General features: G+C 38.9%; 67 protein-coding genes and 1 riboswitch (2 of these 68 cut by a window edge). Of the genes, 18 read left to right on the forward strand and 49 right to left on the reverse strand.

What is annotated here, in order from left to right; translation table 11 throughout:
• Nucleotides 1–278, reverse strand: partial view of a phage portal protein gene (locus ASG38_RS16575; RefSeq protein ID WP_056073636.1) — the beginning only. The gene continues 946 nt to the left of window position 1, outside the view; only the first 278 of its 1224 coding nucleotides appear in the window; it begins with the start codon at nucleotides 276–278; its stop codon lies off the left edge, out of view.
• A gap of 122 nt (nucleotides 279–400) precedes the next feature.
• On the opposite strand from ASG38_RS16575, the gene ASG38_RS18390 reads away from it, so the two are divergent.
• A complete protein-coding gene (locus ASG38_RS18390) occupies nucleotides 401–532 on the forward strand; it encodes a hypothetical protein (protein ID WP_255354210.1) in 132 nt (43 codons plus the stop codon).
• Here the strand turns inward: ASG38_RS18390 and ASG38_RS16580 are convergent.
• The 25 genes from ASG38_RS16580 to ASG38_RS16680 all read right to left on the reverse strand — a co-directional run bounded on the left by ASG38_RS16580 (nucleotide 508) and on the right by ASG38_RS16680 (nucleotide 15206).
• Nucleotides 508–1059, reverse strand: coding sequence for a hypothetical protein (locus tag ASG38_RS16580; RefSeq protein WP_056073638.1), 552 nt, complete (start codon nucleotides 1057–1059; stop codon nucleotides 508–510). The two genes, ASG38_RS18390 and ASG38_RS16580, sit on opposite strands and share 25 nt — an antisense overlap.
• A gap of 27 nt (nucleotides 1060–1086) precedes the next feature.
• The gene (locus ASG38_RS17785; protein ID WP_157486202.1) at nucleotides 1087–1263 is read right to left on the reverse strand and encodes a hypothetical protein; all 177 of its coding nucleotides are present in this window, start codon (nucleotides 1261–1263) and stop codon (nucleotides 1087–1089) included.
• Entirely contained in the window at nucleotides 1260–1514 is a 255-nt protein-coding gene (locus tag ASG38_RS16585; RefSeq protein WP_056073640.1) for a hypothetical protein, read from the reverse strand. Before ASG38_RS16585 ends, ASG38_RS17785 begins: the two co-directional genes overlap by 4 nt.
• A gap of 18 nt (nucleotides 1515–1532) precedes the next feature.
• Complete coding sequence (locus ASG38_RS16590; RefSeq protein ID WP_056073642.1) at nucleotides 1533–3266, reverse strand: terminase large subunit; 1734 nt, start codon at nucleotides 3264–3266, stop codon at nucleotides 1533–1535.
• Nucleotides 3267–3289: 23 nt separating this feature from the next.
• Nucleotides 3290–4285, reverse strand: a complete 996-nt coding sequence (locus ASG38_RS16595) for a phosphoadenosine phosphosulfate reductase family protein (RefSeq protein WP_056073644.1) — start codon at nucleotides 4283–4285, stop codon at nucleotides 3290–3292.
• Nucleotides 4286–4295: 10 nt separating this feature from the next.
• Nucleotides 4296–5168, reverse strand: a complete 873-nt coding sequence (locus tag ASG38_RS16600) for a DNA cytosine methyltransferase (RefSeq protein WP_162239716.1) — start codon at nucleotides 5166–5168, stop codon at nucleotides 4296–4298.
• Between the two features lie 125 nt (nucleotides 5169–5293).
• Complete coding sequence (locus ASG38_RS16605) at nucleotides 5294–6415, reverse strand: reverse transcriptase/maturase family protein (RefSeq protein ID WP_200937048.1); 1122 nt, start codon at nucleotides 6413–6415, stop codon at nucleotides 5294–5296.
• A gap of 221 nt (nucleotides 6416–6636) precedes the next feature.
• Nucleotides 6637–7017 (reverse strand): hypothetical protein, encoded by a 381-nt coding sequence (locus ASG38_RS16610; RefSeq protein WP_056073648.1) that lies wholly within the window; start codon nucleotides 7015–7017, stop codon nucleotides 6637–6639.
• Nucleotides 7014–7409, reverse strand: coding sequence for a hypothetical protein (locus ASG38_RS16615; protein WP_056073650.1), 396 nt, complete (start codon nucleotides 7407–7409; stop codon nucleotides 7014–7016). The genes ASG38_RS16610 and ASG38_RS16615 overlap by 4 nt, the downstream gene beginning before the upstream one ends.
• A 10-nt stretch (nucleotides 7410–7419) precedes the next feature.
• Nucleotides 7420–7905 (reverse strand): hypothetical protein, encoded by a 486-nt coding sequence (locus ASG38_RS16620; RefSeq protein ID WP_056073652.1) that lies wholly within the window; start codon nucleotides 7903–7905, stop codon nucleotides 7420–7422.
• Nucleotides 7906–7923: 18 nt separating this feature from the next.
• A complete protein-coding gene (locus tag ASG38_RS16625) occupies nucleotides 7924–8403 on the reverse strand; it encodes a P27 family phage terminase small subunit (RefSeq protein WP_056073654.1) in 480 nt (159 codons plus the stop codon).
• A 76-nt stretch (nucleotides 8404–8479) separates the two neighbouring features.
• Nucleotides 8480–8797, reverse strand: a complete 318-nt coding sequence (locus ASG38_RS17525) for an HNH endonuclease (RefSeq protein WP_082482252.1) — start codon at nucleotides 8795–8797, stop codon at nucleotides 8480–8482.
• Nucleotides 8797–10326 carry a replicative DNA helicase gene (gene dnaB, locus ASG38_RS16630; RefSeq protein ID WP_056073656.1) on the reverse strand — a complete coding sequence of 510 codons (1530 nt, stop codon included), beginning with the start codon at nucleotides 10324–10326 and terminating at the stop codon, nucleotides 8797–8799. Before dnaB ends, ASG38_RS17525 begins: the two co-directional genes overlap by 1 nt.
• A complete protein-coding gene (locus ASG38_RS16635; RefSeq protein ID WP_056073657.1) occupies nucleotides 10326–11000 on the reverse strand; it encodes a helix-turn-helix domain-containing protein in 675 nt (224 codons plus the stop codon). Before ASG38_RS16635 ends, dnaB begins: the two co-directional genes overlap by 1 nt.
• On the reverse strand, nucleotides 11000–11428 hold the full coding sequence (locus ASG38_RS16640) for a hypothetical protein (RefSeq protein WP_056073659.1): 429 nt from the start codon (nucleotides 11426–11428) through the stop codon (nucleotides 11000–11002). Before ASG38_RS16640 ends, ASG38_RS16635 begins: the two co-directional genes overlap by 1 nt.
• Nucleotides 11418–12287 carry an HNH endonuclease signature motif containing protein gene (locus tag ASG38_RS16645; RefSeq protein WP_056073661.1) on the reverse strand — a complete coding sequence of 290 codons (870 nt, stop codon included), beginning with the start codon at nucleotides 12285–12287 and terminating at the stop codon, nucleotides 11418–11420. Before ASG38_RS16645 ends, ASG38_RS16640 begins: the two co-directional genes overlap by 11 nt.
• A complete protein-coding gene (locus tag ASG38_RS16650) occupies nucleotides 12280–12795 on the reverse strand; it encodes a YfbR-like 5'-deoxynucleotidase (protein WP_056073662.1) in 516 nt (171 codons plus the stop codon). Before ASG38_RS16650 ends, ASG38_RS16645 begins: the two co-directional genes overlap by 8 nt.
• An 11-nt stretch (nucleotides 12796–12806) precedes the next feature.
• On the reverse strand, nucleotides 12807–13139 hold the full coding sequence (locus tag ASG38_RS16655; protein ID WP_157486203.1) for a hypothetical protein: 333 nt from the start codon (nucleotides 13137–13139) through the stop codon (nucleotides 12807–12809).
• Nucleotides 13140–13144: 5 nt separating this feature from the next.
• The gene (locus ASG38_RS16660) at nucleotides 13145–13459 is read right to left on the reverse strand and encodes a hypothetical protein (protein WP_157486204.1); all 315 of its coding nucleotides are present in this window, start codon (nucleotides 13457–13459) and stop codon (nucleotides 13145–13147) included.
• Entirely contained in the window at nucleotides 13459–13701 is a 243-nt protein-coding gene (locus ASG38_RS17790) for a LapA family protein (protein ID WP_157486205.1), read from the reverse strand. The genes ASG38_RS16660 and ASG38_RS17790 overlap by 1 nt, the downstream gene beginning before the upstream one ends.
• 12 nt (nucleotides 13702–13713) lie before the next feature.
• Nucleotides 13714–13926 (reverse strand): hypothetical protein, encoded by a 213-nt coding sequence (locus ASG38_RS16665; RefSeq protein WP_056073668.1) that lies wholly within the window; start codon nucleotides 13924–13926, stop codon nucleotides 13714–13716.
• Nucleotides 13919–14236: a hypothetical protein gene (locus tag ASG38_RS16670; protein WP_056073671.1), complete on the reverse strand. Its 318-nt coding sequence runs from the start codon at nucleotides 14234–14236 to the stop codon at nucleotides 13919–13921. Before ASG38_RS16670 ends, ASG38_RS16665 begins: the two co-directional genes overlap by 8 nt.
• Before the next feature lie 18 nt (nucleotides 14237–14254).
• A complete protein-coding gene (locus tag ASG38_RS16675; RefSeq protein ID WP_056073673.1) occupies nucleotides 14255–14740 on the reverse strand; it encodes a DNA N-6-adenine-methyltransferase in 486 nt (161 codons plus the stop codon).
• A gap of 12 nt (nucleotides 14741–14752) precedes the next feature.
• The gene (locus tag ASG38_RS17795) at nucleotides 14753–14914 is read right to left on the reverse strand and encodes a hypothetical protein (protein ID WP_157486206.1); all 162 of its coding nucleotides are present in this window, start codon (nucleotides 14912–14914) and stop codon (nucleotides 14753–14755) included.
• 1 nt (nucleotide 14915) lies between these two features.
• Nucleotides 14916–15206: a hypothetical protein gene (locus tag ASG38_RS16680; RefSeq protein ID WP_157486207.1), complete on the reverse strand. Its 291-nt coding sequence runs from the start codon at nucleotides 15204–15206 to the stop codon at nucleotides 14916–14918.
• 144 nt (nucleotides 15207–15350) lie between these two features.
• Here ASG38_RS16680 and ASG38_RS16685 point away from each other — a divergent pair, with 144 nt between their 5' ends.
• From ASG38_RS16685 to ASG38_RS16710, 6 genes are all read left to right on the forward strand, one after another.
• Nucleotides 15351–16010: a S24 family peptidase gene (locus ASG38_RS16685; protein WP_056073677.1), complete on the forward strand. Its 660-nt coding sequence runs from the start codon at nucleotides 15351–15353 to the stop codon at nucleotides 16008–16010.
• Nucleotides 16011–16078: 68 nt separating this feature from the next.
• Nucleotides 16079–16423 (forward strand): hypothetical protein, encoded by a 345-nt coding sequence (locus ASG38_RS16690; RefSeq protein WP_056073680.1) that lies wholly within the window; start codon nucleotides 16079–16081, stop codon nucleotides 16421–16423.
• Nucleotides 16420–16953, forward strand: coding sequence for a hypothetical protein (locus tag ASG38_RS16695; RefSeq protein WP_056073682.1), 534 nt, complete (start codon nucleotides 16420–16422; stop codon nucleotides 16951–16953). Before ASG38_RS16690 ends, ASG38_RS16695 begins: the two co-directional genes overlap by 4 nt.
• A gap of 245 nt (nucleotides 16954–17198) precedes the next feature.
• A complete protein-coding gene (locus tag ASG38_RS16700; RefSeq protein ID WP_056073781.1) occupies nucleotides 17199–17603 on the forward strand; it encodes a DUF5367 domain-containing protein in 405 nt (134 codons plus the stop codon).
• Nucleotides 17604–17825: 222 nt separating this feature from the next.
• Nucleotides 17826–19004 (forward strand): acetyl-CoA C-acyltransferase, encoded by a 1179-nt coding sequence (locus ASG38_RS16705; RefSeq protein WP_056073684.1) that lies wholly within the window; start codon nucleotides 17826–17828, stop codon nucleotides 19002–19004.
• Between the two features lie 100 nt (nucleotides 19005–19104).
• Nucleotides 19105–19866: a C40 family peptidase gene (locus ASG38_RS16710; protein ID WP_056073686.1), complete on the forward strand. Its 762-nt coding sequence runs from the start codon at nucleotides 19105–19107 to the stop codon at nucleotides 19864–19866.
• A gap of 54 nt (nucleotides 19867–19920) precedes the next feature.
• Here ASG38_RS16710 and ASG38_RS16715 read toward each other — a convergent pair whose 3' ends face one another.
• Complete coding sequence (locus tag ASG38_RS16715) at nucleotides 19921–21258, reverse strand: lipopolysaccharide assembly protein LapB (RefSeq protein ID WP_056073688.1); 1338 nt, start codon at nucleotides 21256–21258, stop codon at nucleotides 19921–19923.
• Nucleotides 21259–21289: 31 nt separating this feature from the next.
• On the reverse strand, nucleotides 21290–23824 hold the full coding sequence (gene gyrA / locus ASG38_RS16720; RefSeq protein WP_056073690.1) for a DNA gyrase subunit A: 2535 nt from the start codon (nucleotides 23822–23824) through the stop codon (nucleotides 21290–21292).
• A 259-nt stretch (nucleotides 23825–24083) separates the two neighbouring features.
• Between gyrA and ASG38_RS16725 the strand changes: the two genes are divergently transcribed.
• The 3 genes from ASG38_RS16725 (at nucleotide 24084) to ASG38_RS16735 (ending at nucleotide 28769) form a co-directional block, all read left to right on the forward strand.
• Nucleotides 24084–26630, forward strand: a complete 2547-nt coding sequence (locus ASG38_RS16725; RefSeq protein WP_056073692.1) for an ATP-dependent Clp protease ATP-binding subunit — start codon at nucleotides 24084–24086, stop codon at nucleotides 26628–26630.
• A 253-nt stretch (nucleotides 26631–26883) separates the two neighbouring features.
• Nucleotides 26884–28254 carry a 30S ribosomal protein S6--L-glutamate ligase gene (gene rimK / locus ASG38_RS16730; protein ID WP_056073694.1) on the forward strand — a complete coding sequence of 457 codons (1371 nt, stop codon included), beginning with the start codon at nucleotides 26884–26886 and terminating at the stop codon, nucleotides 28252–28254.
• The gene (locus tag ASG38_RS16735) at nucleotides 28254–28769 is read left to right on the forward strand and encodes a DUF421 domain-containing protein (RefSeq protein WP_056073696.1); all 516 of its coding nucleotides are present in this window, start codon (nucleotides 28254–28256) and stop codon (nucleotides 28767–28769) included. Before rimK ends, ASG38_RS16735 begins: the two co-directional genes overlap by 1 nt.
• A gap of 30 nt (nucleotides 28770–28799) precedes the next feature.
• On the opposite strand, the gene hutH is transcribed toward ASG38_RS16735, so the two are convergent.
• A complete protein-coding gene (hutH, locus tag ASG38_RS16740) occupies nucleotides 28800–30308 on the reverse strand; it encodes a histidine ammonia-lyase (protein WP_056073697.1) in 1509 nt (502 codons plus the stop codon).
• A 96-nt stretch (nucleotides 30309–30404) separates the two neighbouring features.
• A complete protein-coding gene (locus ASG38_RS16745; RefSeq protein WP_056073699.1) occupies nucleotides 30405–31940 on the reverse strand; it encodes a DEAD/DEAH box helicase in 1536 nt (511 codons plus the stop codon).
• Between the two features lie 172 nt (nucleotides 31941–32112).
• Here ASG38_RS16745 and ASG38_RS16750 point away from each other — a divergent pair, with 172 nt between their 5' ends.
• Nucleotides 32113–32820 carry an endonuclease V gene (locus ASG38_RS16750; protein WP_200937049.1) on the forward strand — a complete coding sequence of 236 codons (708 nt, stop codon included), beginning with the start codon at nucleotides 32113–32115 and terminating at the stop codon, nucleotides 32818–32820.
• A gap of 4 nt (nucleotides 32821–32824) precedes the next feature.
• Here the strand turns inward: ASG38_RS16750 and ASG38_RS16755 are convergent, their stop codons facing one another.
• On the reverse strand, nucleotides 32825–33337 hold the full coding sequence (locus tag ASG38_RS16755) for a DUF6155 family protein (protein WP_056073701.1): 513 nt from the start codon (nucleotides 33335–33337) through the stop codon (nucleotides 32825–32827).
• Between the two features lie 136 nt (nucleotides 33338–33473).
• Between ASG38_RS16755 and nhaA the strand changes: the two genes are divergently transcribed.
• Genes nhaA through ASG38_RS16770 form a run of 3 tightly spaced genes read left to right on the forward strand, consistent with a single transcriptional unit; the run spans nucleotide 33474 to nucleotide 36383 of the window.
• Complete coding sequence (gene nhaA / locus ASG38_RS16760; protein WP_056073703.1) at nucleotides 33474–34823, forward strand: Na+/H+ antiporter NhaA; 1350 nt, start codon at nucleotides 33474–33476, stop codon at nucleotides 34821–34823.
• Between the two features lie 15 nt (nucleotides 34824–34838).
• Entirely contained in the window at nucleotides 34839–35129 is a 291-nt protein-coding gene (locus ASG38_RS16765; protein WP_056073705.1) for a DUF3817 domain-containing protein, read from the forward strand.
• Between the two features lie 3 nt (nucleotides 35130–35132).
• Nucleotides 35133–36383, forward strand: coding sequence for a mechanosensitive ion channel family protein (locus ASG38_RS16770; protein ID WP_056073707.1), 1251 nt, complete (start codon nucleotides 35133–35135; stop codon nucleotides 36381–36383).
• Nucleotides 36384–36386: 3 nt separating this feature from the next.
• Here the strand turns inward: ASG38_RS16770 and ASG38_RS16775 are convergent, their stop codons facing one another.
• Entirely contained in the window at nucleotides 36387–36776 is a 390-nt protein-coding gene (locus tag ASG38_RS16775) for an acyl-CoA thioesterase (protein WP_056073709.1), read from the reverse strand.
• Nucleotides 36777–37166: 390 nt separating this feature from the next.
• On the opposite strand from ASG38_RS16775, the gene ASG38_RS16780 reads away from it, so the two are divergent.
• On the forward strand, nucleotides 37167–38432 hold the full coding sequence (locus tag ASG38_RS16780) for an OmpA family protein (protein WP_056073710.1): 1266 nt from the start codon (nucleotides 37167–37169) through the stop codon (nucleotides 38430–38432).
• Between the two features lie 69 nt (nucleotides 38433–38501).
• Entirely contained in the window at nucleotides 38502–38903 is a 402-nt protein-coding gene (locus tag ASG38_RS16785; protein WP_056073712.1) for a hypothetical protein, read from the forward strand.
• A gap of 33 nt (nucleotides 38904–38936) precedes the next feature.
• Here the strand turns inward: ASG38_RS16785 and ASG38_RS16790 are convergent, their stop codons facing one another.
• The 16 genes from ASG38_RS16790 to ASG38_RS16870 form a co-directional block, all read right to left on the reverse strand.
• Nucleotides 38937–39734 carry an META domain-containing protein gene (locus ASG38_RS16790; RefSeq protein WP_082482254.1) on the reverse strand — a complete coding sequence of 266 codons (798 nt, stop codon included), beginning with the start codon at nucleotides 39732–39734 and terminating at the stop codon, nucleotides 38937–38939.
• A gap of 5 nt (nucleotides 39735–39739) precedes the next feature.
• Nucleotides 39740–40162 carry an META domain-containing protein gene (locus tag ASG38_RS16800; RefSeq protein ID WP_056073718.1) on the reverse strand — a complete coding sequence of 141 codons (423 nt, stop codon included), beginning with the start codon at nucleotides 40160–40162 and terminating at the stop codon, nucleotides 39740–39742.
• Between the two features lie 544 nt (nucleotides 40163–40706).
• The gene (locus ASG38_RS16805; RefSeq protein WP_056073720.1) at nucleotides 40707–42734 is read right to left on the reverse strand and encodes a hypothetical protein; all 2028 of its coding nucleotides are present in this window, start codon (nucleotides 42732–42734) and stop codon (nucleotides 40707–40709) included.
• Nucleotides 42735–42785: 51 nt separating this feature from the next.
• Nucleotides 42786–42965, reverse strand: a complete 180-nt coding sequence (locus ASG38_RS16810) for a hypothetical protein (RefSeq protein WP_056073722.1) — start codon at nucleotides 42963–42965, stop codon at nucleotides 42786–42788.
• A gap of 103 nt (nucleotides 42966–43068) precedes the next feature.
• A complete protein-coding gene (gene fabG, locus ASG38_RS16815; RefSeq protein WP_056073724.1) occupies nucleotides 43069–43815 on the reverse strand; it encodes a 3-oxoacyl-[acyl-carrier-protein] reductase in 747 nt (248 codons plus the stop codon).
• A 74-nt stretch (nucleotides 43816–43889) separates the two neighbouring features.
• On the reverse strand, nucleotides 43890–45215 hold the full coding sequence (locus tag ASG38_RS16820; RefSeq protein WP_082482255.1) for a Na+/H+ antiporter NhaC family protein: 1326 nt from the start codon (nucleotides 45213–45215) through the stop codon (nucleotides 43890–43892).
• Nucleotides 45216–45271: 56 nt separating this feature from the next.
• Nucleotides 45272–45368: riboswitch (SAM-I-IV-variant riboswitch) on the reverse strand.
• A gap of 151 nt (nucleotides 45369–45519) precedes the next feature.
• A complete protein-coding gene (locus tag ASG38_RS16825) occupies nucleotides 45520–46395 on the reverse strand; it encodes a pirin family protein (RefSeq protein WP_056073728.1) in 876 nt (291 codons plus the stop codon).
• A 50-nt stretch (nucleotides 46396–46445) separates the two neighbouring features.
• Nucleotides 46446–46931 carry a DNA-deoxyinosine glycosylase gene (locus tag ASG38_RS16830; RefSeq protein ID WP_056073730.1) on the reverse strand — a complete coding sequence of 162 codons (486 nt, stop codon included), beginning with the start codon at nucleotides 46929–46931 and terminating at the stop codon, nucleotides 46446–46448.
• Nucleotides 46932–47011: 80 nt separating this feature from the next.
• Nucleotides 47012–47884, reverse strand: coding sequence for a succinate--CoA ligase subunit alpha (sucD, locus tag ASG38_RS16835; RefSeq protein WP_056073732.1), 873 nt, complete (start codon nucleotides 47882–47884; stop codon nucleotides 47012–47014).
• A 95-nt stretch (nucleotides 47885–47979) separates the two neighbouring features.
• Complete coding sequence (locus tag ASG38_RS16840) at nucleotides 47980–48342, reverse strand: nuclear transport factor 2 family protein (protein WP_056073734.1); 363 nt, start codon at nucleotides 48340–48342, stop codon at nucleotides 47980–47982.
• Between the two features lie 2 nt (nucleotides 48343–48344).
• Nucleotides 48345–49274, reverse strand: coding sequence for a UDP-3-O-(3-hydroxymyristoyl)glucosamine N-acyltransferase (locus ASG38_RS16845; RefSeq protein WP_056073735.1), 930 nt, complete (start codon nucleotides 49272–49274; stop codon nucleotides 48345–48347).
• A gap of 82 nt (nucleotides 49275–49356) precedes the next feature.
• Nucleotides 49357–49923: an elongation factor P gene (efp, locus tag ASG38_RS16850; protein WP_056073737.1), complete on the reverse strand. Its 567-nt coding sequence runs from the start codon at nucleotides 49921–49923 to the stop codon at nucleotides 49357–49359.
• Between the two features lie 36 nt (nucleotides 49924–49959).
• A complete protein-coding gene (lpxA, locus tag ASG38_RS16855) occupies nucleotides 49960–50745 on the reverse strand; it encodes an acyl-ACP--UDP-N-acetylglucosamine O-acyltransferase (RefSeq protein WP_056073739.1) in 786 nt (261 codons plus the stop codon).
• Between the two features lie 13 nt (nucleotides 50746–50758).
• Entirely contained in the window at nucleotides 50759–52147 is a 1389-nt protein-coding gene (locus ASG38_RS16860; protein ID WP_056073741.1) for a bifunctional UDP-3-O-[3-hydroxymyristoyl] N-acetylglucosamine deacetylase/3-hydroxyacyl-ACP dehydratase, read from the reverse strand.
• On the reverse strand, nucleotides 52140–53183 hold the full coding sequence (gene lpxD, locus ASG38_RS16865; protein WP_056073743.1) for a UDP-3-O-(3-hydroxymyristoyl)glucosamine N-acyltransferase: 1044 nt from the start codon (nucleotides 53181–53183) through the stop codon (nucleotides 52140–52142). The genes ASG38_RS16860 and lpxD overlap by 8 nt, the downstream gene beginning before the upstream one ends.
• A gap of 30 nt (nucleotides 53184–53213) precedes the next feature.
• Nucleotides 53214–54452 carry an HD domain-containing protein gene (locus ASG38_RS16870; protein ID WP_056073746.1) on the reverse strand — a complete coding sequence of 413 codons (1239 nt, stop codon included), beginning with the start codon at nucleotides 54450–54452 and terminating at the stop codon, nucleotides 53214–53216.
• Between the two features lie 171 nt (nucleotides 54453–54623).
• Between ASG38_RS16870 and ASG38_RS16875 the strand changes: the two genes are divergently transcribed.
• On the forward strand, nucleotides 54624–54947 hold the full coding sequence (locus ASG38_RS16875; protein WP_056073747.1) for a hypothetical protein: 324 nt from the start codon (nucleotides 54624–54626) through the stop codon (nucleotides 54945–54947).
• Nucleotides 54948–55110: 163 nt separating this feature from the next.
• Nucleotides 55111–55257, forward strand: coding sequence for a hypothetical protein (locus ASG38_RS17800; RefSeq protein ID WP_157486209.1), 147 nt, complete (start codon nucleotides 55111–55113; stop codon nucleotides 55255–55257).
• A gap of 86 nt (nucleotides 55258–55343) precedes the next feature.
• Here ASG38_RS17800 and ASG38_RS16880 read toward each other — a convergent pair whose 3' ends face one another.
• Nucleotides 55344–55469 carry the 3' portion of a hypothetical protein gene (locus ASG38_RS16880; protein ID WP_056073749.1) on the reverse strand. It continues 126 nt past the right edge of the window, so the window shows 126 of its 252 coding nt (coding positions 127–252); its start codon lies off the right edge, out of view — the gene reads right to left on this strand; it ends in the stop codon at nucleotides 55344–55346.

The raw sequence follows: 55469 nt of genomic DNA on the forward strand, positions 1-55469 counted from the left end.
GAAGAAAGGAGCCTGTCAACCGGATGGGTGTAAAGCCTTTCCCTTCCCTCAACGGTCTTTTTATATGCACCGTAGGGAATGATCGCGTTTGAGTTGGATATCTGGTCAACGGCATTATAGACAGCCGAAAGCCTCAAGGCATTCTTGTAGTTGACATTCTTTCCCTTGATTCCGGTTCCGAAAAACCCGAAGAAGTCGTTCATGACGGATTTTCCCGAATTGGAAGAAGCCCTCTTTTCGGAAAACATGTCACTGAATGCCCTGTCTAAAATATTCATACCGCGTAGATTATGCGGTAAAAGTAGAGGCGTATATTTACAAAAAAAGGTACAATTTGTACCTTTTTTAAAATCTTTATGTAATTTTCATATATTTATACCTGAAACAAAAAAATATAGGTATGTATCAGGACGATAAGGATAACAATAACCAGTCCCAGGGCTCGGGAGGTTCGCAGCAGAATAATCCTGACAGGGATACCGGACGCTACGAGGAAAGGTCAGAAAATCAATCCGGAAGTGTTAGGAAATAAAAGCCTATCGCGTAAAGGATTATAATTAACAGGCTGGAAAGCATGATTTTCACTGCAAGCTTCAAAAGACGGGACTTTCTCCTGTTGTTTTCCCTATTTATGTTTATCCCCCTGTTCATGCTGGATATCTTGTTCATCAGGTGCCTTTGCATGTCCGTATCGGCGGATATGAAAATATCCTTCTGGGCCATGATATCCGGAACAAAACCTTTGGAATAGGATAAGGAAGGATATATGATCCGGTAAAGCAACAACAGGGATATTCCCATTGCCAGGACCAGTATTGCCGATACCTGGAAAAAGAGCGGTTCTGTCCTGATTTTAGTAACGTCAGATGTCCAGTAGCCTATAAGTGTTACCGAAACCGCCACCAGAAGGTTAAACAGGTGGCCTGCCTTTTCATTAATTATCCTTTCCGTTTCTACCTGCGTATCAATTGCCAGGATCGCATCGTCGTGTATTTCCCTTAATGAATCGGTACCGAGCCGGTTCAGCACTTCCCAGTTTTCTTCTGTCAGTTTCTCCATAATTTCTGTTTTTCAAATTTAAATTTTTTATTGTTTTCTAAATAGCGCTTTAAGCAAATAAATTCCGATGGCAATCTCTACGACTAGCAGAAACCACACCAGTATTATCCTTGCCAAATTATCGCTTACTACCTTCAGGTCTAGCAGAAAAGTAGTCATAAACGCAACAGCAAAAGTCAATATAATTATAATCAGTCCTTTCATAGGTTCTTTTTTTGTTTATGGTAATTGAGTGCCCTGCGGAAACTGTTCCAGTCATTGTACTTGTAATCCCCAAACAACCCGAAATACTGGTCATTAACCGAATTGAATGCCTCCACATTTGTCCTGGATTCCTTAAGCATGTTCCAGTAGGCCTGTATGAATCCCGAAACGCTAGCGAGCTGCCTCATCAGCTCCATTTCCTGTTGCTGTTCCTGCACTTTCCTGGACAGCATGATTTCCTGTTGTGTCATTATTGTTGGCGGTATTGGTTAGCATTCAAAATTTACGTCCGGATTGTCATATACGCTCCTGTTTCCGGTTTCAGGAGGGGTAAGCGAGCCGGCAAGGGCATTTATCGAGGCGACAATCCCGTCTATCCTCCTGCCCAGCCTCTGGCTGTTGCCCTTGTGCACCTTAATGTTATCGTTGGCATCCGAGTAGGTGATGCACCCGGCAAGCATCCAGGAAAGTACCGGATTCCCGTCATGTTTTATCTTTCCCTCGTAAACAAGCTTTTCGAACTGTTTCGTAGGGAAGGATATGCTGCCTATCGCCTGGCTGAAATAGGAAATATCGATTCCCTGGTCCAGCAGCTTTACGGCAAGCTGCGATGCGTTCCACTGGTCGGCCTCAATCCTGTTTACCCTGTGGCCGTGGTAGGTCTCCCGGATCTTGTCCTCGATATGGTCATAATCAATCACGTTTCCGGGTGTGGCTACCATATGGCCCTGGTCTGCCCAGAACCTGTAGGGAACCCTGTCCTCCTTGCTCCTGAAATCTATCGTGTCCTTCGGGCAGAAGAAATACGGCTTCAGGTACCTGTCCCCCTGATCGTCTGGTTCGGAAAGCAGCACGTAAGCCGAAATATCCGTAGTTGATGAAAGGTCGAGCCCACCGAAACATCCGAATTTCTCAAACACGCCCATCGGAATTTCCTTAACCTTATTGCGCATCCATACCTCGTTGGGTATCCAGACCTTCGGGGCATCCACCCACATGTTCAGGTTCTTGGTCTTGAAGTTCGGTATCTTGGAAGGCTGGTTTACGGCCTTGGTATATTCCTTGATAATTCCTTCTATATCCAAGCCCTGCCCGAGTAAAGGATTTGCCTTTCCCCAAACGTCCTGGTTTTCCCAGCCGTTTTCAGTTTCCAGGTCCTCGGCATCAAGGTCGTGTATCATGATCCAGAGGTGGTTGTCGATATTCCTCCCTTCAAGTACCTCTATTACCGAATCCTCGTAGCGCTTGCATGCGCTCTGCACGTTAACCCCGGCAGTCGTTATATGGTAGAGTATCGGCTGTAGCCTCTGTACCGAGGAACTCTCGAGGTTTTCCTTTACGGTATCGTCCTTATGGGCATGGTACTCGTCGATTATGGAAAGGTGCGCGTTGATCCCGTCCTGTGTCTTGGAATCGCCTCCCAGGGGCATCATTTTCGAATTCGTACGCCTGAATCCGATCTTTTTCTGCTGGACGTAGAAGCCCATCTTCTGCAGAGCCGGGTTGGCAAGCGGCGACTCGATAAACATCTTGGCCTGCTCCCAGCAGAGCCTTGCCTGCTCTTCTTTTGTCGCACCGACATATGCCTCCGCTTCCATCTCAAGGTCGAAACTCATGCAGTATAGTGAAAGCCCGGCCATTTCGGCCGTCTTTCCGTTCTTTTTGGCCCTCTTGTCATAGACGGTATTGATTCTCCTTACGCCCCTCCTGTCCTCAATCCATCCGAAAACGTTATACAGGGTGAACTGCTGGAAAGGCGCCAATTCGAAAGGCTTTCCGGCCATCTTCCCCTTGGTATGGTTCAGAAACCTCGGGAAGAAATCAATGATATGCATTCCCTTGGCATGGTCCAGGCTGAAACCTTCCGATTCGGCATCCTCAATCCAGGAATAGAACCTGTCCACTGCCTGGCGTATCCTTTTCCCGACGGTAATACGGCCGTTTCGCACGTCATCTGCGTAACGGAAAGGGACTGATTCGAGCATTTCGGGTGTAGGTATCATTTAATTAAATATTTATAGGCTTTTTATTCGCAAATTGAATAGACCGATTTACAGGCATTCAGTTCAATATCTTCCTCAAACATATCAAGAGACGCATTCTTATCCATCAGGTATTCGATTACATCATCAATAGTTGCAATTTTCTTTTGTGACTTCGGGTCGAATCCTCTCCTGTACTTCTTAGGGACATAATCGGGTTTGAAAAAAGTCCGTCCGGTATAGTATTCACAATCCCTAATTTTCTGAACGGCGTCAGGATGGTTTTTTATGATAAGCCATATTTCGTTTTTTGTCGCCATAACGCAAGGGAAACAACCAACCCTTGAAAACCCAAGAAAATACAAAGGGTTAATCTTAAAACCCCTGTTTAGTGAATAGTAAATCACTTCGTCGGCAGTCGCTCGGAAAAACGGTCGTATAACATCATGCAAATACTTTTCATTAAAAGCAAACACGTCTTTTTTTCTGTAGGTGTGGAACTTAGGGTCTTCTTTACCTTTAGCGAGCCTTGATTTTGCTTTTTCCAGTTTTTCTTTTTGGGAATGTGACAATATTCCTTTTTCGTTCAATACTTTTTCCAGCTTTTCCTGTATCATGGAATTTGTCTGGTACGGCTCAAAATAGTATTTGAAATAGGTACATTGTTCTTCCATATGTGAGCGGCTTTCCGATTCGTCGGCCCGTATACCCTGGATTATTAGACAGTGCTCGTTTAATGACAGGATATAATCAATCATTGGCTCCACTTTCAGTATGACGGTACATTTTCTCCTTCTGCTTGATGATGCGCCCCTCTTTATTGTAAGGTCAACAAACCCGTCATATTTTTTTGAAACAAGATTTACAAGTTCAACCCCAAGACTATCGCATAAATATTTGATATGGTTGTAGGTAATCTCATGCTCCCACTTGGTATCGCAGAATACTGCCGTTACTTTCTTTGCGCCGTATTTCTCACATGCCCAAATCAATGTTGCCTGGCTGTCCTTTCCTCCTGATAAAGGGACTAGTACTTTCATTACTTTCTGATTAATTGGATATTCTATCTAATAGTGTTTTAAATGCTATCGCGGCAGTCTGCGAAACTACTCCGTTGCCATACTGGCGAAGAAGCTCTGTCTTAAAGTTGTACCCATTAACTGTGCAACCCACGCCGGGTTCAACTGTTCTCGGTTCTTCCCATTCGAACTGTTTTTTCCCTCTTCCAGCAGGCCATTTATAGCCATTTTTACAAGACTGTCCTGATTCTGGTTTTTGCTCGCTTTCAATATATCCGATGCGTTTGGAGTCGGAAAATTTTTTACCTGTTCTTCCAGTCTTGATTTTTCCATTTTTGGATTTGTAATCGAGCCTTTTGCCGTTGAAGATCTTGGAGTCCCCCATACAAGCGAGGATAAACAGTCTTTTTCTTTTGTGTGGAGCGCCTGCTTCTTCCGCACTGAATATTCCCGCCTCAACATTGTAGCCCATTTTCTGTAGGCTGTCCAGAACATAGGGGAAAGTTCCTGATAGGTGTCCCTCGACATTCTCAAAGAAGCACCAAACAGGTCTAACTGCACCGATGATGCGTTCAATATGCGGGAAAAGGAATCGTTCGTCATTCCAAAGCTGCCTTTTCCCTGCATAGGATTCTCCCTGGCAGGGATATCCTCCAATGATGCCGTGTACCTTTCCGCGAAATGGGTTTCCGTCGAAGGTCTTAACATCCGTCCAAACAGGTGCCGGATCCACCAGATCCGCTTCCATCGCAGATACCAGGTTGAAGCACTGGAAGGCTTCGATCTCCACATAAGCGACCGGTCTAATTGGGATAATTTTAGAAACTCCCCTTTCGAGACCCCCGTATCCGTAGCAAATTGATATGATACGTTGTTCATCTGTATATTTTTCGGTACTATCCACATTAGCTGAATTCGAAATGTTCGTCCTTTTCAATTATCGTCGTCGTAAAAGGGAATTTGTCCGCCGGTATCATCCGTAATGTCTGGGCAAGAACCCTGGATCCGGTAAATACAACATGCATTTCGTTACCGAGCTGTATCTGCAGGTGGAGGCATTCGCCCTTTCCCGAGAACTTCGACTCCTGTATCCTGTATTTCAGTACCCTGATCTCCCTGTTCAGTATCTTCGATATCTTTATTTTTGCCCCGGCAAAGCTTTCTATTACCGGTTTTATTCCCAAGTCTTTGAAATTGATCTCCATCCAATAGTTTTTTAAGAAGGTTTTTACCGTTGCAGTGGCTTATCCAGCCGTAATATGACGCTATGGACTGCGGGTTTGGGTTCCTTGCTAGCATCCTTGCGAAATTCTTCTTTATCGACTTCCTGAGCCTGGTATGCGTATGGTACGACACATATCCCAGAAAATCTATACCCCTTGATGCCACGGGAAATACCTGGTAGTTTCCCTTGACCTCAAGTTTAAGTTCTTCCGACAGGTAGGACCTAATTTCGGACAGCAGCCTGTGCAGTTCCTCCTTGGAATCGCATAGCACCACGATATCGTCCGCATACCTGAAATAGTGCCTTACCTTTTTCTCCTCCTTGATCCAGTGGTCGAAGAAGGTCAGGTAATAATTGGCTAGGTACTGGCTCAGGTAGTTGCCAATCGGCAGTCCAGGTGCGCTGTCGATTATCCCGTCCAGCAGTTCCAGCAGCCTCCTGTCCTTTAGCTTCCTTCTTAGCAGCTGTTTGAGGCATCCATGGTCTACAGAAGGGTAGAATTTTCGGATATCCAGCTTCAGGCAGTACCTGGTTCCGGCCGTATCCCGGAGGGACTTCTTAAGCATGGACAGTGCCGAATGTATTCCCCTGCCCTTTATGCAGCTGTAGGTATCCCTTGTAAAGACTCCTGTGAATATCGGCTCAAGGACGTTCATTATGGCATGGTGCACTATGCGGTCCGGATAGTACGGAAGCCTGTAGACTTCCCTTTCCTTTGGCTCATACACCTTGAAAACGTCATATTCCGAAGTCCTGAAGGTACCCGCAAGCAGCATTTTTCGAAGCTCTTGGATATTCGATTCCCTGTTCTGGTCATGGATCCTTATCCCGTACCCGTTCTTTTTGCCTTTCCTGGCCTTTTGGTCCGCAAGCTCGAGGTTTTCGATGCTTGATACCCTTTCAAATAGGTTTCCTGTTCTTTTCATAGCCTTTGCATTTTGCGGCCGTTTTCTTTACGTTTGACGAATACTGGCAGCCGTTTTGCTCCTGTTATTTTTTGCCATGCTGGCAGGGCCTGCGGTGCGGAATTGTATTTCTGCATAGATGGGCGCTGACGTTCGAGTTCGTGTTCCAGTTATCGTAGTCGTTGTACGCAAACCTGGCACCTGAAGGGAACCGCGACAGCAGCACCGCACGGCCTGTTGTATTATCCTTCGATTTTTCTTTCGTAAACCTTCATTTTTTTGTAGTCCTCATGGAAAAGTTCCGCGATATGGTCGCACGCATCCTCAGATTCTGAAACAAGGCGGGCGCCGACGCACGAGCGCGCGTTCCAGAGATCGAAGCCGTGGAACGCAAACCCGGCACCCGAAGGGTCAGACATGTCATGTAATGCATTATATTTATACTGTCCATAATTTGTATAGTCCGGATTAAATTCCGGATTGACTGCATCATGGGCCACGCAAAGGTTTATGAATGCCCTTGCGGCTTCGATGTGCTGTTCCGGCACGCCTTCGATCCTGACTTTGGACGGGTCGAAGTTTTGGGAAGCGAACGCTTCCTCGGTTGTTGCAAACTTTCTCATGCTTCCTCGTTTAAAAATCCCAATTCCCTTTTGTAAACCATGAACGACTTGAAAAGATCAATGTTTTCATTGAAAAATTTCTTTACGGTTTCTCTCTGCTTGAAAGAAAGGCGGGCGCTGACGTACGAGAGCGCGTACCAGCAATCGTAGACGTTGAACGCAAACCCGGCACCCGAAGGGTCTCCCATTTCGGCAAATGCGCTGAATTTTGGCTGGCTGTAGTCGGTATAGTCCAGGATTCCGTCCCCGTCGGCATGGTCAGCGCCGACAAATAGTTTTGCGACTGCAATGACTGCAGCCTGGTGCCTTTCTGGTATACCGCTTACGGAAACCTTTCCGGCATCAAGTCCTTCCCTTTTGAAGGCTTCTTCGATTGATACGATTTTTGACATAGTTTAAAATTTAGAGTGTTCGTGATTCTTTGTATTCCGGAAGGAATTTCTCTACCGCATCCTTGAGGTTTTCAAGCGATTCCGGACCGATGAAAACAAGGCGGGCGCCGACGACCGAGGCCGAGTACCAGCGAACGTAGTCGTAGTACGCAAACCCGGCACCCGAAGGGTCCGGCATATTGAAAATCGGGTACCGCTTAGGAGTTCCGTCTCTCCAGTCTGCAATCTTTCCTTCGTTATAGGCCGCTACGATAAGCTCCTCTTTTCTATTACCTATCTCGTGCGGACGAAGGCCTTCGCACCATTTGGCGAATGATTCCTGAGTATGCCCATGGTATTCAAGAACGTCATCGAATGACTGGAGACGCTCCCTGATGTTTTTCGCAAAGACATTCTTTCCGAATAGGTTCTCAAGCACCGGCCTGAACTTTGGCGGTGCCGATTCGTAGGCCTTCACAGCATTGGAAGCCTCGATCTGTAGGATTGTGTTTTTCATTTTATGCTTATTTATGGATTATTTTGCCTTTAGGAACTCCTCGAAAAGGTCGAACTGTCCGGATTCTACTGCTCCCGAAAGCTCCTTTTCCGATTTCGGGTCGAGCCCGAACTGCTTGAAACATTTCAGGAGCATCTCTGCAGCATTGTTCCTGAGTACCAGTTCCGTGGATATGTTGGTCGCACCGGTCTTGTAGGTCTGGATATACCCTTCCCCGTAGGCCATGCTGTTTTTTTTATTGATGGCCCTGGTTGCGAATTCATACTGCGCCATGGCCTCGGCATAGATCTCAAGCGCGTTAAGGAAAATATCCTTGAGCCTTTCCTTTGAAGCTAGCATCTTGCCCATTGCCTTGAAATGCTTTTTGGCAGGGCTCGACAGGTATGCCGGCGGATTCGGAACCTGTAGGAGCGTATCCTTGCCCTTTCCGATGTGTACGATGTTTTTGGTTTCAATTCCCATAGTCATTTTTTTTAATTCCTTCTTTTCCTTTGCCATACCCCCCTCCCTTTTTTAATCCTGAGTAAAATTCCGACTAGGCAGCGATGTACGCCGTTGCGCCCTTCGGGAGATTTTACCCCATACCCCCTCTGCCGGACCTCTCGCGTGCAGATTTCGAATCGTGGCACCTTTTGCACAGCGGTTGCAGGTTCTTATCGTCAAGCTCTGCCCCTCCCCTTGATATCGGTATGATGTGGTCGGCAACCGTTGCCTGCCTTACCTCACCGTTCCTCTCGCACTCCGCGCACAGCGGGTTCGCATCAAGGAATCTCTTCCTCAGGTTCCTCCACGTTCGGGAGTTGTAGAACCTGCTGTTGTCTACCGCCCTCTGCTCGAACGGCTTGCGCTCGGGTATCCAGCTTCTCCTGATACGTTTCGGTCCCTGTGCCATCAGAAGGGAGGATTGTTGTCTGACTGGTCCTGTATGCTCCAGTTATCGAAAGCCTGCGAGGGTTCAATCTTTGGTAACGGCACCTGGCTGACTACGTCGTTTGCGGCAGCGTAACCATTGGCAGGCTCTTCCTCATGCCTGTCCATGAACTTGGTCTTGTTCTCGTCGAACGAGAGTCCAAGTGTACCTACACCGCCGTGCCTGTACTTAGCAATGATGAACTCGGTATTGCAGTCGTGGTCAATCACCTCATGGTCGGGCTCAAGCCCGTAGTATCCGGGACGGAAAAGGAAGCACACGGCATCCGCATCCTGTTCGATATCTCCCGACTCCTTCAGGTGGTGCAGTGCCGGCCTTTTGGTAGCGGTCTTCTCCACCTCCCTTGACAGCTGGGCAAGCCCGATGACAGTAATCTCCAGTTCCTTGGCTATCGACTTCAGCCCCCTGGATATCTTCCCTACCCTCACCCTGTCATCCTCATTGCCTTCCGCACCGGCAAGCTGTATGTAATCTACTACCAGGAGTTTAATTCCCTGCTTTCTTTTCAGAAGGCGGGCCTTTCGCTTTATCTCCCCGATGGTAAGCGAGGGCCTGTCATCGATGTAGATCGGAAGGTTGCGCATCTCGTTTACCTTCCTGAGCAGCCCGGAGAAATACTCCTGCTTCTCAAAACCGGATTTGGTAAGCTGGTTCATGTGGAAGGCGCTCTCAACGGCAACGCTGCGAGTGACGAGCTGTTCGGTACTCATCTCAAGGGATACGAAACCTACAGGAGAGCCCGACTTGGCGGCCTCTACCGTTGTCCTGATAACGAACGCTGTCTTACCCATACCCGGACGTGCGCCAATCACGATGAAATCCGTAGGCTGCCAGCCCCCGAAATGCTTGTTCAGCTTTGCAAATCCGGTCTCCACACCGGTAAGAGTGGTGGTCGCGTCGGTAAGCATCTTCACCCTGTCCACTACCCTGTCCAGGGCATCGGAAAAGCTCATCTCCGTACGTCCCCTGGCAATGATCTCATTGATTGCGGTAGATTCCGTATCCATCATGTCAAGCAGGCTGAACACGTCGGTATCCGCATCGTATGCAAACTGTATCGCCTCGCTGCAGATGGAGATTACCTTGCGTTTCATGTAGGCCTGCAGCACTATCCTCGCATGGAATTCGATATGCGCCGAGGATGCAACAGACTGCGTCAGCTGGATCAGGTAATGGTCCCCTCCTGCTACGGAATGGTTTCCGTCGATTTTAAGCTGGTTTGAAACTGTCAGGATATCTATGGGGCTCGAAGCGTCAGAAAGTCTTTTAATCGCCTTAAAAATTGCCTTGTGGGCATCCTTGTAGAACACTTCCTCGGACGTGAATACCTGGAACAGCTCGTCGGCTGCCTTCCTTTCGATCAGGAGCGCGCCAAGTACGGCCATCTCAAGTTCTACTGCCTGAGGCGGCAGCTTGCCCTTTTCGAGCTGTATGGCACGGATTTCTGCTTTATGTACCTGTCCGGCGGTATGTTTCGGGTTGTGGTGCATCAGTCTAGTTTTCTCCTCGATGGGTGGTTTGTATTCATTTCCTGCACATTCTGCGCTTTGCTGGCTTCGCCCTTGGAATTGTTTTCGAGATAGTTTAGGGCGAACCTGGTTAGCCTTGCCCCGATCTTTCTCGAGGTGAACTCGATTTCCTCCTCGATGATCTTGCAGTCGAAAATCTCGCAAAATTTTACCCATTCCGGATCGGTGAATTTCTTGCGGAATCTCATCAGGAAATTCTCCCATTCCGAAGGTGAATTTTTTTCAAAAAAGGCGAGAGCATTTTCCTCTCTATTAATTGTATTATTAATTGTATTATTCATCCTATATATTGATTTGCGCTTTTCCGCAAGAGCTATTGCGTTTTTCGTCAATACCTTTTGCGCTTTTCCGCAAGACCTCTTGACATTTTCCGCAAGAGTAATTTTCCTTTTATTACCTTCCGATTTTATGATTTCCATATCGATATAACCTCCGTTTTGGAGCTGTGAAATCCATCTTGAAATCGTAAATATGCTTACCCCGTATAATTCTGCGAAATAGGCATTTTCTGCCCAGCAGTAGCCGTCTTTATTGCATAGGGCCGTTATCTCACCATACAGAAGCTTTGCTGCCGGAATTAGTGCAGAATCGTACCGGACGTTTGCCGGGATTATGGCATAGTAGCTTGGCTCCATTATTTCGCAGTAAGGAATTTAAACTTCAATGTCTCAACATTCACGATACTGTTGCTCAGGTCCTGCATGGCCTTTGCCTGCTTAATGACTTCTTCTGTAGGATTAACAGACAGCTTGTCAAACATATCCTCAAGCTTCTGCGAAATCCTTGAGGCGCGCTCGTTAGACGAAACTATTTCTGCCCTGATGGACGGAAGCACCGGTTCGGCCTGATAGGCCTTTTCAGCAGGCAGCGTTTCCTTTTTGGCTTCAAGGAAGACAATCTCCAGAAGGAAATCATCAAGCTCGTGCTCATAAAAGGCAAATGTCCTCTTGTCGGTATAAATCAGGGCCTTCTGGTCCTTTTCCTTACAGTCCGTTACTGCAAACTCCTTTTCTTTAAACTTGAACCTGGCGCCGTAAAACTGGCTTATCTTCTCACTTATCATTTAACTGTCTTTTTAGGATTAAACTTTTTCTTTTTAGCTCTATCACTTCGGGGATTTCCCTTAGCGCCTTTTCTATTATTTCCGGTTCCTTGGTAGCTAAGAGTCTCTTTGCAATACAGCTGTCCTTTAGGGAATTATTCAGGAGGTTTTCCCTTCTGGTAACAAGTCTTAGGTTGCCTATATCTAAATTCATAAAATTGCCGTCCACAAATTCCACGATCATGCCCTCGGGAATTGGACCGTGGTGGCTTTCATAAACAATACGGTGCTTGAACTCGAAATTATCCGTACTGTCATCGGCATCCCTAACCTTCACCTCGATATAGCCGTCCTTTGAAATGCGCTCATAGCCTATAGGCTTGTAATTTTTGGGCACGTTGCCCTTGGCAAACCTTGTCCTTTTGGTCTTTTCCATTGACTCCGGGGACATGTACTCGGACTGTTTCCTGCCCCTGTTCCAGCCCGTCTTCCCGTCACCCGTCCTGAACCGGCTTTTTTCACCGGCTTTTGCAAGAGCCATGTTTGTTTTTTCCTGGAGCTTTTCCATATATTCGGCAGACCTGCTAACTCCCAAAACCAAAGCCCTTCCATAGACGGCCGAGCTACTCCTTTCAAGCACGAACATTATATGCTCGATTTCCTGATCGGGATATAGAAGCCTTATGATACTGTCGTCCCACTCACTCCATGGTACCTTACCATGGAAACCGGTCTCTTTTCTAAGAGCCAAGGCGGTTGCCTTTGATTTAACAGAACCAACGGGCCTGCCTAGTTTTTTCGCAATCTTTGAAGTTTCTGTTTTAGGATACTCCTTCCTGAGAAGCTCCAGTTCCTGATCGGTCCAATTCCTCTTACCCATTGCTTCTGGTCTTGATTTTACATGAATGGAACGCCTCAAGGAACATGCTTTTCGCAACCTGCGGCGACCACGAATGCATTGGAAGCAGACCCATGACAAGGCCGTTCCATTCAATCTGGAACATATACCTGTCGACTTCCTTGACTTCTTCAGGCAAAGGCCAGGACAGGCCGAATTTGTTTACAATCGCCTTCATTAGGTTTTCCTCAATCTTCCTGTAGTCAGGCATCATCTTTTTGAAAGGTGACGGCATATCCCCTATATAGGCCTCGGAAGCGTCATGCAGTAGGGCTGCGAGCTTATTTTCAGGGGAAGCATTCATGAATGCAAAATAGGAATGCTGAGCCACGCTGTAGAACCTTTCGAGCTGCCCTGCAAATCTTGGCGCATAGGCGAGCCCGTGTGCTATATCCTCGATATCGATAGAATCGGGATCCAGTATAGCAAGGTCGAACACCTTTCCGGTGTATGTCCTTATTGAATTGTTAGTGTAGTTGAGCTTTTCCATAATGCTGTATTTTAGGCCTTAGCATTGAAAATAAGATTTTGGAAATGAGCAGACATCCTGGAACAGTCCAGCTTCGAAAAGAACGAGTTCGGTTTTGAGCTCCATTCCGCCTGGACGGTAATGTGTTTTTTTTCAGGCATCTTGCAGTCCCTCTCCTGGATAACCTTTTTTACCTTCCAGGTACTGATGCTGTTTTCGGAATACTGTCCGACCATTATGTCTCCCGGTTTCAGGTCTACCCCTGAATACATCTCGACGATATCGTTCACCTTCCTTTTCATCGGGTTGGTTTCCCATATCAGGAAATCGACGTCCTTTGTGTTTTGAAATACGTTCATAGTCATATCGTTTATTGTTTGAAATACTTAAGATACTTTATCAGTTCGGTGGGAACCCTGTAGACCGTTACCAGGAAAATTCCCTGGAACAGGTATACGTGCTCGCCGTAGATCCTGATATTGTCGACGGCCCTGTTCCTCAGGTGCAGCCTGTCTATAAACCTTTTAAGAGCGCCCTTCGTCTGCTTGTGGCGGATGCCGTCGGCAAACGCCTTCCTTGCAAGCCTTCCGAATGACCTGCCGTTTAGGCCGAGGCGTTCCCTAGCCCTTTTGTAAGCATGGTCAGAGATGCATACTATCGGCCCTCCGTGCGATTCCAGGGACATTACTCGCAGTTCCTTCCCGCCCCGTCGTGGAGCATCCCGCAGGTACAGCATTCCCAGGGAAAATCCGGGTGCCTGTCCGTATAGGTGGAATTCCCGTGCCCGCATACCTTCCTGAGCTGCTGCTTCGCTTCTTCCTGCTCGGCCTGTGCCCATCGGACGATCACGAACACGAATCCGCAGACGAACCCGAATGCGAAGGCCAGCACTATTACGGCATACCTCCAAAAATCAATATTTTCCATATCCTAAAAATTTTAAATTATCTTTCCGCAGATCCCGCACTGCTCGATCATGTCGAACATCGGCATCGGGTGGCATAGCCCATCGGAACAATTCCAGACATGTTCGTTTTCCTTTCCGTACAGCTGCACGGGTTCGGAAACCACGATAGCCTTGCCGTCATACTCCGCGTGCAGGCCGTGCCTTTCGGCTATGCGCCCTATTTCCTTTCTTGCATCCTCATTCATAAAACCCAAGCCTTCTTATCGCTGACGTCATTATCATGCGGCATTTCTTCCCTTTGGTTTCCTGGTAGTACTCGTCCTCCTTCAGGTGCTGTTTTACCCAGGTACCGAGACCGGTTGCTGTCTTTACCGGCAGCAGCCCGGTTTTCAGCACGTCCGAAAAGGAGAGCGCCCGTCGCTTCATCATGCGCCTGCGGAAGTCGATGAGCTTGAACTCCGCAGTCATGCCGATCTCATCGGCACGCACGATTACCAGCCCTTCGGCCCTGAGGCGCTCCATAAATTCGTATATGTCGATTAACTGTGACTGCATTGTATTGTAATTTTGTTATTATTTTTTAACTGGATAAAATAACTTACCCAATCCATTTTCCTCAGCTTTCTTCAATGCGTTTACCGCTTTTTCGCTAATTGCAAACAGCGTAGTTCCGTTAGCAGGGTTATCACCTTTCGTCCCATCAGGCCTTATGAATTTTATTCTGTGATTGGTAAAAAGCAGCGCATCACAATTATTGGCAAAATATTGCCACCATTCAGACGAGGTACTGTCGGGCATTAATCCGATTCCTTTACCGTGTTTTACAAATTTTACAATCCATCCCATCTTATCCTTAGTAGAGCACCACGGCGGATTCATCCAAACAAATCCGAACCAGTCCTTCTCCAAACTGTTGCTCGTTATTATATCACCACATGGTACATCGGTTTTTTGTACCGGGCTTGCCACGTCCAAATCAAATTCTATCTCCAAGGCATCAAAAACGTATTTCGGAGTATACCATTCGTCAGACTTGCCTTTTGCCTCATGTATTGCCATGGCTCAATAATTTTAATCCTCTTTTTTACTTGAGGTTCCTATCTCGATAATAACTAATAGCACAAGAATGGCTAGGAAGCCTAGGGATTTCCAGTACTCTCCCCTTGCGCCGTACCAGGCGAATGCGGCAAGGAGCATGATGTCGAATGCGTGCCTGAAGAATGATTTTTTCATGTTACTGCTGTTTTAGTTTTTCCAGCTGGTCGGCCAGCCCCTGGGTGAGCTTCCCGAGCACGGCCTCCAGCCTTTCGTTAATATTGTTGTCCCTGAGCCTTCCGAGCCAGAACTGCTGCAGGTGGTCTATGTTTTCCAGGGACGCGAAGAACGGGTCGGTCTCGATGACCTTGGATACGAACCTCTTGCGCATCGTAAGACCGTATATCTTGAACTTGTTGAGCAGTTCCACGGACTTAGCCATGGATTCCATGTATTCGTCGAACGGCTCTATGGTTATTGTTTTTTTCATATCTTTGAAAGTTGTCATGCCATGTTTGGTATGTCATTTGATAATATCAGTATCATAGTTAGACAAGACAAATATAATACTAATTAATATACGTGTATACTATTTTTATAAATATTTTTTATAAAATAATATAACTAATTGAATATGAAAGATTTAACAAGAGAAGAAAAACTAGTATCAATACTACAATTCGTACACGAATTCAATATCACAGCTTATGAAATTTCAAAAAATACCGACTTAACTGCTGCAGGTATAAGCAGAATAATTAATGGAAAAATAAAAAACCCATTAAACAGTACAGTAAACACTATATACGATTTCATTCAAACAAAATATATTCAGGAGAAAAATCAAAATATTAATGATAGAGGATTACTTGTTTCAAAATCTAAAAACGTTCCTTTCTATAATATTGAGTTTTCAGGTAGCCAGGTTAAAAGCTTAGAAGAACTAGAAGATTATGTAAGTTTTTATGTTGATTACGAACCACTAAACGATTGCACAGCATTTGTACCATACTATGGAGAGTCAATGCTGCCAAAATATAAATCTGGCGATGCGTTAGGAGTAAAACAGATTAAAAATTTTGACGCACTTTTGTGGGGTGAAAGTCATCTGGTAATAACAAACGATAATGCTAACAATATTAAAACTGTAAAAAACGTACATCAGCATAAAGATTTTGATAAGGTTATACTCCGCGCAATCAATCCAGATTATGCAGGTGATACTGTAATTGAAAAAACAGATATCCTCTCGATGTTTTTGGTTAAAGGAAAAGTAGAACTTAACCAATTATAATCATTTTAAATTAAGCTATTTAGGCAATATATTAATACGAATTCGGTTATTAAATAAATCCCCCTCGTATGAACAGCTTGCTTAAATTTTTTACTGGAACCACCTCCGGCCAGTTTACCTTGCTTTCTTATTCCGGCGAAAGCATGCTACCAAAGTACAAAACAGGCGATATCCTGAAACTAATTCAAATAAATAACCATAATGTAATTTTATGGGGAGAATCTTATTTGATTGTCACTGGTTTTTCTCCTGCTAGTTTTTACGATATAAGGAACATTTTTCCCCATCCGGATGAAGATATGATAATATTAAGATCTGCAAATAGAGAATTATTTGATGATATTGTAATTAATAAGTCAGAAATATTATATTTGTTTATTGTTAAAGGAAAATTAGAAATCAATAACTTATGAAAAAAATATTCATATTATTCTCTTTACTTGCTTTTAATTTATGCTATTCTCAAGCAATAGAATATTATTATCCTAATGGTAAATTTATTGATAAAGGTATAAGCGTTAATAATCTGGTGAAAAAATATTTTCCAGATGTAAACTTATTCCATAACCCCTCACTAGAAGGGAGTACAGATGCTCACGCTAATAAGGAAGGAGTTTATTCTGTTTATTATAAAATTCTTTCAAATAAGCCATTATTTGTTTTAGCATATAATAAACATACACAAAAACAAATTGATGATGCAATCGCAGCATTTGATCTTGAAAATTATTATAAAAATTGGAGGTTTGATTACGATATAAAGAATTCAGTAAGAGAAAAAAAACTTACAGATATAAATCTATATGAGGCTCTTGGAAAACCTGACAATATCAACACAACATCTAATGGTAATTTAACAATTACTACAATGTCTTATAAATACCCTGATGTTGTATTTGTGTTAAAAAACGGGATAGTTACAAGCTATAGTCTAAACCAATAAAATTTAAATATTTACACCTAATCGAAACATAATCGAAATTTGTAAATCAAAATTTTAAAATAATAATCTGTATATCAATTAATTGAAAATAATGCAATTACGCCTTCTAAGCAGGCGGTCGAAGGTTCGAATCCTTCTGCGTTCACAAAAAAGCAACTTCAAAAGAGTTGCTTTTTTTGTTTTTATCCCTTCTGATAAGTAACTTTGTGTTTGAAAAAACTTACAATATAAAATTGAAATTTGGAATGAAAACACACAAAGTAAATTACAAGCTAATTAGTTTTATTGTTGGATTTTTGGTGTGGTTATCGGCCACCGTATTATTTAGAGTTGCAGGACACTATTTTTTTATTGTCGACAACGCATTAGTAATGGCAGTTTTATATGTCATTCTGATACCAGCTTTAGGCTTCATTTCAACTTCAGTCTTTAATAAACTAAACTTAAACAATCTTGAAAGTATAAAATCTGCAGCCATTATGGTTTTACCCGGTATGCTATTGGATACGGTATGCATACAGTTTTTTGGAAATTTATTTCCTAATATGCCTGAAACCTATAGTAAGACTTTTGCTTCATGGTTAATGTTTGCCTACTCTATCGTTTTAATTTTTGGGCTGTTGAGAAAAAAACAGAAAAATGGAAATTGATTATAATAAAACTAAAGAAATTAAATAGGAATCATAGCTATAATTGGCTCAATTATTTTAAATCCTGTAACCGAGAATTAAAATTCATTAGTGAGTGAAGCTTTTTACTTGAAATAACTTAATTTTTTTAACGCAGTTAATTTTAAACTTAATTCAAAAACTGGTTTCTATTTCTCCGAAAAAGAATTAAATTCGCAAAAACAAACAAAGAATTAAACAATTATGAATAAAAAAGTTGTCATTGTATCCGCTGCCAGAACTCCAATAGGAAGTTTTATGGGAGCTCTTTCTACTGTTAGCGCTCCTCAATTAGGAGCTGTTGCAATCAAAGGCGCATTAGATAAAATCAATTTAGATCCAAAGCTTGTTGATGAAGTATTGATGGGTAATGTTGTTCAGGCTGGTGTTGGACAGGCTCCTGCACGTCAGGCAGCTTTGTATGCAGGTTTGCCTGATAGCGTTATTGCTACAACAGTAAATAAAGTTTGTGCTTCCGGTATGAAAGCGGTTATGATGGGTGCTCAATCAATCATCAGTGGTGATGCAGAAATCATCGTTGCCGGCGGAATGGAAAATATGAGCATGATTCCGCACTATCTTCATTTGAGAAATGGTCATAAATTTGGTCCTGCTTCTATGATTGACGGTATGCAGAAAGACGGACTTACAGATGCTTATGACAATAATGCTATGGGAGTTTGCGCTGATCTTTGTGCTACGGAATATAAAATTTCCAGAGAAGAGCAAGACCAGTTTGCTATACAATCGTATGAGCGTTCTGCAAAAGCGTGGGATGCCGGAAAATTTGATAATGAAGTAGTTCCTGTTGCTGTTCCACAGCGAAAAGGTGACCCGATTATGGTTACTAAAGACGAGGAATACACAAACGTAAAATTAGATAAAATCCCAAGCCTGAATCCTGCTTTTACAAAAGAAGGAACAGTAACTGCAGCCAATGCTTCTACTATCAATGATGGTGCGGGTGCTGTTGTTTTAATGAGCGAAGAAAAAGCAAAAGCTTTAGGATTAAAACCACTTGCTTATATTAAGAGCTATGCTGATGCAGCACAGGAACCAAAATGGTTTACGACTTCTCCGGCTAAGGCATTGCCAAAGGCATTAGATAAAGCAGGGATAGCTATTAATGATGTAGATTTCTTCGAATTCAACGAGGCTTTTTCTGTAGTAGGTTTGGCCAATGCTAAAATTCTTGGCTTAGATAACAATAAGGTAAATGTAAATGGTGGTGCTGTTTCTTTGGGTCACCCGCTTGGATGTTCAGGTGTTAGAATTATCATCACATTGTTAAATGTATTAGAGCAGAACGATGCCAAAATTGGTGCTGCTGCAATTTGCAATGGTGGTGGTGGTGCTTCTGCAATTGTAATTGAAAGAGCATAACAAAGCATAAAATTATATTCTGTAATGATGGATTTTGGATTTAAATGATTTTGTATCTTTAAAATCCGAAATTCATCATTTAATTTAAAGCAAACCCTCAATGTTTGGAATTTGTAATCTAGCCATAATACCTTTAAGATTTGAACCTAGCGACCGTAGCGAAATTGTATCACAAGTACTTTTTGGTGAGCATTTTAAGATTTTAGAGCAAAATAAGCAATGGTCAAAAATTCAATTGCATTTTGATGGTTATGAGGGCTGGGTAGACGAAAAACAATTCCAGACTATTTCTGAAACGGATTATAATCAGCTGTGTAATGAGGCGATAATCCTCAATGCGGATTTGATTGAATATGTAAATTCTCCAAATAATTTACTAATGCCTATTCCTTTAGGTGCATCACTTTCTTTTCTTAGTAATCCGGCAATTAATAAAAGTAATCTGGATTTTGAAGGAATGAAAATCAGTGGCATAAAACCAAAATCCAATTTGATAAATACCGCATTTATGTATTTGAATGCTCCCTATTTGTGGGGCGGAAAGACTCCTTTTGGTATTGACTGTTCCGGTTTAACCCAAATGGTATATAAACTTAACGGCTACAAATTGATGAGAGATGCCTCAGAACAGGCAACGCAAGGGGAAGCGCTAAGTTTTATCGAAGAAAGTGAACCGGGAGATTTGGCTTTTTTTGACAATGAAGAAGGTAAAATAATACATGTCGGACTTATTATGGATGACAATTATATTATACATGCCAGCGGAAAAGTCAGGATTGACAGATTAGATCACCTGGGCATATATAATGCTGAGACTAACAGGCATACACACAAACTAAGAGTTATCAAAAAAATAATATAAAAAAAACCGAAGATAAAAATCTTCGGTTTTTTTGTCTTTTAAATGAGCCTATCGTTAATCATTAAACGACGCTTTTAAAGCTTTAGCTTCAGAAGTCATTTCAAGATAATTGTATACGTTTAATAATGTTCTGTATACGTCCTCATTTTTAGGATCTAATTTATTCGCTTTTTCAAGATATGGCAAAGTGCTTTTAAAAATAGCTTCTCTTTTTACCTTTAATTCATCATATCTTTTATTATCTTTTGCAGAAGTACCTAGTTTGTTCATTTCATCAACGATTGCAGTATCTCCGTTTAATTTCAAAACAGAAAGGTTTAGGTAAGCGTTAATATAATTAGGATCAATCTCTATAGCCTTTTTATAATATTTTTCAGCTTCAACATTTTCATTTGCCTGAGCTGCAAGTACTCCTAAATTGTAAAACAGGTTTGGATCATTTGGACTTTTAGCGATAACTTGTGAAATGACCTGCTTATAGCCTTCTACATTATTGCTCTTCATATACAAATCTGCTTGGGTCATTGCCAAAGTAAGGTCGTCAGGATTAGCAGCTCTTGCCTCAGCTACAGCCTTAGTTGCAGCTGCAACATCACCTTTACTGTTATAAATCAAGGCCACATTTCTGTAAATTTCACCTCTTTTTGATTTAATTTGCTCAGTTCTTGGTTTTTCGTGAGTCCCCATTTTTACTGCTTTTTCTCTGTCAGCCAATGAAGCAAATGTCACCTCTTCCCCACTAAGTTTACTCGTTGCCATATATTCTGATCTTTCACCAGAATAATTTTGCTTTATAAGTTCATTATAGTAGGTCAACGCTTTATCATAATCTTTGTCATTAACAGCATAATTTCCTGCGTAATAAAGTTTTTCCAGATCCGTTTTGTCCAGAAGATAAAGACTGTATAATACAGTAGTTGCATCTTTATAGTTTTTTTGCTTACCCAGATTTACTGCATAATTTAACAGCATAGGTTTCATGTCCGCAATATCTTCATTAATACTTTTAGTCAGAACTTGTTTTCCAGATGTTTTTTCAAATTCAATAACCTTACTTGTATTATCCGCTAATTGAAAAATGTTATTTGCATTAAATATTTTCATCAAGGCAGCTTGTGGATTTGCTCTGTTCTCAGGGCGGCTAGCCGCTTCTTGTGCTTCAATAAATGGCACTAGTGATTTGTAAAAGCCTAAATAAATTTTATCAGATTCAGATGCACTTGCCAGCAATGGTTCAGACTTTTCAATGGCAGCTTTATACTCCGTGAGGTCTTTTGCCTTAATTTCATCTTTGTCATAAATTTTCTTTAACGTCTTTAACTCATCTTTCTGGGCAAATGTCAAACCCGAAACCAGAAAAGCTGACGCCAATAATAAATATTTACTTTTCATAATTTTTAATTTTGGTTATATAGTAGTTGTATTATTCTTCGGTATTTTCTGCTTCCGATGCATCATCATTGGTTGATGCTTCTAAAGCAGTATTTTCACCATCCCCTTCAGTTTCATCAATAACCTGCTCTTCACGGATTACTTTTGTTACTGCAGCAATAGAGTCATTACCTTTGATATTGATAAGCCTTACTCCCTGAGTCGCTCTACCCATAACGCGAAGGTCAGATACTTCCATACGGATTGTTAATCCGGATTTGTTGATAATCATTAAGTCATCTGCATCGGTAACGTTATTGATAGAAATCAGTTCTCCTGTTTTGTCAGTAATGTTTAATGTTTTTACACCCTTACCTCCTCTGTTTGTGATTCGGTAATCTTCAAGTGAAGAACGTTTTCCATAACCGTTTTCAGAAACTACCAGGATTTCACTTTCCATATCGTTTACAGATACCATGCCAATTACTTCATCTTTCTCATGCCCTAAGGTAATACCTCGAACACCGGAAGCGCTTCTTCCCATCGGACGTGTTTTGTTTTCTTCAAAACGTACCAATTTACCGGATTTCACAGCAATAAGAATCTGGCTTTCACCATTTGTCAGTTTTGCTTCCAGTAGTTCATCGTCTTCCTTAATAGTAATTGCGGCAATACCGTTAACTCTAGGACGGGAATATTGCTCCAGCAATGTCTTTTTAACCTGACCTTGCTTGGTGGCCATAATTACATAGTGAGAATTAATGTAGTCCTGATTTTTCAAATCCTGAGTACAGATAAATGCTTTGACTTTATCGTCATTCTCAATATTGATAAGATTTTGGATGGCTCTTCCTTTTGACGTTTTTGTTCCTTCAGGAATTTCATATACTCTCATCCAGAAACATTTTCCTTTTTGAGTAAAGAACATCATATACTGGTGGTTGGTAGCTACGAACAGGTGCTCCAGGAAGTCCTGATCTCTAGTTGCCACTCCTTTTTGTCCTACTCCACCCCTGTTTTGGGTTTTGTATTCTGAAAGATTCGTTCTCTTGATATATCCGGCATGAGAAATTGTAATTACAACATTTTCGTCTGCAATCAAATCTTCAATACTCACATCACCGCCTGAATATTCGATAGTTGAACGACGTTCGTCGCCATATTTATCCTTAATTTCAGTCAGTTCTTCCTTGATTAGAGCCATTCTCATTTCTTTGCTTGCCAATAATTCTTTCAAGTGGGCAATCAATTTCATGATTTCTTCATATTCAGCACGCAATTTATCCTGCTCCAGACCTGTCAATTGTCTCAAACGCATTTCTACGATTGCTTTTGCCTGGATTTCAGAAAGGTTGAATCTTGCAATCAATTTTTCTCTTGCTTCATCAGTATTGCTTGAGGAACGGATTAATTGGATTACTTCGTCAATATTATCAGAAGCAATAATTAATCCTTCTAAAATGTGGGCTCTTTCTTCCGCTTTACGCAATTCATATTGCGCCCTGCGGGTTACCACTTCATGACGGTGCTCCACGAAATGGTGGATCAGGTCTTTTAGGTTCAACAACTGAGGTCTGCCATTAACCAACGCAATGTTGTTTACGCTGAAAGACGATTGTAGTTGCGTATACTTATATAAGGTATTCAAAACGACATTAGGAACAGCGTCACGTCTTAATATGTATACGATACGCATTCCGTTTCTGTCCGATTCGTCACGAATGTTGGAGATACCGTCAATTTTCTTCTCATTTACCAGGTCAGCTGTTTTCTTAATCATGTCAGCCTTATTAACCTGGTATGGAATTTCAGTAACCACAATGCATTCTCTTCCGTCAACTTCTTCGAAATTAACTTTGGCACGCATTACAATTCTTCCTCTTCCCGTTTTGAATGCTTCACGAACGCCTTCATATCCATAAATAGTTCCCCCGGTTGGAAAATCAGGAGCTTTGATATGGTGCATCAATTCGTCAATTTCTATATCGTTATTGTCGATGTATGCTAACGTACCGTCAACAACTTCACTTAAGTTGTGAGGTGCCATATTGGTAGCCATACCAACAGCAATACCCGAAGCACCGTTTATTAATAAGGTAGGAACTTTTGTAGGCATTACCTTAGGTTCTTCCAGGGTGTCGTCAAAGTTCAATTGGAAATCAACTGTCTCTTTGTCAATATCTGCCATTATTTCCTCTGCGATTTTACGCATTCTGGCTTCAGTATAACGCATGGCAGCCGGGCTATCACCGTCTACAGAACCAAAGTTACCCTGACCGTCTACCAATAAATAACGTAAGCTCCATTCCTGAGCCATACGAACCATCGCGTCATATACGGATGTATCACCGTGCGGGTGGTATTTACCTAAAACTTCACCTACAATTCTTGCAGATTTTTTGTGTGCTCTATTTGAAAAAACTCCTAATTCGTACATACCATAAAGTACTCTTCTATGTACAGGTTTCAAACCATCTCTAACATCAGGAAGCGCTCTGGAAACTATTACAGACATCGAATAATCGATGTAAGAGGATTTCATTTCGTCTTCTATGTTAATAGGAATTAACTTTTCTCCTTCAGCCATAAGTATTTATATTAAAATATTAAATTCGTTTCAAAACGTGCCAATATACGCAATTCGTAACATTTTCAGTGCATTTTTTATTACTAATTTCAGGGATTTATCAACATAAAAAAGCCACTTCATGGTTGATAAATAATTTTTGACATATTTTTATTTTCGGGTATTTTTTTGTCACTTAGCTGTCAGTACTTATGTCAGGGTATGATTTTTGCATTTACCCAACTAATTCATTAAATTTACAAGACCAATATTTTATATTATGGATGATAATTTTTCACCTAGAGTAAAAGATGTAATCACTTACAGTAAAGAAGAGGCGCTCCGTTTGGGCCATGACTTTATTGGAACGGAACATCTAATGTTGGGCATATTAAGAGATGGAAACGGTAAAGCAATAAATATACTTAACAATCTATCTATAGATTTAGAGCATTTGCGCAGAAAAGTCGAAATATTAAGCCCAGCAAATCCTAATGTTGAAGCAAGCAATGAAAAGAAAAACCTTCATTTGACGCGTCAGGCCGAAAGAGCACTGAAAACGACCTATCTTGAAGCTAAAGTTTTTCAGAGCCCTTCTATTAGTACTGCACATTTATTATTGTGCATTTTGAGAAACGAAAATGATCCCACAACCAAGCTGTTGAATAAGATGAAGATTGATTATGATTCAGCTAAAGAACAATATTTGAATATGACACCAAACAGCGAAGAAGAATTTTTGAATGACTTGCCAAAAAATGAATCTTACAATGATGATTCAGGACAAGATGACAGTTTAAAAGAAGGTGCTTTTAATACGCCGGCCAGTAAGTCCAATAAAAAATCAAAAACTCCGGTTTTAGACAACTTTGGACGTGATTTGACAGAAATGGCGGAAGAAGGTAAATTGGACCCTGTTGTTGGACGCGAAAAAGAAATTGAGCGTGTTTCACAGATTTTAAGCCGAAGAAAAAAGAACAACCCTCTTTTGATTGGAGAACCAGGTGTAGGTAAATCGGCTATTGCTGAAGGACTTGCCTTAAGAATTATCCAAAAGAAAGTCTCACGTATTTTATTCAACAAACGTGTAGTGACACTTGATCTGGCCAGTTTAGTTGCCGGAACCAAGTACCGCGGGCAGTTTGAAGAACGTATGAAAGCCGTGATGAACGAACTGGAAAAGAACGACGATATTATTCTGTTTATAGATGAAATCCATACTATTGTTGGTGCTGGCGGAGCTACGGGCTCGCTTGACGCATCGAATATGTTCAAACCAGCTTTAGCCAGAGGTGAAATCCAATGTATTGGAGCAACAACGCTTGATGAATACCGTCAATACATAGAAAAAGACGGTGCTTTGGAAAGACGTTTCCAGAAAGTGATTGTAGAACCTACTTCTGTAGCGGAAACAATTACGATTCTGAACAATATAAAAAACAAATATGAAGATCATCACAATGTGACTTATACGCCTGAAGCTATTGAGGCTTGCGTAAAGTTAACAGACAGATACATGTCTGAGCGCTTCCTTCCAGACAAAGCCATTGATGCTTTGGATGAAGCTGGTTCACGTGTTCACATTACCAATATTGATGTTCCAAAACAGATTTTGGATTTGGAGCGTCAATTGGAAGAAGTCAGAGAGCTTAAAAATACAGTTGTCAAAAAACAAAAGTATGAAGAGGCCGCTAAGCTTCGAGATGACGAAAAACGTATTGAAAAAGATTTGGCAATAGCTCAGGAACAATGGGAAGAAGATTCTAAAAACAACCGTATTCAGGTAACAGAAGATAATGTTGCCGATGTGGTTTCTATGATGTCAGGAATTCCTGTAAACCGTATTGCACAAACTGAAAGTAATAAATTAGCTAAACTTCCTGAACTAATTGAAAATAAAGTAATTGGACAGAAAGAAGCTGTTTTAAAAATTGCCCGTTCTATCCAAAGAAACCGTGCCGGATTAAAAGATCCGAATCGTCCGATTGGTTCCTTTATTTTCTTAGGACAGACCGGTGTTGGAAAAACCCAATTGGCTAAAGTTATCGCCAAAGAATTATTCGATTCTGAAGATGCATTGGTCCGTATTGATATGAGCGAATACATGGAAAAATTTGCAATTTCAAGATTGGTTGGAGCACCTCCGGGATATGTAGGATATGAAGAAGGTGGACAATTAACTGAAAAAGTTCGTAGAAAACCTTACTGCGTTGTACTTTTAGACGAGATTGAAAAAGCCCACCCTGACGTTTTCAACATGATGCTTCAGGTTCTGGACGACGGATTCCTGACAGATAGTTTAGGACGCAAGATTGATTTTAAAAACACAATCATTATCATGACGTCTAATGTTGGAGCCCGTCAATTGAAAGATTTCGGACAAGGCGTTGGTTTTGGAACAGCAGCTAAAGTATCACAAGCCGATGAAAATGCTAAGAGTGTTATTGAAAATGCGCTGAAAAAAGCTTTTGCGCCAGAGTTTTTGAACAGAATCGATGATGTGATCGTATTCAATGCTCTTGAAAAAGAACATATCGACCAGATTATTGAAATCGAATTAAAAAAACTATACGCCAGAATTGCCGAATTGGGCTATAATCTGGAATTGTCTGAAAAGGCAAAAGCTTTTATCGCAGACAAAGGTTTCGATAAGCAATTTGGAGCCAGACCGTTAAAAAGAGCTATTCAGAAATATGTAGAGGATGCCCTTGCAGAAGAAATCATTACTTCTAAAATTAACTCTGGTGACCTCATATTTATGGATTTGGATGAAACTTCTCAGGAACTGACAGTCCAGATTAAAAAAGCAGAAGAACCTGCCAATTAAGTAGGTTTAAAATACTAATTTCAGGCCACTGATTTAGAGATAGATGAGATTCATACAAGAATTTTCAAAGTCCTAAATCAGTGGCTTGATTATTTAATGACAAATAAAGATATTTACTCAAACTCTTTTGCCGCAGATTTAGAGATTAAAAGGATTATTCCCGATCAACTCTTATTTTCAATAATTACAAAAAATTAATTTTTGATTCTAAAATAAGTAGTACTTTAGTCTATTGTTACAATCAATACTTGCTATGTCTACAAACAAAGTTATCCTTGGAAGTGAAGAATGGTGTTCATTTCCTGAATTAGGAATCCCCCTTATCAAGGCTCGTGTCGACTCAGGTGCCAAAACATCTGCACTTCATGCAGTTAACATCGCTCCTTTTGTGAGAGACGGTGAAAGCTGGGTGAAATTCGATATCAATCCCATACAAAACAATCTCAAGACGATTATTCATTGCGAAGCACTTTTAGTTGATAAAAGAATTGTAAAAAGTTCAAGCGGATTTCGCGAACAACGCTATGTTATACGCACTACACTGGATTTCGGCGAACACAAATGGCCAATAGAAATGACCCTGACCAATAGGGATTCTATGGGTTTCAGGATGCTTTTAGGACGTGAAGCAATGAGCGGGCGAGTTTTGGTTGACCCGGAACAAAAATATCTTTTAGGGCAACCTACCAATGACAAGCTAAAAGAACTATATCATAATTCCGAAAGAGCAAAAACCGGATTGAAAATAGGTCTTCTGGCCAGTAATCCGGAATTGTATTCTAACAAAAGAATCATAGAAGCCGGCGAACAGCGAGGACATGAAATGCATTTCCTAAATATTAAGGAATGCTACATGAAATTAGATGCTACCAAACCCGAAATTCATTACCGTGGCGGTAAAATTTTAAGTGATTTTGATGCTGTCATTCCTAGAATTCGTCCAAGTATCACTTTTTATGGCTGTGCGCTTACCCGCCAGTTTGAAGCCATGAAGGTATTCTGCCTTAATTCTGCATCTGCTATTACACAATCGCGTGATAAATTGTATTCCTTACAATTGTTACTCAATCATGGTGTTGACATACCAACTACAGGTTTTGCCAATTCTCCCTTAGATACGGATGACCTGATTAAAATGGTTGGAGGTTCACCCCTAATCGTAAAATTATTAGAAGGAACACAGGGAAAAGGTGTCGTTTTGGCAGAAACAAAAAAAGCAGCAGAAAGTGTTATCAATGCTTTTAAAAGCTTAAATGCCAATATTCTGGTTCAGGAATTTATCAAAGAAGCCAACGGAAAAGACATTCGATGCTTTGTGATTGACGGAAAAGTAGTAGCCGCTATCCAACGTGAAGCCTTACCAGGAGAATTCAGGGCAAATATCCATTTGGGAGGTACGGCTTCTGTCATCAAAGTAACTTCAGAAGAAAAAAGAATTGCCATTAAAGCGGCTAAGGCGATGAACCTGAAAGTAGCCGGAGTAGATATTATTCGTTCGTCAAAAGGACCGCTTCTTTTAGAAGTAAACTCCTCTCCCGGCCTTGAAGGTATTGAAGGCGCAACAAACAAAGATATTGCCGGAGAAATGATTAAGGCTATTGAGAAAAACTTTAAGTGGAAATAATGAATCCGTATCTCGATATTATCCTGCGAAGCGTAGCCGTATATTTTTTTATGGTTATAGCATTGCGAGTTTTCGGGAAAAAGGAACTATCGCAGCTTAATACTGCCGATGTCATATTGATTCTCCTTATCAGTAACTCTGTCCAGAATGCCATGGTTGGAAGTGATACTTCGCTATGGGGTGGACTTGTAGCTGCAGGTGCTTTGTTTCTGGTTAACTTTATTCTGAAAAAACTGATGTTCCGTTATAAGAAATTAAATAATTTCTTGCAGCAAAAACCCGAAGTGCTTGTCCATAACGGAAAAATTGAGTTTAAAACGCTGGCACGGCTTGGCATTACTTCCGATGAATTGACAGAAGCCATGCACGAACACGGCGTTGAATATTATAAAGATGTAAAATATGCCTTTTTAGAAATAGATGGTAATATCAGCATTATTTCAGGCAATGAAAATCTGAAACAGACACACTACAAAAGAAGAAGAAATCACAAAACCTTAAATGGAATAGATTAAAAAAGCAGGCCGTAAGCCTGCTTTTTTATATTAATTCTGTACACTCTCATCAATCTGGAAGCTTTTTAAGAAAGCAACCGTTTTCTCGATATCATAATGCAAAATTCTATCTTCGTTCACTAAAGGCACTTCTTCTCTATATGCTTTTACGAACATTTCAATAAAATCACTCGATTTTAATGGTGCTCTAAAATGGATTGCCTGTGAGGCATTCATTAATTCTATAGCGAGTATACGCTCTAAGTTGTCCATAATACGCAATGCTTTTGTAGCGCCGTTTGCTCCCATACTCACATGGTCTTCCTGACCGTTAGAAGAAACAATACTGTCAATGCTGGCAGGAGTTGCCAATTGTTTGTTCTGGCTTACAATACTCGCGGCTGTATATTGCGGAATCATAAATCCTGAATTCAATCCCGGATTGTCTACTAAAAAAGCCGGCAGTCCTCTCAATCCGGAAATTAGCTGATAGGTTCTTCTTTCTGAAATATTTCCTAATTCTGCTAAGGCAATTGCCAGAAAATCCAAAGCCAATGCCAAAGGCTGGCCGTGGAAATTTCCACCTGAAATAATCTGGTCGCTTTCAATAAAAACGTTTGGATTGTCTGTAACCGAATTGATTTCTGTTTTAAATACTTTCTTCACATAATCAATCGCATCTTTCGAAGCTCCATGTACTTGCGGAATACAACGGAAAGAATATGGATCCTGTACATGCTGTTTCTTTTGCGAAATAATCTCACTTCCATCCAAAAACTCAGTGACTCTTTTTGCGGTAACAATCTGTCCTTTATGTGGACGAATTAAATGTATCAATTCATTAAAAGGCTCAATTCTTCCATCAAAAGCTTCTAAGGAAACCGTACCTATCAAATCTGCCAGGTAAGAATATTTAGCCGCACGTATTAAAATATGAGCGCCATAAGCATTCATAAACTGGGTTCCGTTCAACAAGGCCAATCCTTCTTTTGATTTTAATTGGATAGGTTGCCAGCCAAAATGGTTTAATACGTCAATAGAATCATGTTTTTTGTCATTAAAATAAACTTCCCCCTCTCCGATTAAAGGCAAAGATAAATGCGCCAAAGGCGCCAAATCACCCGATGCTCCTAAAGAGCCTAATTCATATACAATAGGGAAAATATCATTATTATAAAAGTCAATCAAACGCTCAACGGTTTCTAACTGAACACCGGAATAGCCATAACTTAACGACTGGATTTTTAAAAGAAGCATCATCTTGACGATGTCTTTTGGCACTTCCTCTCCTGTTCCGCAGGCATGTGACTTTACAAGATTCTCTTGTAATTTGGTAAGATTTTCGTTTGATATTTTTATATTATACAAAGAACCGAAACCGGTATTGATTCCATAGATTGGCTCTTTGTGAGATTCCATCTTTTTATCAAGATAATCACGGCATTTCTGAATATTGACTTTTGCCTCTTCAGACAAAGCCAAGGTCTTATTATGGCTGATAATTTCTTCTAAATTTTCTAACGACAGTAATTCACCGCTTATATAATGTGTATTGTCCATTTTTGTTTGCTTATTTGTGCCTCAAAATTCCGCAAATACTATCAAAAAAGCAACTATTGTGAATCTGTTTTTGAAAAATTTGGGAAATGGGTCTTATTAATCTTCGTTCATGATTTTCTCCCGATATTTTTTCCCTATCAAAAGCAATAATTTAGTTTTATAATCTTCAACCAGCCATTCACGGTAATTTTTACTGCTTTTACTCAGGCAGTTTGTATAATACCGGATTCTGGATTCGATATCGTCATACAGCAGTTTGGAAAGATTTTTGGCTTCGTTTATAGTTTCCGCATTATCAACGCACATAGAAGCATGCTGATCCAGAGATTTTTCTAAAACTACCTTAGAACGCAGGTTCTGCGAAATGGCTATCCTGTGTTCTTCATCCACATCAAATTCAACAACGGCCGTATTGGCAAATTTGGCCCGAACTTCCGGAGACATCTTATATTTAAAATGCATTTCGATTTCGGTATCATTACGAAGGCTTTCAAGATAGAATTCAGGCGATTTGAAGATGTGTTGCCAGTCAACAGGATCACTCCACAAACCAAAACGGGCAGCATTGTTCCCCAGGTCGATTACGGTAAAACTGTCTTTATTGGGTAGTTTCCTCGAACCACGTCCAATCATCTGGAAATATAAGGTAAGGGATTTAGTTGCCCTGTTTAGGATGATGGTTTCAACAGTTGGCTCATCGAATCCGGTTGTCAGGATTCCTACAGAAGTCAGAATAGCATCCGGAGTATGTTTGAACCACGATAAAATTTCTTTCCTTTCTTCATTTGAAGTTGTATTGTCCAAATGCCTGATAGGATATCCGGCTTCTTTAAAGGTTTCATATACATATAAAGAAGTGTAAATTCCATTATTAAAAATCAGGGTTTTCTTTCCTAATGATTTTTCTGTATAGGCATGAAGTAATTTTTCCTGCATGACCATATTCGTATAAAGATCATCAGAAGATTTAACGGTATAATCTCCATTAATGCCAACCTTAAGGGAAGTCAATCCTACATCATAACTATAAGTAACGGCTTTTGCCAAATACCCGTTTTCAATTAATCTGCTTATCGGATCCCCTATGATGAGCTCGTCATAATTTTCATTCATTGGAAGTTTTATATTGGAACTCAAAGGAGTAGCGGTAACGCCCAATATAAAAGAATTTTTAAATGATGACAGCAGTTTCCGGAAAGAATTATAATGGGCTTCGTCAATAATTACAAGTCCAATATTTCCGATTTTTAATTTTTCGTCATTCAGCCGGTTTTTTAAAGTCTCCACCATCGCAACAAAACAAGAATATTCATCCTGATCCGGTAATTCCTTGATTTTGCTGTTAATGATTTTGTTTTTGACATTGAATCCTTTCAGCATTTTTGATGTTTGCTTACAAAGCTCAATGCGGTGTGTCAATACCAGAACTTTTTTGTCATTATAAGAAAGATAGCGTCTTACGATTTCAGAAAATACGACAGTCTTTCCTCCTCCGGTTGGAAGCTGGTAAAGCAAATGGTGATTATGCGGAGCGTTATTGATTCGTTCAAAAATCGCATCGATATCCCCTTGCTGGTAGGCATAAAGTTCTTTTTTTTCTTCGGTTTCTAATTCTAGGTTTTTTTGGGACATTGCGATTTTGAATAATTTGCAAAAGTACAGACTAAAAAGACTTGTAGGGTTATTTTTGGGCTTTATTTTAAAAAAAAATTATAGAAATATTAGGAAATCATATAATGTCATTCGTTTTTAAATAGCCTAATTTTGAAAATCTGGCATTTTATGTCTGATAATACGCCTGTATATGCTGAATTACGATGATTTTACAATAGAAATGGCAACACGTCTCCAAAATGAGATGAAGGAGAATATTTCCTTAAAGACGCGTAATAAGAATATCAGTACGATTGCCGGAGCAGATATTTCACATGAAGTGGGCAGTTCTAAATTATATGCCGGGATTGTTATCTTAAGCTATCCTGATTTGATTCCTCTTTCGTATTCTTTGGCTGTAGGGGAATCCAAATTTGAATATAAAGCCGAATATTTGGCCTTTCGGGAAGTTCCTACCCTGATAAAAGCCTGGGAGCAGATTCCTGTAAAACCTGATTTATTGATTCTTGACGGACAAGGAATCACACATCCCCGCAGAATGGGAATTGCATCGCATTTTGGACTGCTTACCGATCATCCAACAATTGGCTGTGCAAAAAATATGCTTCACGGAAAATACGATGTTTTGGAAGATGAAAAGTTCAGCTTCCGCCCTATTTATAAAAATCAGGACAAACTAGGCTTCGCGCTCCGCACAAAAACCCATGTCAAACCTGTTTTTATTTCACCCGGGCACCACATGTCAGTAGACGACAGTCTGGAAATCATGAATCGTACAGTTCAGAAATACAGAATTCCCGAACCTACAAGACAGGCACATGTTATGGTTAATCTTTTCCGTACGGGACAACGTCAGGCAGGATATCATGAATTCGATGTACAACTACCGCTGTTCTAAAGAGCTAATCGATAGCATCAAAAAGCCTTTCCAGTTCTTCTTTGTTTTCCCAATTTTGTTTGAAAGCATTCTCTTTTATGTGAAGTATTCTCTCCTTGAATTCAGAAACCATTCCGTTTTCGATGCTGTATTTAACAACCTGTTCAAACGAATTCAGCATGCTTTTATAAAATGAAGCATAGCGCATTTCTCTTCGGGCGGTATATTTCTGTGCTACTTCAAGATTATGGAGCATCAGGTCTGCAATTACATAAGAATCAACACCAAGGCTTAAAAAATGCTTGATATATTTCTGCGCCACAGAACGGCGTAACTTGGCACGTTTTCCTTTAAGAGGAAAATATTCATTAGTAACCTTTAATTTTGCTTCCTGAAGCAGTTTATCTTCTTTAGGATTGAATACAAAATCGTAATAGGTTTTAACGTCAGAGAATTTCTCATACAACTCTAACAGCTGTTCTTCCAATTGCTCTTTATCTAATTCTTTAAGATATTTTTTTAAATCTCTTTTGCTCATTTTAGAATTCTCTTTTTACAAATATACTACTATCCAATGATTGTTGTTACTTTGCCAAATTTAGAAAGATAGCATAACTCTTGCTTTTAATCCTCATTCGGAATGCTTAAATTTGACAAATCTCTAAAAAAATTCCATGGAAGACCCGATAAAAGCAACTCCCGCAGAAAAATGGATTATTAACCCCCTTAACAACTTTATCAGTAAGTCTACTACAGGTGGTATTCTTCTTTTTATTGCTGCCGTAGTAGCTATTTTCTTGGCTAATTCGAGTTGGAAAGATTGGTACCATCACATTTGGGAACACAAAATAGGTTTTACAATTAATGATGAACTATATCTTAATTATACTATTCATCACTGGGTAAATGACGGACTGATGGCCGTTTTCTTTTTTGTGGTGGGGCTGGAACTTAAAAGGGAAATGATTGGAGGGGAATTGTCACAGCCTAAAAAAGCATTATTGCCAATTGTGGCCGCCATTGGAGGAATGGTTTTTCCTGCTCTGATTTATACCGCATTTAATTTTGGAGCCGATTCTTCTCATGGATGGGGAATTCCAATGGCTACTGATATAGCCTTTGCTTTGGGCGTTCTGTATCTTTTAGGTGATAAGATACCGGCAACATTAAAAATTTTCCTTACCGCCCTGGCCATTGTTGATGATTTAGGTGCTGTTTTGGTCATTGCATTTTTTTATACGGCTTCTATTAACAGCCTTGCTTTAGGCATTGGACTTGGCTTTTTTGTTTTTCTGCTGATCTGCAATAAATTCGGAATCCGAAATATTTTATTTTATGCTTTGGTTGGTATTGCCGGTGTTTGGCTTCCCTTTTTGCTTTCCGGTGTCCATGCAACTATCGCGGCTGTTTTGGTAGCTTTTACGATTCCGGCCGGATCCAGAATAGACGAAACACTATTCATTTCAAAAATCAGAACCCGATTGAATCAGTTCAAAGAGCTTGATCCGACTGATGCTCCTACTCTTTCTGAAGACCAGCTTCATGTTTTGCAAAATATACGTAAATTATCAAAAGACGCCATGTCACCACTTCACAGACTGGAACATGGTTTACATTCTTTAGTCAGTTTTATTATCATGCCTGTTTTTGCATTGGCCAATGCCGGAGTTACATTTTCGAGCGGTATTATTGAAAATGCAGCAAGTTCTGTTACTTTAGGTGTTGTTTTTGGCTTATTGGCAGGCAAGGTAATTGGTGTCTATGGAGTATCATCGTTAATGATACGTTTCAAATGGGCAAGCTTACCCGAAGGATTGACAAACAAAAGTCTTTTTGGCGTAGGATTTCTGGCTTCAATAGGATTTACAATGTCTCTTTTTGTTACCAATCTTGCTTTTGAGAACCCTGAATACGAACTGCAGGCAAAATTAGGTATTTTTGCTGCATCATTGATTGGTGGAGTAATTGGTTATTTCCTGCTCTCTAAAAATAATAATCCCGAAAATTCAATTATTAATTTATAATACTTCTTTTTTACAATGCTTAAACTTTTTAAAATCGTCGCTTTACTGGAGGGTATCTCTTACCTTTTATTATTTGGAAATATGTTAATCCTTAAAGGAAGCAACCCTGAATTATATAAAACATTTCTATTTCCTATTGGAATGACACACGGGCTTTTATTTATAGCGTACATTATTCTGGCTATCATGTTAAAAATTGAACTTAACTGGAGCGCTAAAAAATTCGCATTGATTGTTCTAGGCTCCATAATTCCTTTAGGTGCTTTTTACGTTGAAAAGAAATACCTGAATGCAGAAGCAAACTAAAATATGATCGAGAAAATATTTAATTGGACATATAATCTATTTAAAGAATGGGGCTATAGCGACACGGTATCGTCCTATGCCAATGTTTTCGTTAACTTTATCCTGCTTGGGATAGCTGTCTTTGTAATTCATTATGTATTCAAAAAAATATTAATCGAAGTCTTTAGTACTATTGCACAAAGAACGGAAACTCAGTTTGATGATTTACTGGTTGCCAATAAAACCACTAAATATATTGCTTATCTGATTCCGCTTCTTTTTGTAAACATAACCGTTCCAATCATTCTGAAGGATTTTGCCTATTGGGAAGGATTCTTCAGAAAAGGATTGGAAATCTATATCGTTTTTCTGGTTCTTTGGATTATCAGAAGTATTTTAAATGCCATAAAAGATTACCTCAAGCGGCTGCCGGATTTTAATGACAAGCCTATAGACAGCTATATTCAAGTATTTATGATTGTACTCTGGATTTTTGGGGTTACAAGCATTGTACTGATTCTTTTTGAAACTTCTTTTACTACGCTTTTTGCCACTTTTGGAGCAATTTCGGCTATTGTAATCTTGATTTTTAAAGATACTATTTTAGGATTTGTAGCCAGTATTCAGGTCTCCGTAAATGACCTGGTTCGAATTGGCGATTGGGTAACTTTTGAAAAATATGGTGCTGATGGCGATGTGGTAGAAATTAATCTTGCAACTGTAAAAGTTCGCAATTTTGACAATACCACCACAACAATTCCTACCTATAGCCTGATTTCTGATTCTTTCAAAAACTGGCGCGGTATGCAGAATTCCGGTGGAAGAAGAATCAAAAGATATGTTCTGATTAAAGCAAACAGCGTGCGGTTCCTGCATACTGATGAATTGGAAGGTCTGAAAAAAATACAGCTTGTGAGTTCTTACATTGAGCACCGCCAACAGGATATTGATAAATACAATACCAATAATAATATTGACAAAAGCCTGACCATTAATGGTAGGAACATGACAAATCTGGGATTGTTTAGAAAGTATATCAATCAGTATCTGGCAAATCACCCCGGAATAAATAAAGACATGACCATGATGTGTCGTCACTTACAACCAACAGAAAAAGGTATTCCAATCGAAGTTTACGCATTTTCGAATGACAAGCGCTGGATTAACTATGAGTATATTATGGCCGATATTTTCGACCATATCATTGCTGCCGTGCCTTATTTTGATTTGGAAATCTATGAGTTACCTTCTGAAAAAGGAGTTCATACCGAATAAAGCCTATTTTTTGATTCTGTCACGGACAAATTCGATTGCTGTCTTGCCATGAATCGAAGGACGCCCAAAGCTGTCCAGATTTACCATTGTTATTGAGTTGACCGTAATAATGGTTTCCTTTGTCATAATATTTCTCACCTCACATTTTAAAGTGAGTGATGTCTTTCCGAATTTTACGACATCAATTCCAATTTCAACAATATCTCCTTGTTTGGCAGAGCTGATAAAATTAATCTCAGACATGTGTTTGGTTACCACACGTTCGTTTTCTAATTGGATTATAGCATATAATGCTGCTTCTTCATCGATCCATGATAAAAGTTTTCCTCCGAATAGTGTCTGATTTGGGTTTAAATCTTCCGGTTTTACCCATTTTCTTGTATGAAATCTCATAATCTTAATTTGACGAGACAAAATTAATGATTTCTCGCCTATTAAAATTGAATACAAGCGGGATAAAAACATGAAAAAACTCTTAAAAACTTGCCAAAATTTACTAAAAGGACATTGAAGTGATTCCTTCCTGTTTTAAAAAAGAAGGTATGATTAAGTACTACATTCTGATACTCGTAACCAGCATTAAATGAACAGTATACTATTAAAATATTACTGCCAACACCTTTATTTACTGGTCATAAAAAAAAGTTATAGAATTATTAAAAAAAACATAAACATGGGAATTATATAACAAAAAGCAAGAAATGTTAAAATTCTATGGTCTATCTTTGCCTTATAAATGTTGCTCAAAAAAGAGAAAAATTAAATTAAAATCCATTAAGAACTATGAAAAAGAATTTACCATTATTATCGTTTTTATTGCTGGCTTTCGCTTCTGCAAACGCACAAGATTCTGCTGCAACCGTAGAAAAGGCTTCATCAGATGGCTACAACAAATGGTCGATTGAAGTAAACGGAGGGGTAAATAAGCCAACCAGAGCAATGACTGATGGTTATTATACTTCAACATTAAATCTGTTCCATGCAGATTTGGGTGTCCGATACATGTTCAATCCAAAATTTGGTTTGAAACTTGATTTCGGTTATGACAAATTTCAGGAACATGATGACAGCAATCCATTTGAAAGTACTTATTTAAGAACAAGCCTTCAAGGAGTTGTTAACCTGGGAAGAGTATTGAATTTTGAAGATTGGACTGATACATTTGGTTTGTTAGTTCACGGTGGTTTTGGGGTTTCTCAGTTATCTGCCAAAGATGGTTTTGACGGAGAAGATTACATGGGTAATGGAATCCTGGGAATTACCGGTCAGGTAAAATTAAGCAACAGTGTTGTATTGACCGGAGATCTTACAGGAATTGTTCATGGAAAGCAAAATTATAATTTTGACGGTCAAGGACCTACAACTACAGGAACATTTGATGGTACATTATTGAATGCATCTGTAGGTTTGACATTCTATCTGGGTAAAAATGAAAAACACGCAGATTGGTATTCTGAGACTAAGCTAGACGAGCTTAAAGCTTTAGAAGAAAGAGTTGGAATGATTGAAACAGGTTTGGCTGATTCTGACAAGGATGGTGTGCCGGATATGTATGATTTAGAGCCAAACTCTATTGCCGGAGTTGCTGTAAACACAAAAGGTCAGTCTATTGACAGAAACCAAAATGGTGTGCCTGATGAATTGGAAAGCTATCTTGATAAAACGTACGGACAAAATGGTAAAGGTTCTGCTTCCAACAGTACAATTGAAGAGCTGATCAATGGTGGTTATGTCAATGTATATTTTGACTTTAATTCTGCCAAACCAACAACAACTTCCCTGTCTGGTGTTGATTTCTTAGTGAAATATTTGAAAGCAAACCCATCAGCTAATGCAGAAATCATTGGTTATGCAGATGAAATAGGAAATTCAGATTACAATAAAGATTTGTCACAAAGAAGAGCAAATTCTGTAAGAGATATTGTTGTTAATTCAGGAATCAATGCTTCAAGATTAACGGTTATTGGAAATGGTGAAGATGCTTCTGTAAATAAAAATTCTAAAGAAGCCCGCCAAATCGTAAGAAGAGTTACTTTCAGAGTTAAATAATTTCTTCATAAATATTTCAAAACCGCTGTAGTAATACGGCGGTTTTTTTTTATCTTTAAAAGAAAAACCATGGAAAACAGAGACGCTTTCATTTCTGAATTCAGAGGTGAAACTTTAGGAACAGTTACAAGCGAGTCTTCATCTGATGAAATTTTTCAAAACCAGGTCTTACGCCCGATATTAAAACTTCAGAACGATCTTTTTATTGATGTTTTTAGAAATTACATTTCAAAATATAAAAATGATTTCTATAGCTATCCCGTCGAAAAGAAACTGGCGTATATAGAAAACTCTATTCAAAAGGATATTAAGTTCCGGAATTCTCTTAAAGGAATTGTGATTGGTTTGTTTACAATTCATGAATATGATGTATACATAAAAAACTCGTCCTCACTCAATAAGAGAATGATGAATATGCTGATTGAAAGACTAAAAAACCAGATACAGCTTTTTGAACTGCAAGAAGAATAAACAAAAAAGAGGCAAAATTGCCTCTTTTTTGTTTTAATTCGCTTTTCTAAGAACTGCTTTGGTTCCGTCAGGATTAAGAAGATAAAGCTTGTCTTTTTTTATCTGATAAGTTGTTGTGCTTTGTAAGGCTTTTACAAATAATTTCTCCTTATCATAATTAGGGCACATCATTTCTGTTGTAAAAACATCCGTAAATCGCAATATTTCTGTTTCATAGAACAGCCTGCCTCCCATTCCATTACAACCTGCAAAACCTGTAAATTTGGATTCTTTGGCATTAATCTCTATGCCCGGCAATTTTTTTTCAAAGTCATCGGGATTAATTTTTTTGCCTTCTAATTCTTCCAAAATCCAATTTCCTTCCAATTGCTTATCTACAATATAATTTCCGCAACCTTCAAGATTTTTAAAATCTTTATCTTTTCCTCTTTTTAATGAAGCTTTCACATGATAATTGTATTCATTATCAGACATGCCGTCGGAACATTTGCCTTGCTGTATCGTAAATTTTAAATGAATGCTATCTGATTTTGCTTCATACGAAATGACATTGGCATCCATAGCCCTATTCGGCTTTCCGTATGATAATGTAAAATTATTTTCCGTTTCGGGTGATGTAAACCGGACCGAATCCTTCATGATTTCAATTCCCCAAAACGGCTCTGTTCCTGAGGCTTTGAAAAAAACGTCATTTGTTTGTTTAATGGCTATACTATCCTTTGATACAGAAAGAGAATCAGTCCCACTAACTTCTTTTTCTGCTGACTTGGGTTTGCAATTAATAAATAGAAAGCTTAAGGCGGCCAATGCGATTATTGATTGTTTTTTCATGAGATTTATTTTTTAATGAAAGACAGTACTTTAGTACCATTCCCATCATATAATTTCAATTTGTTTCCCTGTAATTTGAATTTTTGTACGGAATTGAACAAGGTCATAAATTTTCCTTCTCCGGTTCCCTGACAAGCCATTTTTGTCTGTGCGATTGGACCGAAACTAATATTGTCTTCATTAATAGTATAACTTCCCGACATTGAATTGCATCCTGAATTTCCAGAAATACGGTTTTCTGTTTTGTCGAAATTCAGTACTGGAATTTTAGCAAATTCTCCTTTGTCAATGGGATCTCCAAAAGTTTGTTCTAATTCCCAGCTTCCTGTTGAAAGTTCAGCAATGGCTTCTGCTCCTTTTTTGCAGCTACAAGATTGTAATCCGACTAAGACTATGGCACAGATTACAGATAAAAATTTAGCTTTCATATTTTTTTGATATTATGATTGAAACATAAATATACGCTTTTCATGGCAGAGTATAAAATCAGAAAAGATATTAGAGTTCAAAAAAACTTAGAAAATCTATATTTAGATACAAAGATTGGATTTAGGCTGACCCAACTTTAGATTTGGACAAGTTTGGCCACAGATTAAAATAATTACACAGATTTAAGAACCCTCTATAAAATACTTTCTCTTCTACCATGAATACACAACCTTAGCACCTCAGAACCTTAGAAACTTAGCACTTTGAAAATTTTAAATTTGAACGCGGATTGGCCACGGATTAAAACAATTTACGCAGATTTTTAAAGAAGTTTTAAATACTTTCTCTTCTACCATGGATACACAACCTTTGCAACTCAGAACCTTAGTATCTTTGCACTTTGAAAATTTTAAATTTGAACGCAGATTGGCCACGGATTAAAACAATTTACGCAGATTTTTAAAGTAGTTTTATTAAAACACTTTCTCTTCTACCATTGAATACACAACCTTAGCACCTCAGAACCTTAGCTACTTAGCACCTTTACAAAAGCCCATTATATTTCCTTATAAACCATTCTGCGGCAAGGGAAACTACAATCAGTATTAGTAGCCATATCCAGTCTACCAACGGTGTTTTTTTTATAATTTCTTTTTGTGTGGCTTTGTATTCGTCATTTTGCAATAGCGATTTAATAAGCTCTTCCACCTGATTAGGATGGAAAACCTTTCCCTGGGTTTGGGAAGCCAATTGTGTCAGTTTATTCAAATCAGGATTGACAAACTGCCTTTCAATATCAAAATCCAAAACTTCAAAAAAGCCGTTGTAGGTGTTTTTTGATTTTGCCTCCACTACCTTGAAGCTATATTCACCGGCAGAAAGTCCGTCAAGATTGACCTTATAGGAATTATTGCCTTTTAAAAGGTCATAGTTTTTGGTTTGTTTTGTCTTTTTATTGGTGATGGAAATTGTGAGTCTGGCATTTTCATCAAATTCGTAATTCTTATTAAAATACTGTGCGGTAATTTCAATAGCCTCACCAGAGTTATAGAAGTTTTCATGATTAACCACAAGTGATTTCCTTGCATTATTCGATGCTAAAAATTGTATGGTCTTATCAATAAAAACATCAAATTTATCATAGGATTGGTTCTCTATATGGTTTTGCAATCTCCATTTCCAGATATTTTCCCCTAAAAGAAAAGCATTTCTTTTTCCCTGGTTTTCGGAATATGCCAATAGAGGGGCTCCGGTATTGACATTTCTGATACGGGATGAAACCAAAACTTCTATGTTTTCCTTTGGAGTAACGGTTCCAAAAGCATTTTGCAATGGTGGTAGATTTTCAAAACCGATATTATCAATAGCAAACAGATTGAACTGAGCATTAAAATCGGACAGGTAATCTTCTTTTTGCCCACTCATTCTGAATTGCAATGTGTTTTGTTGCTGGTTCAGAAAATTAAAATCTGTATTGGTTCCAGTAATAATCCAGGTATTCAACCCAGCTAGTTTATTGGCTTCAAAAACAGATTTAAATTCTGAATTAGGCTGATATAAAATCAAGACATTATAATCTTGTAATGAATTGATTTTATTTGGATTGACTATCGTTACTTTACGTTGTAGATTAGTTTCTATTGAACGTTTTAAAGCCCCAATATCAGGATGATTTATTGCAGTAATTAGGGCAACTTCAGACTTTTGGTCAATGACTTCAACAGCAAAATTCTTGTGATTATTATAGGTATTTTTTTCAGCCTCTTTAGAAGTTATCGATGCCTTAAAAACCTTAACGCCTATTTTATCTGCCGGTAATAAAACGTTTAGTACGGCTGTTTTCTTTGAAGGCGTAAAAGAAACGCTTTGTTTTGTCAAAACAGCTCCTCCTTGTGAAATACTAAAATCGGCGGCAATACTTTTGTTTCCGGAATATTGAAGAAATACTTCTACTGGAAATTTGTTCTTATGAAATGCATATTTATTGACATTGAGCTGGCTGATTTTCAAATCCAGAAAAGTAGTCGTATCTCCCAGAATTACAGGAAATACTCTGTTATTTGGATTAAAGCTATAAACATAATCATTCCCTGAAGTCTGGTTTCCATCAGTTAGGATGACTGTCGGGAAAGCCGTGTTTTTATTAATGCTTTTCAGGTTCTTGGCAACTTCATCCAGATTGGTCTGCGTTCCCTTAAAATTAAAACTATCAGATAGTTCAAATTCATTAGAAAACTGATACGACTGAATATCAAATTTTTCCTGTAGTCTTGAATCAGAAACCAGTTTTTTATGGATCTCCAAAGCCGTTTCGTTTGCTTTTAATTCTGTTATAGAACTGGAATTATCAACAACAACAGGTAATGGCGTTTTTACTATTTCAAGAGTACTGGTTGTAATTTTGGGATTGATTAGCAAGAGTAAGATGCCAAAAATAGAAAAGAAACGTAAAAAGGCTAAAAGCAGTTGGGTTTTCGACTTATTTTTAGACCTGAAAAAGTATTGGAAAAAAGACAAACCTCCTGCTATTAGTATTGAAAGTAAGAGTAATAATATGGTGTTTGTCGTCATTTTTTATATTAATTTAATATCTGAAGGATTTTGGATTCATATCAAGAAAAATCATTTCTTCTTGTTTTTTCTCACTATAAAAATCAGTATTGCCAAAGCAACCAACAGCAAACCATAATAAACCATTATTTGCCCTGTTATAAAGCCTATTTCAAGACGTGCTACAATGAATATCACTCCAAGAACTACTATAATAGCACCAATTATCCCTATACCAAAACTATCTTTCATTTAAACTTCATATAAAATCTAAGGTGTAAAATCAAAAGATTAGGACTTTACACCTTAGAAGAAAGTATTGATTTAATTTGTCTTTTGCTTATAAAAGCTTTTATTAAGTCAGCATTCCACCATCAACGTTCATAACCTGTCCTGTAATATAGCCACTCATATCAGAAGCTAAGAAAAGACAAGCATTTGCTACATCTTCAGGTGTTCCGCCACGTTTTAACGGAATAGCATCTCTCCAACCCTGAACAACATCTTCGTTTAGTTTTCCTGTCATTTCAGTTTCAATAAAACCTGGAGCAATTGCATTACAACGGATATTTCTTGAACCAAGCTCTAAAGCAACTGATTTTGTAAATCCGATAACTCCGGCTTTTGAAGCCGCATAGTTGGTTTGTCCGGCATTACCCTTCACTCCTACTACTGAACTCATATTTATAATAGAACCTGCACGGTTTTTAAGCATAATTTTCTGAACAGCTTTTGTCATATTGAAAACAGACTTCAGATTCACTTCAATTACTTTATCGAAATCTTCTTCTGAAATACGCATCAGCAGGTTGTCTTTTGTGATTCCTGCATTGTTAATCAAAATATCAATAGTTCCAAAAGTTGCGATTACATCATCTACTAGTTTTTGTGCTTCATTAAAATCAGCAGCATTAGACTGATATCCTTTAGCTTTTACGCCAAGCGCTATCAATTCATCTTCCAAAACTTTAGCCGCTTCAGCAGATGAACTATAAGTGAATGCCACATTTGCACCGTGTTTTGCAAAAACTTCTGCAATTCCTCTACCAATTCCTCGGCTGGCACCTGTAATGATCGCTGTTTTTCCTTCTAGTAATTTCATTATAAAATATATTTAGTTTGTCTTTGTTGAGTGACAAATATAAGAATTCAATCGCAATACTGTAAGACAAGCCTTTAAACTTTCAGGAATTTATCTATCCTTTTGTTCCATGTTTTGCTATAAATCGCAATTAGCGTAAAAATCAGCAATATATAAACATACCATGCATTTGAAATCAGGTCAATCACATCCAATCGTCCCTTGGCAAAATTTAAAATCAGCAGTACTTGTGCCCCATACGGAAGAATTCCTTGCACTATACAGCAAAAAATATCGAGAATCGCTGCTGTTTTTTTAGGACTCAGTTCATATTCATCACTAATCTCTTTGGCAATGGCTCCGGTAATTACAATAGAAACAGTATTATTGGCAATAGCCAGGTTGGTAACACTAACCAAAGTACCTATTCCCATTTGCGCTGATTTTTTGCTCTTAATTTTTGACTTTATCTTTTGCAGAACATAATCTATACCTCCCGCTTTTTCAACTAAAGCGGCCAGTCCACCCGTTAGCATTGATAATAGAAATATATCGGTCATACTTAAAAAGCCTTCATAGTTTTTCTGTAAAAAACTCAGTACAGTGAAATCATTTTGAAAAAAACCGATAATTCCCGCGACCAATATCCCAATCAATAAGGTTATAAAAACATTTAAGCCTGAAACCGCCAAACCAATTACAAGAATATAAGGTACTATTGTAATCAGTTCGTAGCTCTCTTTTTCAATAGTTACCGGACTTATTTCTGAATTAATCCCCAGATAGAACAGTAACAGTATCGTAATAATAGATGCCGGTAGCGCTATAAAGAGATTGACTTTAAATTTATCACGCATTTCACATCCAAGTGATTGTGTGGCAGCAATTGTCGTGTCTGATATGATAGACAGGTTGTCACCCAACATGGAGCCGCCCAGTAACGAACCGGCAATTAAAGGCATGGAAGCACCGCTTTTGTCTGCCAGGCTGATGGCGATTGGTCCTAAGGCTACTATCGAGCCGACGGAAGTTCCTGTTGCAGTTGATAAAAATGAGGCTATTAAAAAAATGCCTAATGGGAAATACTCCGTGTCTATTGTACTGATTCCTAAATTTACAACTGCGTCTACAGCTCCCATTGCCTGGGTAACGACAGCAAAAGCTCCGGACAGCAGATAAATAAGGCACATTGTGATGATTTGATTATTTCCACAGCCTTTTATCAGCGTGTCAACTTTTGCCTCAATAGATTCTCTAAAAAGTAAAAAGGCTGTAATTATCCCAAAAGTTACTGCTATTGGAGACGGCAAAGCATAAAAGTCATTGAGTAGGATTCCGGCACCAAGGAATGTAAAAATAAAAACGAAAAAGGGCAATAAGGCTACAATAGAACCTTTAGTTTTAATAAGATGTTTCATCATCGATTGCTTAAAAATTAATAAAGCTCACGACGAAAAGCAAACCGAAAAAAGTGTGGAATGGCAACATTTTTTCCAAAGGATTTGGCTTATCGTTTTAGCACCTTGCTTGTTGTTGCAGGTTGCTATCTCTTTATGAGATTCGTGATAACGGATGCAAATATAGGTCTATTTTTAAATTATATTTACCTTAAGTGTGTTTTTTACAAATATTTAATAATCTTCCGCGCAATTAAATTATCTGCAAAAACAAAGCCTCTCTGTTGAATTGTTAACAGAGAGGCTTTTTGGTTTGTTTTTATTTGAATTAAACTTCCGGCATGACGACATAGCTATTATCGTCTTTTACCTTCGGAAATTCTTTTTTTCTCCAACGTTCTTTCGCCGCTTCAATTTTTTCATTGCTGGAAGACACAAAATTCCAATAGATAAATCGCTCTTCAGGAAGCGGTTGACCACCAAAAAGAATAATATGGGTATCTGGTTTGAGCGTCATGGAACAGGCATTGTCCAATTTTGACACCAACATATTTCCTTTCCCAACATGATTATCACAGGCCTGAACAGCGCCTTCAACGACACAGATTCCAATTTCCCCAAAAAGCTGTCCTTCTGTATGGAGAAGGTATTCATCCTGGGTTTTGATTTCGACCATAAACAGATCAGAATGTACCGGAACCGGTGATTCTTTACCGTATCCTTTTCCTGCCACTAATGTAAATTCTGCCGTTTCGTCTTTCCATCTTGGCAGATCGTTCCTGTCAAAATGATGAAATTCCGGCTCCATATCTTCTTTGTCTTTTGGCAGTGCTACCCATATTTGGTAACCATGCATCATATACTCTTTTCCGTGTCTTAATTCTTCGGGAGTTCTTTCGGTATGGGTTACACCATTTCCGGCAATCATCCAGTTTACAGACCCCGGAGCTATTTTCTGTACAGTGCCAATACTATCCTTATGCATGACTTCGCCTTCGAGCAAGAAAGTCAATGTTGCCAATCCAATGTGCGGATGCTGGCCTACATCCATATAATGATCCGGTCCCATTTTTGTTGGTCCCATGTGGTCAATAAAGATAAATGGCCCTACCATTCTTTTTTTACGGAAAGGTAATAGTCTGCCTACCAAAAAGTCCCCGATATCACGCGGCCTTTCTTCTATGATTAAGTCGATGTTTGACATATTTTGTTTTGTTTATTAAGGATAATTCTAAGGAATCTAATTTACTAAAATTATTTCGGTGCTTCCAAAATAGCTTCCCATTCTTCCAGTTTTTGTAAAAAACTTTTAGAAGCATTGGCACCACTTGGTGATGGTAAAATGGAATACTGCAAATCTTTTTTCCGACCTACATATTTATCATAGAAATTGGATGCATTTTTACTCGAAAAAAAGACATGTTTAATATTGGGGTATTGCTTGTAAAAGCTTTCAAAATCATTGGCTTTTTCATTCTTTATATTGCTATCCAGACTTCCTGTTCTTTCACAATAGGCCAGAACATCCCAAAGTGCAATATTGTTCTCTTCTAATAACTGCTTCTTTTCTATATATTCTTTTGGTAAGGGCCGGTTAAATAGCGTGAAAAGCAGCTTCCAGAAACTGTTCCCTTTATTACCGTAATATTCCTGTAATTCCAGCGATTTTTCTCCGGGCATAGTTCCTAAAATAAGGATTTTGGAGTTTTGATTAACTAATGGCGGAAAGGCTTGTTTCATTCTTTAAAATTATAAAAAAATCGTCATTAAATAAAAAAGCCTCGCAATATGCAAGGCTTTTTATATCAATTGTATGGAGATTAACCCATAACTTCTTTTACTTTTTTACCGATTTCAGCAGGAGAATCAACAACGTGGATACCATTTTCTCTCATGATGCGTTTTTTAGCTTCAGCTGTATCGTCAGCTCCACCTACAATTGCACCAGCGTGACCCATTGTTCTTCCTTTTGGAGCAGTTTCACCAGCGATGAATCCGATAACCGGTTTTCTGTTCCCGTCAGCTTTAATCCATTTAGCAGCATCGGCTTCTAATTGCCCACCGATTTCACCAATCATGATGATACATTCTGTTTCAGGGTCGTTCATCAACAATTCAACAGCTTCTTTTGTAGTAGTCCCAATGATTGGGTCTCCTCCAATACCTATAGCCGTAGTGATTCCCATACCTTGTTTTACCACCTGATCTGCTGCTTCATAAGTAAGTGTTCCTGATTTGGAAACGATACCTACTTTTCCTTTTTTGAAAACGAAACCTGGCATGATACCAACTTTAGCTTCTTCCGGAGTAATTACACCCGGACAGTTTGGACCTACCAGACGACAATCTTTATTTTGAATATAAGCGTAAGCCTTAACCATATCAGCAACCGGAATTCCTTCAGTAATTGTGATAATGACTTTGATTCCTGCATCTGCAGCTTCCATAATTGCGTCAGCCGCAAAAGCTGGCGGTACGAAAATGATTGTAGTATCTGCTCCAGCCTGATCAACAGCATCTTTAACAGTGTTGAAAACCGGACGGTCTAAGTGAGTTGTTCCTCCTTTACCCGGAGTTACCCCACCTACAACATTTGTTCCGTATTCAATCATTTGAGAAGCGTGAAAAGTTCCTTCGCTTCCTGTAAAACCTTGAACAATTATTTTAGAATCTTTATTGACTAAAACGCTCATAATATATTTTTTAAATTTATTTTTTTGAATGGTGTTGCAAAAGTAAGGTTTTGATGCCTAATAGGAAAGTTTTTTATGCTTAAATATTTAAGAAATCAGGACAGTTGGCTCATTTGAAATCCCCTGTAAAGTTTGCCGTCTTTTATTTCCCAGATTACCATAAAATGGGCCAAAAGCATCTCTTCTCTTGGGTTTTCAAATGTTTTTACATAGTGTGAATATCTTACAGAAACCAAATTTTCTTCTTCCAGAATATGGCTGATGCGAATTTTTGATCGTGTATAGGCAACCTGAAGTTCAGCAGACAAGGCTAATATTTCAGTCCTGTTCATCTGCAAAAATCCTTTTGAACTATTCCAGTCTAAAACAACTTCAGGATGCAATGAAGATTCCATGATTTTTTGATCAAGAAGTGCATCTGATTTGTAAAAATTCTGTACGATTTCTTTTGGTGTCATTCTTATTTCAGTTTATTAAGGATTTCCGGAATTTTCTTTACGTTGGCATATTGTTTTAATTTTTCACGGGCTTCATCGGCCGGAGTGCCAAAATAGGTTTTATCGCCTTCGATTGATTTTGTAATACCGGATTGTGCCATAACAACAGCTCTTTCACCAATTGTGATACTGCTAATAACTCCTACTTGCCCCCAAATGGTTACTTCATCCATGATTTTTACGCAACCTGCTATTCCTGTCTGTGCAGCGATAAGGCATTTTTTCCCGATTACCGTATCATGTCCTACGTGAACCTGATTGTCCAGTTTCGTTCCTTCACCAATAGTGGTATCCCCGGTTACACCTCGATCGATAGTACACAAGGCGCCTATTCCCACATTGTCTTCAATAACAACTCTTCCTCCGGAAATAAGCTGGTCAAAACCTTCAGGGCGCTTTTTATAGTAAAAAGCATCTGCCCCTAAAATAGCTCCGGCATGAATTATTACGTTATCTCCAATAATCGTATGGTCATATATAGAGACATTCGAATGAATGATACAATTCTTTCCTATTCTGACATGATTACCAATAAAACAATTGGGCTGGATATAGGTTCCTTCACCAATTTCTGCGCTAAGCGAAATCGCAGTTTCAGTAGCCCTAAAAGGTCTGAAATGTCTTGTCAGTTTATTGAAATCCCGAAACGGATCGTCTGAAACAAGCAATGCTTTCCCTTCCGGACATTCTACTTCTTTATTAATCAGAATAATTGTAGCTGCTGATTGTAACGCTTTGTCATAATATTTTGGATGGTCGACAAAGACAATATCTCCTGGTTCTACGACATGAATTTCATTCATTCCATAAACCGGAAAATTTGGATCGCCAATATATTTGCTGTCAATAATGTCAGCAACTTCTTTTAAAGTATGTGTTTTAGGAAATTTCATATTGGTCGTATGATTTGAAATTGAGCTAATAAGAAAATGAGATAACCCAAAAGCTATCTCATTTTCAAATTTACTAATTTAATTATTCTTTTACACGCTCCATGTAAGCTCCTGTAGCGGTATCAATTTTGATTTTGTCACCTTCATTGATAAACAAAGGAACGTTTACAGTAGCTCCGGTTTCTACGGTTGCCGGCTTTGTTGCGTTTGTAGCCGTGTTACCTTTTACTCCAGGTTCTGCATAAGTAACTTCTAAAATTATAGAAGCCGGCATGTCTACAGAAAGAGGCAAATCCGTTTCTGTATTGATCTGGATCATTACATTTGTTCCCTCTTTTAGTAATTCCGGTGCATCAAGAACATCTTTGTTTAATGAAATTTGCTCAAAGGTTTCAGCATTCATGAAGTGATACTCATTTCCTTCAGCATATAAGAACTGGAATGTGTGTGTTTCAACACGGATTACATCAATTTTATGACCTGCAGAAAAAGTGTTATCCAAAACTTTTCCTGAAGTTAAGCTTTTTAGTTTAGTTCTAACGAAAGCCGGACCTTTTCCAGGTTTTACGTGAAGGAACTCTACAATTTTATAAATATCGTGGTTGAATTTGATACACAATCCGTTTCTAATGTCTGCAGTACTTGCCATTTGTTTGTTATTTCGTTTTTTATTTTGCTTTAATTATTAATAAATTCCTGTATATCCTTTCATTACTCCTCTTGATGAGTTTCTGATGAAAAGGATAATTTCGTCTCTTTCCGGAGTTGCTTCCATTTCGGCTTCAATTATACTTAAAGCCTGAGTCGTGTTGTAATTTTTCTGGTATAAGATTCGGTAGATTTCCTGAATTTCTCTGATTTTTTCAGTAGAAAAGCCTCTTCTCCTCAATCCCACAGAATTAATTCCTACATAAGAAAGTGGCTCTTTTGCCGCTTTTGTATAAGGAGGAACATCTTTTCTTACCAGAGACCCTCCGGAAATCATAGCATGATCTCCAATGCTGATGAACTGGTGAACGGCTGCCAAACCTCCTATGATGGCGTAGTTACCTACAGTTACGTGACCTGCTAAGGCAACACCATTAACTATAATTGCGTTGTCGCCTATATGACAGTCGTGGGCAATATGCGCAGTTGCCATAACCAGGCAATTCTTGCCTATAACGGTCTGTCCGGAAGCAATTGTACCTCTGTTGATGGTGACACATTCTCTGATTGTTGAATTATCTCCAATAATTGCCAAAGAATCTTCTCCTCCAAATTTAAGGTCTTGTGGTACCGCTGAAATTACAGCACCCGGAAAAATATTGCAGTTCTTCCCTATTCTTGCACCTTCCATAATTGTAACATTAGAACCTATCCAGGTTCCATCACCAATAACAACATTATTATGAATTGTTGTGAATGGCTCTATTACAACATTTTTAGCGATTTTTGCACCAGGATGAACGTATGCTAAAGGTTGATTCATAAATCTTTTTTGATTAGTTAGTTTTTGAAATTTGCGCCATCAGCTCCGCTTCTGCTACTAATCTTCCGTTAGCATAAGCACTGGCCTGCATCTGGCAAATTCCCCTTCTGATTGGAGACATCAAATCACATTTGAAAATCAGGCTGTCTCCCGGCAATACCTTTTGTTTGAATTTTACATTGTCGATTTTCATAAAATAAGTCAGGTAATTTTCTGGATCCGGTACAGAACTCAAAATAAGGATTCCTCCCGTCTGTGCCATGGCTTCTACAATGATAACGCCTGGCATTACCGGTGCTCCTGGAAAGTGGCCTACGAAGAAACTTTCATTCATAGTCACATTCTTTAATCCAACAACATGTGTATCTGACATTTCTATGATTCTGTCAATAAACAGGAATGGTGGTCTATGAGGCAAAATGCTCATAATTTTATGGATATCCATTAAAGGTTCCTGATTTAAATCATAAACAGGTACCTGATTTCTTTGTTCTATTTTGATGATTTTGGACATTTTTTTAGCGAATTGCGTATTTACAAAATGTCCGGGTTTATTTGCTATAACTTTTCCTTTAATCTTCATTCCGATTAAGGCCAGGTCTCCAACAACATCAAGTAATTTGTGGCGGGCTGCTTCATTTGGATAGTGTAAAGTCAGGTTGTCTAAAACTCCGTTTGGTTTTACAGAAATCTTATCTTTTCCAAAAGCTACCTTTAGGTTTTCCATAGTGCTATCAGAAATTTCCTTGTCAACATAAACAATAGCATTGTTTAGGTCGCCTCCTTTTATTAATCCGTTTTCCAGCAATGCTTCCAATTCGTGAAGGAAGCTGAAGGTTCTTGCATCTGCAATTTCTGTCTTGAAATCAGCAATGCTTTTCATGGTAGCGTTTTGAGTACCCAAAACTTTTGTACCAAAATCGACCATAGTGGTTACCTGATAATCGTCAGATGGCATTACCAAAATTTCGCTTCCGGTAGCCTCATCAGTATAAGAAATAACTTCTTTTACTACATATACTTTACGCTCGGCATCCTGTTCTTCGATTCCGGCTTTTTCAATCGCCTCAACAAAAAACTTTGAGGAGCCATCCATAATAGGCGGTTCCGAAGCATCCAATTCAATAATAACGTTATCGATATCGCAACCAATGAATGCTGCCAATACGTGTTCAGAAGTTTGAATTTTTACTCCTTTTTTCTCTAAGTTGGTGCCACGTTGTGTGTTTACTACATAATTGGCATCTGCTTCAATAATAGGCTGGCCTTCTAAATCTACCCTTACAAATGTAAAACCATTGTTTATAGGAGCAGGCTTGAAAGTCATTTTTACTTCTTTACCAGTATGCAATCCCACGCCTGTTAGTGAGATTTCATTCTTTATGGTCTTCTGTTTAACCATTGTTTATGCTATTTTCGTTTGTTACTTGTTTTTTTAAGGCTTCAATATCTGATACTATCTTTGGCAGGTTCTTGAAATGAACATACGATTTATTAAAATCAGAATAGCCTAATGCCGGACTACCCTGAACTGTTTCTCCGTCAGCAAGGTTTTTACCCACTCCGGACTGCGCCTGAATACGGACACCATTACCAATAGTAATATGACCTACTATGCCTACTTGTCCGCCAATAATGCAATTACTGCCTATTTTGGTAGAACCCGCAACACCCGTTTGTGAAGCTATAACCGTATTTTCTCCAATTACAACGTTGTGAGCAATCTGAATCTGGTTATCGAGCTTAACGCCTTTTTTGATTATAGTAGAACCTAATGTAGCCCTGTCAATGGTAGTGCATGAGCCAATATCTACATTATCTTCAATAATAACATTTCCAATTTGCGGTACCTTACTGTAAACACCTTCTTCATTTGGCACAAAACCAAAACCGTCAGAACCTATAATAGCTCCCGAATGGATGGTGCATCCTCTTCCAATTTCTGTTTCTGAATAGATACGCACACCTGCAAAAAGGATAGTATTATCACCAATAGTTACATTATCTCCTACAAAACTATTAGGATATATCTTAACGTTCTCTCCTATTTTGACATTTTTGCCAATATAGCAAAAACTTCCCAAATAGAGGTTATCACCATAGGTCACGTTTTCAGAAATTACAGAAGGCTGTTCTATGCCAGACTTCATCAGTTTAACCTGATTGTAATATTCTAATAATTTGGAAAAGGATTTATAGGCGTCTTCTACCTTAATAAGTGTGGTAGTAATTTCAGATTCCGGAGTAAATGTAGTATTTACAATCGTAATCGTTGCCTGAGTGGTATAAATATAATTAAGGTATTTAGGGTTTGCCAAAAATGTCAGGGATCCTTCGGAACCTTCTTCTATTTTTGACAATTTATAAACTTCCGCATGGGGATTCCCTACTACTTCACCGTCTAAAATACCTGCTATTTGTTCTGCTGTGAATTTCATCTTGACAAAAATATAAAAATTTGATTTTATTTATGAATTTTCCGCAAGTACTTTTGGGAAACAAATAAAATATTTGGTTACAGGCTTTGAAAGTGCCTTGAGATTGAGCTGATCCGAAGCTTCAACAACATCTTCAATTGTCCTATCCTTTTTTAATATTTTAATAGGTTCAACATCCTTATTATAGGCCTGGTTTTTAATTTTTCCTTTGAATATAAAATAGGAAGCTTCCTGTTGTGAAATCCTGTAAAAATTAGTCAACTTTGATTTTAGGTCTTCCACATCTTCAGGTGTATATTTTTCGCTACTGAGTTTAATTTTCAGCAAATCCCGATTCACAATCATTTTACTTAAATTACTCAATATAAAATCATTATGATTTTGCCATGCTTTTAAAGCCGCAATAATATCGGTGTCATCCAGTTGTGAAAATCTTTCAAGAACAGCATCGTCAAAATCATTTAATTCAACCTTATGCTGCATAAAATACAATAACGGTTCGCTACACGGCAATACGATTCCTTTTTGTGATAATTCCTTTGCTCTTTTGAGTACTCTAACCAGCATATTTTCTGCTACCAGGCTCGTTTTATGAAGATAAGCCTGCCAGTACATAAGCCTTCTTGCCATCAGGAATTTTTCGACAGAGTAGATTCCTTTTTCTTCAATGACCAAAACATCATCAACCACATTCATCATCTGAATTAATCGGTCCGAATTGATATTTCCTTCTGCAACACCCGAGTAAAAACTGTCTCTTCTAAGATAATCCATCCTGTCCATGTCCAGCTGACTCGAAATAAGCTGCAACATAAACTTTCTATGGTATTCGCCTTTAAAAACCTGTATTGCCAAAGTAAGCTTTCCTTCAAATTCTTCATTAAGCTTATTCATAAACAATAATGAAATAGCTTCATGGTTTACGTTTTCTACAATACTGTGTTCCATGGCGTGTGAAAACGGCCCATGTCCTATATCGTGTAATAAAATGGAAATGTATAATGCTTTTTCTTCTTCATTTGAAATAACAACCCCTTTGTAGCGAAGTACTTCTACAGCTTTCTGCATAATATGCATACAGCCTAAAGCATGATGGAATCGGGTATGGTGGGCTCCGGGATATACCAAATAAGACAATCCCATTTGTGAAATCCTACGAAGCCTCTGAAAATAAGGATGTTGGATTAAATCATATAAAAGCGTATCCGGAATCGTAATAAACCCATAAATAGGATCATTAAATATTTTCAGTTTGTTCGTATAGCTCACTGTTGTTAAATTGGAGTACAAATATAAGCAAGTTAGCCGTTTTTTAACTAAAAAGTATAATTAACACTATTTAATATATGCCGTTAAATTGCAGTTAATTAGGATTTCAAACTTCAGCAGGTAGTTTTTAAGCCGTAACTTTAAGTATCGAAAAAGCTAAAAAAAGAAATTATGAAAAAGATATTTATAGCCATTGCTTTTTTTGCCGGCATCGGTTTTGGTTCTGCCCAAATTGATAAAGACGACAACCCTCAGGCTGATATACAAGACAGAATACAGCAGGAGCCTTCCCGTCCTACTCAAACTCAAATGGAAAGGGCTGCCCGAATTGATGCTGATAAAAAGAAAGAGGAAGAAAAGCTTGAAACTGAAAAAAAGGCAGCAGACCAGCAACAATCAAAAAATAACACGAAAGTGAATCCCGACAAACTATCTCCTGTCACAAAAGATAGTAGCAAGGGTGTACAACCCGTGAAAAAACCAAGAAATAAGTAGATTCTATTTAGAGTATTGAAGAAAGGGTCTCCTAGTAGTGCGGGAGACCTTTTTATTTTCCGGTATATTTAATCAGTGGAATTGTATAACAAAAAAAAATAAAACATAAGAAGAAATCGCTTTTGTTTTAGAATATTTGAGATTGAACAAAAAACACAATCTTATGAAAACTAACACAAAATTCGTAACATCACTATTGCTTCTATTGGTAGCATTTATAGCAGGTTGCAGTAATTGCGACGATGGCACTTCAAGTGATAACAGCCAGGAAAAACAGGCTGTTAGAATAGACAGTACTTATACCAAATAACAAAAGGCTCGAAATGAGCCTTTTGTTTTGATATTCGCTAACTAAAATAAATTTGTCCGAAAAATTTCGAACTTGTCCATCAATGCTTATCGGTCAGGGGTGTTCTCCGTTATTACCCTGGCTTCAGGCGTCCTCAATGAGGATCTCGTAAAAGAATGTGGTCTGTAATCAACATGATCTTCTTCAAGAGATTTTTCAAACATAACCTTTGC

The sequence above is a fragment of the Flavobacterium sp. Leaf359 genome, from assembly GCF_001423985.1.
GTDB classification, from domain to species: domain Bacteria; phylum Bacteroidota; class Bacteroidia; order Flavobacteriales; family Flavobacteriaceae; genus Flavobacterium; species Flavobacterium lindanitolerans.

Excerpts from the sequence above, each read along its gene's own strand:
- ASG38_RS16635 (WP_056073657.1), bottom strand. The coding sequence starts at position 11,000 with ATGGAGCCAAGCTACTATGCCATAATCCCGGCAAACGTCCGGTACGAT.
- ASG38_RS16620 (WP_056073652.1), bottom strand. The coding sequence starts at position 7,905 with ATGAAAAACACAATCCTACAGATCGAGGCTTCCAATGCTGTGAAGGCC.
- ASG38_RS16640 (WP_056073659.1), bottom strand. The coding sequence starts at position 11,428 with ATGATAAGTGAGAAGATAAGCCAGTTTTACGGCGCCAGGTTCAAGTTT.
- ASG38_RS16820 (WP_082482255.1), bottom strand. The coding sequence starts at position 45,215 with ATGATGAAACATCTTATTAAAACTAAAGGTTCTATTGTAGCCTTATTG.
- ASG38_RS16745 (WP_056073699.1), bottom strand. The coding sequence starts at position 31,940 with ATGTCCCAAAAAAACCTAGAATTAGAAACCGAAGAAAAAAAAGAACTT.
- ASG38_RS16710 (WP_056073686.1), top strand. The coding sequence starts at position 19,105 with ATGTTTGGAATTTGTAATCTAGCCATAATACCTTTAAGATTTGAACCT.
- ASG38_RS16680 (WP_157486207.1), bottom strand. The coding sequence starts at position 15,206 with ATGAAAAAAACAATAACCATAGAGCCGTTCGACGAATACATGGAATCC.
- ASG38_RS16675 (WP_056073673.1), bottom strand. The coding sequence starts at position 14,740 with ATGGCAATACATGAGGCAAAAGGCAAGTCTGACGAATGGTATACTCCG.
- ASG38_RS16800 (WP_056073718.1), bottom strand. The coding sequence starts at position 40,162 with ATGAAAGCTAAATTTTTATCTGTAATCTGTGCCATAGTCTTAGTCGGA.
- ASG38_RS16805 (WP_056073720.1), bottom strand. The coding sequence starts at position 42,734 with ATGACGACAAACACCATATTATTACTCTTACTTTCAATACTAATAGCA.
- ASG38_RS16615 (WP_056073650.1), bottom strand. The coding sequence starts at position 7,409 with ATGTCAAAAATCGTATCAATCGAAGAAGCCTTCAAAAGGGAAGGACTT.
- ASG38_RS16605 (WP_200937048.1), bottom strand. The coding sequence starts at position 6,415 with ATGAAAAGAACAGGAAACCTATTTGAAAGGGTATCAAGCATCGAAAAC.
- ASG38_RS16645 (WP_056073661.1), bottom strand. The coding sequence starts at position 12,287 with ATGGGTAAGAGGAATTGGACCGATCAGGAACTGGAGCTTCTCAGGAAG.
- ASG38_RS16775 (WP_056073709.1), bottom strand. The coding sequence starts at position 36,776 with ATGAGATTTCATACAAGAAAATGGGTAAAACCGGAAGATTTAAACCCA.
- ASG38_RS16810 (WP_056073722.1), bottom strand. The coding sequence starts at position 42,965 with ATGAAAGATAGTTTTGGTATAGGGATAATTGGTGCTATTATAGTAGTT.
- ASG38_RS16780 (WP_056073710.1), top strand. The coding sequence starts at position 37,167 with ATGAAAAAGAATTTACCATTATTATCGTTTTTATTGCTGGCTTTCGCT.
- ASG38_RS16755 (WP_056073701.1), bottom strand. The coding sequence starts at position 33,337 with ATGAGCAAAAGAGATTTAAAAAAATATCTTAAAGAATTAGATAAAGAG.
- ASG38_RS16700 (WP_056073781.1), top strand. The coding sequence starts at position 17,199 with ATGAAAACACACAAAGTAAATTACAAGCTAATTAGTTTTATTGTTGGA.
- ASG38_RS17795 (WP_157486206.1), bottom strand. The coding sequence starts at position 14,914 with ATGAAAAAATCATTCTTCAGGCACGCATTCGACATCATGCTCCTTGCC.
- ASG38_RS16595 (WP_056073644.1), bottom strand. The coding sequence starts at position 4,285 with ATGAAAGTACTAGTCCCTTTATCAGGAGGAAAGGACAGCCAGGCAACA.
- ASG38_RS17790 (WP_157486205.1), bottom strand. The coding sequence starts at position 13,701 with ATGGAAAATATTGATTTTTGGAGGTATGCCGTAATAGTGCTGGCCTTC.
- ASG38_RS16750 (WP_200937049.1), top strand. The coding sequence starts at position 32,113 with ATGCTGAATTACGATGATTTTACAATAGAAATGGCAACACGTCTCCAA.
- fabG (WP_056073724.1), bottom strand. The coding sequence starts at position 43,815 with ATGAAATTACTAGAAGGAAAAACAGCGATCATTACAGGTGCCAGCCGA.
- ASG38_RS16655 (WP_157486203.1), bottom strand. The coding sequence starts at position 13,139 with ATGACTATGAACGTATTTCAAAACACAAAGGACGTCGATTTCCTGATA.
- ASG38_RS16875 (WP_056073747.1), top strand. The coding sequence starts at position 54,624 with ATGAAAAAGATATTTATAGCCATTGCTTTTTTTGCCGGCATCGGTTTT.
- ASG38_RS16770 (WP_056073707.1), top strand. The coding sequence starts at position 35,133 with ATGATCGAGAAAATATTTAATTGGACATATAATCTATTTAAAGAATGG.
- ASG38_RS18390 (WP_255354210.1), top strand. The coding sequence starts at position 401 with ATGTATCAGGACGATAAGGATAACAATAACCAGTCCCAGGGCTCGGGA.
- nhaA (WP_056073703.1), top strand. The coding sequence starts at position 33,474 with ATGGAAGACCCGATAAAAGCAACTCCCGCAGAAAAATGGATTATTAAC.
- ASG38_RS16725 (WP_056073692.1), top strand. The coding sequence starts at position 24,084 with ATGGATGATAATTTTTCACCTAGAGTAAAAGATGTAATCACTTACAGT.
- ASG38_RS16840 (WP_056073734.1), bottom strand. The coding sequence starts at position 48,342 with ATGACACCAAAAGAAATCGTACAGAATTTTTACAAATCAGATGCACTT.
- rimK (WP_056073694.1), top strand. The coding sequence starts at position 26,884 with ATGTCTACAAACAAAGTTATCCTTGGAAGTGAAGAATGGTGTTCATTT.
- ASG38_RS16785 (WP_056073712.1), top strand. The coding sequence starts at position 38,502 with ATGGAAAACAGAGACGCTTTCATTTCTGAATTCAGAGGTGAAACTTTA.
- ASG38_RS16690 (WP_056073680.1), top strand. The coding sequence starts at position 16,079 with ATGAACAGCTTGCTTAAATTTTTTACTGGAACCACCTCCGGCCAGTTT.
- ASG38_RS16580 (WP_056073638.1), bottom strand. The coding sequence starts at position 1,059 with ATGGAGAAACTGACAGAAGAAAACTGGGAAGTGCTGAACCGGCTCGGT.
- ASG38_RS16660 (WP_157486204.1), bottom strand. The coding sequence starts at position 13,459 with ATGTCCCTGGAATCGCACGGAGGGCCGATAGTATGCATCTCTGACCAT.
- ASG38_RS17785 (WP_157486202.1), bottom strand. The coding sequence starts at position 1,263 with ATGAAAGGACTGATTATAATTATATTGACTTTTGCTGTTGCGTTTATG.
- ASG38_RS16665 (WP_056073668.1), bottom strand. The coding sequence starts at position 13,926 with ATGAATGAGGATGCAAGAAAGGAAATAGGGCGCATAGCCGAAAGGCAC.
- ASG38_RS16860 (WP_056073741.1), bottom strand. The coding sequence starts at position 52,147 with ATGGTTAAACAGAAGACCATAAAGAATGAAATCTCACTAACAGGCGTG.
- hutH (WP_056073697.1), bottom strand. The coding sequence starts at position 30,308 with ATGGACAATACACATTATATAAGCGGTGAATTACTGTCGTTAGAAAAT.
- ASG38_RS16670 (WP_056073671.1), bottom strand. The coding sequence starts at position 14,236 with ATGCAGTCACAGTTAATCGACATATACGAATTTATGGAGCGCCTCAGG.
- ASG38_RS16590 (WP_056073642.1), bottom strand. The coding sequence starts at position 3,266 with ATGATACCTACACCCGAAATGCTCGAATCAGTCCCTTTCCGTTACGCA.
- ASG38_RS17800 (WP_157486209.1), top strand. The coding sequence starts at position 55,111 with ATGAAAACTAACACAAAATTCGTAACATCACTATTGCTTCTATTGGTA.
- gyrA (WP_056073690.1), bottom strand. The coding sequence starts at position 23,824 with ATGGCTGAAGGAGAAAAGTTAATTCCTATTAACATAGAAGACGAAATG.
- ASG38_RS16685 (WP_056073677.1), top strand. The coding sequence starts at position 15,351 with ATGAAAGATTTAACAAGAGAAGAAAAACTAGTATCAATACTACAATTC.
- ASG38_RS16735 (WP_056073696.1), top strand. The coding sequence starts at position 28,254 with ATGAATCCGTATCTCGATATTATCCTGCGAAGCGTAGCCGTATATTTT.
- ASG38_RS16625 (WP_056073654.1), bottom strand. The coding sequence starts at position 8,403 with ATGGCAAAGGAAAAGAAGGAATTAAAAAAAATGACTATGGGAATTGAA.
- ASG38_RS16715 (WP_056073688.1), bottom strand. The coding sequence starts at position 21,258 with ATGAAAAGTAAATATTTATTATTGGCGTCAGCTTTTCTGGTTTCGGGT.
- dnaB (WP_056073656.1), bottom strand. The coding sequence starts at position 10,326 with ATGCACCACAACCCGAAACATACCGCCGGACAGGTACATAAAGCAGAA.
- ASG38_RS16790 (WP_082482254.1), bottom strand. The coding sequence starts at position 39,734 with ATGAAAAAACAATCAATAATCGCATTGGCCGCCTTAAGCTTTCTATTT.
- lpxD (WP_056073743.1), bottom strand. The coding sequence starts at position 53,183 with ATGAAATTCACAGCAGAACAAATAGCAGGTATTTTAGACGGTGAAGTA.
- ASG38_RS16585 (WP_056073640.1), bottom strand. The coding sequence starts at position 1,514 with ATGACACAACAGGAAATCATGCTGTCCAGGAAAGTGCAGGAACAGCAA.
- ASG38_RS16650 (WP_056073662.1), bottom strand. The coding sequence starts at position 12,795 with ATGGAAAAGCTCAACTACACTAACAATTCAATAAGGACATACACCGGA.
- ASG38_RS16825 (WP_056073728.1), bottom strand. The coding sequence starts at position 46,395 with ATGTCAAACATCGACTTAATCATAGAAGAAAGGCCGCGTGATATCGGG.
- sucD (WP_056073732.1), bottom strand. The coding sequence starts at position 47,884 with ATGAGCGTTTTAGTCAATAAAGATTCTAAAATAATTGTTCAAGGTTTT.
- lpxA (WP_056073739.1), bottom strand. The coding sequence starts at position 50,745 with ATGAATCAACCTTTAGCATACGTTCATCCTGGTGCAAAAATCGCTAAA.
- ASG38_RS16845 (WP_056073735.1), bottom strand. The coding sequence starts at position 49,274 with ATGAAATTTCCTAAAACACATACTTTAAAAGAAGTTGCTGACATTATT.
- ASG38_RS16610 (WP_056073648.1), bottom strand. The coding sequence starts at position 7,017 with ATGAGAAAGTTTGCAACAACCGAGGAAGCGTTCGCTTCCCAAAACTTC.
- ASG38_RS16765 (WP_056073705.1), top strand. The coding sequence starts at position 34,839 with ATGCTTAAACTTTTTAAAATCGTCGCTTTACTGGAGGGTATCTCTTAC.
- ASG38_RS16705 (WP_056073684.1), top strand. The coding sequence starts at position 17,826 with ATGAATAAAAAAGTTGTCATTGTATCCGCTGCCAGAACTCCAATAGGA.
- ASG38_RS17525 (WP_082482252.1), bottom strand. The coding sequence starts at position 8,797 with ATGGCACAGGGACCGAAACGTATCAGGAGAAGCTGGATACCCGAGCGC.
- ASG38_RS16830 (WP_056073730.1), bottom strand. The coding sequence starts at position 46,931 with ATGAAACAAGCCTTTCCGCCATTAGTTAATCAAAACTCCAAAATCCTT.
- efp (WP_056073737.1), bottom strand. The coding sequence starts at position 49,923 with ATGGCAAGTACTGCAGACATTAGAAACGGATTGTGTATCAAATTCAAC.
- ASG38_RS16695 (WP_056073682.1), top strand. The coding sequence starts at position 16,420 with ATGAAAAAAATATTCATATTATTCTCTTTACTTGCTTTTAATTTATGC.